General features: G+C 62.2%; 43 protein-coding genes, 1 pseudogene and 1 riboswitch (1 of these 45 only partly in view). Of the genes and pseudogenes, 23 read left to right on the top strand and 21 right to left on the bottom strand.

What is annotated here, in order from left to right:
• From J3O30_RS12695 to J3O30_RS12685, 3 genes are all read right to left on the bottom strand, one after another.
• Nucleotides 1-1,568, bottom strand: the 5' portion of a protein-coding gene (locus J3O30_RS12695; protein ID WP_207580686.1) for a HAMP domain-containing methyl-accepting chemotaxis protein. Its footprint begins 340 nt before the window's first position; 1,568 of the gene's 1,908 nt are visible here — the first part of the coding sequence; its start codon is at nt 1,566-1,568; its stop codon lies off the left edge, out of view.
• A gap of 222 nt (nt 1,569-1,790) precedes the next feature.
• Nucleotides 1,791-3,254: an MFS transporter gene (locus J3O30_RS12690; protein ID WP_207580685.1), complete on the bottom strand. Its 1,464-nt coding sequence runs from the start codon at nt 3,252-3,254 to the stop codon at nt 1,791-1,793.
• 209 nt (nt 3,255-3,463) lie between these two features.
• Nucleotides 3,464-4,402, bottom strand: coding sequence for an IS110 family transposase (locus J3O30_RS12685; RefSeq protein WP_207580684.1), 939 nt, complete (start codon nt 4,400-4,402; stop codon nt 3,464-3,466).
• Between the two features lie 342 nt (nt 4,403-4,744).
• Nucleotides 4,745-4,930, top strand: a riboswitch (cobalamin riboswitch).
• Nucleotides 4,931-4,971: 41 nt separating this feature from the next.
• Here J3O30_RS12685 and bluB point away from each other — a divergent pair.
• Nucleotides 4,972-5,661 carry a 5,6-dimethylbenzimidazole synthase gene (gene bluB / locus J3O30_RS12680; protein ID WP_207580683.1) on the top strand — a complete coding sequence of 230 codons (690 nt, stop codon included), beginning with the start codon at nt 4,972-4,974 and terminating at the stop codon, nt 5,659-5,661.
• A 4-nt stretch (nt 5,662-5,665) separates the two neighbouring features.
• Here the strand turns inward: bluB and J3O30_RS12675 are convergent, their stop codons facing one another.
• Nucleotides 5,666-6,763, bottom strand: coding sequence for a DUF2865 domain-containing protein (locus J3O30_RS12675; protein WP_207580682.1), 1,098 nt, complete (start codon nt 6,761-6,763; stop codon nt 5,666-5,668).
• A 152-nt stretch (nt 6,764-6,915) separates the two neighbouring features.
• Here J3O30_RS12675 and J3O30_RS12670 point away from each other — a divergent pair, with 152 nt between their 5' ends.
• Nucleotides 6,916-7,449 (top strand): ribonuclease H, encoded by a 534-nt coding sequence (locus tag J3O30_RS12670; RefSeq protein ID WP_207580681.1) that lies wholly within the window; start codon nt 6,916-6,918, stop codon nt 7,447-7,449.
• A 52-nt stretch (nt 7,450-7,501) separates the two neighbouring features.
• Here J3O30_RS12670 and J3O30_RS12665 read toward each other — a convergent pair whose 3' ends face one another.
• A complete protein-coding gene (locus J3O30_RS12665) occupies nt 7,502-9,814 on the bottom strand; it encodes an NADP-dependent malic enzyme (protein ID WP_207580680.1) in 2,313 nt (770 codons plus the stop codon).
• Nucleotides 9,815-9,976: 162 nt separating this feature from the next.
• Here J3O30_RS12665 and J3O30_RS12660 point away from each other — a divergent pair, with 162 nt between their 5' ends.
• Complete coding sequence (locus tag J3O30_RS12660; protein WP_207584319.1) at nt 9,977-10,417, top strand: GNAT family N-acetyltransferase; 441 nt, start codon at nt 9,977-9,979, stop codon at nt 10,415-10,417.
• 20 nt (nt 10,418-10,437) lie between these two features.
• Here the strand turns inward: J3O30_RS12660 and J3O30_RS12655 are convergent, their stop codons facing one another.
• Nucleotides 10,438-11,064 carry a LysE family translocator gene (locus tag J3O30_RS12655; protein ID WP_207580679.1) on the bottom strand — a complete coding sequence of 209 codons (627 nt, stop codon included), beginning with the start codon at nt 11,062-11,064 and terminating at the stop codon, nt 10,438-10,440.
• 296 nt (nt 11,065-11,360) lie between these two features.
• Between J3O30_RS12655 and J3O30_RS12650 the strand changes: the two genes are divergently transcribed.
• Nucleotides 11,361-12,800, top strand: a complete 1,440-nt coding sequence (locus J3O30_RS12650; protein WP_207580678.1) for an FAD-binding oxidoreductase — start codon at nt 11,361-11,363, stop codon at nt 12,798-12,800.
• 55 nt (nt 12,801-12,855) lie between these two features.
• On the opposite strand, the gene J3O30_RS12645 is transcribed toward J3O30_RS12650, so the two are convergent.
• Nucleotides 12,856-13,416, bottom strand: a complete 561-nt coding sequence (locus tag J3O30_RS12645) for a TetR/AcrR family transcriptional regulator (protein WP_207584318.1) — start codon at nt 13,414-13,416, stop codon at nt 12,856-12,858.
• Between the two features lie 194 nt (nt 13,417-13,610).
• On the opposite strand from J3O30_RS12645, the pseudogene J3O30_RS12640 reads away from it, so the two are divergent.
• Together J3O30_RS12640 and J3O30_RS12635 are read left to right on the top strand one after the other, a co-directional pair.
• Nucleotides 13,611-14,828, top strand: a pseudogene (locus J3O30_RS12640) (efflux RND transporter periplasmic adaptor subunit).
• A 5-nt stretch (nt 14,829-14,833) separates the two neighbouring features.
• Nucleotides 14,834-17,986 carry an efflux RND transporter permease subunit gene (locus J3O30_RS12635; protein WP_207580677.1) on the top strand — a complete coding sequence of 1,051 codons (3,153 nt, stop codon included), beginning with the start codon at nt 14,834-14,836 and terminating at the stop codon, nt 17,984-17,986.
• A 94-nt stretch (nt 17,987-18,080) separates the two neighbouring features.
• Here the strand turns inward: J3O30_RS12635 and J3O30_RS12630 are convergent, their stop codons facing one another.
• Nucleotides 18,081-18,830: a phosphoglycerate mutase family protein gene (locus J3O30_RS12630; protein ID WP_207580676.1), complete on the bottom strand. Its 750-nt coding sequence runs from the start codon at nt 18,828-18,830 to the stop codon at nt 18,081-18,083.
• Between the two features lie 143 nt (nt 18,831-18,973).
• On the opposite strand from J3O30_RS12630, the gene J3O30_RS12625 reads away from it, so the two are divergent.
• Nucleotides 18,974-19,816, top strand: a complete 843-nt coding sequence (locus J3O30_RS12625; protein WP_207580675.1) for a UDP-2,3-diacylglucosamine diphosphatase — start codon at nt 18,974-18,976, stop codon at nt 19,814-19,816.
• A 198-nt stretch (nt 19,817-20,014) separates the two neighbouring features.
• Nucleotides 20,015-21,232, top strand: a complete 1,218-nt coding sequence (locus J3O30_RS12620) for an MFS transporter (protein WP_207580674.1) — start codon at nt 20,015-20,017, stop codon at nt 21,230-21,232.
• Here J3O30_RS12620 and dgcA read toward each other — a convergent pair.
• On the bottom strand, nt 21,184-22,167 hold the full coding sequence (gene dgcA / locus J3O30_RS12615; protein ID WP_207580673.1) for an N-acetyl-D-Glu racemase DgcA: 984 nt from the start codon (nt 22,165-22,167) through the stop codon (nt 21,184-21,186). The two genes, J3O30_RS12620 and dgcA, sit on opposite strands and share 49 nt — an antisense overlap.
• A gap of 98 nt (nt 22,168-22,265) precedes the next feature.
• On the opposite strand from dgcA, the gene J3O30_RS12610 reads away from it, so the two are divergent.
• Genes J3O30_RS12610 through J3O30_RS12595 form a run of 4 tightly spaced genes read left to right on the top strand, consistent with a single transcriptional unit; the run spans nt 22,266 to nt 26,295 of the window.
• Entirely contained in the window at nt 22,266-23,435 is a 1,170-nt protein-coding gene (locus tag J3O30_RS12610) for an MlaE family lipid ABC transporter permease subunit (protein WP_207580672.1), read from the top strand.
• A gap of 1 nt (nt 23,436) precedes the next feature.
• The gene (locus J3O30_RS12605; RefSeq protein ID WP_207580671.1) at nt 23,437-24,279 is read left to right on the top strand and encodes an ABC transporter ATP-binding protein; all 843 of its coding nucleotides are present in this window, start codon (nt 23,437-23,439) and stop codon (nt 24,277-24,279) included.
• Nucleotides 24,280-24,288: 9 nt separating this feature from the next.
• Nucleotides 24,289-25,659 carry an MlaD family protein gene (locus tag J3O30_RS12600; RefSeq protein WP_164014169.1) on the top strand — a complete coding sequence of 457 codons (1,371 nt, stop codon included), beginning with the start codon at nt 24,289-24,291 and terminating at the stop codon, nt 25,657-25,659.
• Nucleotides 25,660-25,683: 24 nt separating this feature from the next.
• Nucleotides 25,684-26,295: an ABC-type transport auxiliary lipoprotein family protein gene (locus J3O30_RS12595; protein ID WP_207580670.1), complete on the top strand. Its 612-nt coding sequence runs from the start codon at nt 25,684-25,686 to the stop codon at nt 26,293-26,295.
• 206 nt (nt 26,296-26,501) lie between these two features.
• Here J3O30_RS12595 and J3O30_RS12590 read toward each other — a convergent pair whose 3' ends face one another.
• Complete coding sequence (locus J3O30_RS12590) at nt 26,502-27,377, bottom strand: D-alanyl-D-alanine carboxypeptidase family protein (protein ID WP_207580669.1); 876 nt, start codon at nt 27,375-27,377, stop codon at nt 26,502-26,504.
• Nucleotides 27,378-27,739: 362 nt separating this feature from the next.
• Here J3O30_RS12590 and J3O30_RS12585 point away from each other — a divergent pair, with 362 nt between their 5' ends.
• On the top strand, nt 27,740-28,489 hold the full coding sequence (locus tag J3O30_RS12585) for an aminoacyl--tRNA ligase-related protein (RefSeq protein WP_207580668.1): 750 nt from the start codon (nt 27,740-27,742) through the stop codon (nt 28,487-28,489).
• Between the two features lie 190 nt (nt 28,490-28,679).
• Complete coding sequence (locus tag J3O30_RS12580; protein WP_207580667.1) at nt 28,680-29,195, top strand: AAA family ATPase; 516 nt, start codon at nt 28,680-28,682, stop codon at nt 29,193-29,195.
• 132 nt (nt 29,196-29,327) lie between these two features.
• Here the strand turns inward: J3O30_RS12580 and J3O30_RS12575 are convergent, their stop codons facing one another.
• Both J3O30_RS12575 and J3O30_RS12570 read right to left on the bottom strand, forming a co-directional pair.
• Nucleotides 29,328-29,888: a cysteine hydrolase family protein gene (locus tag J3O30_RS12575; RefSeq protein ID WP_207580666.1), complete on the bottom strand. Its 561-nt coding sequence runs from the start codon at nt 29,886-29,888 to the stop codon at nt 29,328-29,330.
• Nucleotides 29,889-30,191: 303 nt separating this feature from the next.
• Entirely contained in the window at nt 30,192-37,076 is a 6,885-nt protein-coding gene (locus tag J3O30_RS12570; RefSeq protein ID WP_207580665.1) for a hypothetical protein, read from the bottom strand.
• A 465-nt stretch (nt 37,077-37,541) separates the two neighbouring features.
• Here J3O30_RS12570 and J3O30_RS12565 point away from each other — a divergent pair, with 465 nt between their 5' ends.
• Together J3O30_RS12565 and J3O30_RS12560 are read left to right on the top strand one after the other, a co-directional pair.
• On the top strand, nt 37,542-37,925 hold the full coding sequence (locus J3O30_RS12565) for an Hpt domain-containing protein (protein WP_007629359.1): 384 nt from the start codon (nt 37,542-37,544) through the stop codon (nt 37,923-37,925).
• 202 nt (nt 37,926-38,127) lie between these two features.
• Entirely contained in the window at nt 38,128-38,448 is a 321-nt protein-coding gene (locus J3O30_RS12560; protein ID WP_207580664.1) for a 2Fe-2S iron-sulfur cluster-binding protein, read from the top strand.
• Between the two features lie 314 nt (nt 38,449-38,762).
• Here the strand turns inward: J3O30_RS12560 and J3O30_RS12555 are convergent, their stop codons facing one another.
• A complete protein-coding gene (locus J3O30_RS12555; protein ID WP_207580663.1) occupies nt 38,763-39,389 on the bottom strand; it encodes a DUF922 domain-containing protein in 627 nt (208 codons plus the stop codon).
• A gap of 101 nt (nt 39,390-39,490) precedes the next feature.
• Between J3O30_RS12555 and folP the strand changes: the two genes are divergently transcribed.
• From folP to folK, 3 genes are read left to right on the top strand one after another with little or no spacing between them, the layout of a single operon-like run.
• Entirely contained in the window at nt 39,491-40,360 is an 870-nt protein-coding gene (gene folP / locus J3O30_RS12550; RefSeq protein WP_207580662.1) for a dihydropteroate synthase, read from the top strand.
• Entirely contained in the window at nt 40,357-40,722 is a 366-nt protein-coding gene (gene folB, locus J3O30_RS12545; RefSeq protein ID WP_003579602.1) for a dihydroneopterin aldolase, read from the top strand. Before folP ends, folB begins: the two co-directional genes overlap by 4 nt.
• Nucleotides 40,715-41,233 carry a 2-amino-4-hydroxy-6-hydroxymethyldihydropteridine diphosphokinase gene (folK, locus tag J3O30_RS12540; RefSeq protein WP_207584317.1) on the top strand — a complete coding sequence of 173 codons (519 nt, stop codon included), beginning with the start codon at nt 40,715-40,717 and terminating at the stop codon, nt 41,231-41,233. Before folB ends, folK begins: the two co-directional genes overlap by 8 nt.
• 68 nt (nt 41,234-41,301) lie before the next feature.
• Here folK and J3O30_RS12535 read toward each other — a convergent pair whose 3' ends face one another.
• The 4 genes from J3O30_RS12535 to J3O30_RS12520 all read right to left on the bottom strand — a co-directional run bounded on the left by J3O30_RS12535 (nt 41,302) and on the right by J3O30_RS12520 (nt 45,185).
• Nucleotides 41,302-41,853, bottom strand: coding sequence for a hypothetical protein (locus J3O30_RS12535; RefSeq protein ID WP_207580661.1), 552 nt, complete (start codon nt 41,851-41,853; stop codon nt 41,302-41,304).
• Nucleotides 41,854-42,063: 210 nt separating this feature from the next.
• Nucleotides 42,064-43,143 (bottom strand): TIGR01620 family protein, encoded by a 1,080-nt coding sequence (locus J3O30_RS12530; RefSeq protein WP_207580660.1) that lies wholly within the window; start codon nt 43,141-43,143, stop codon nt 42,064-42,066.
• Nucleotides 43,140-44,615, bottom strand: a complete 1,476-nt coding sequence (locus tag J3O30_RS12525) for a YcjX family protein (RefSeq protein WP_207580659.1) — start codon at nt 44,613-44,615, stop codon at nt 43,140-43,142. The genes J3O30_RS12530 and J3O30_RS12525 overlap by 4 nt, the downstream gene beginning before the upstream one ends.
• Nucleotides 44,616-44,690: 75 nt before the next feature.
• Entirely contained in the window at nt 44,691-45,185 is a 495-nt protein-coding gene (locus J3O30_RS12520) for a histidine phosphatase family protein (protein WP_207580658.1), read from the bottom strand.
• A 276-nt stretch (nt 45,186-45,461) separates the two neighbouring features.
• Between J3O30_RS12520 and dksA the strand changes: the two genes are divergently transcribed.
• A complete protein-coding gene (dksA, locus tag J3O30_RS12515; protein WP_164014196.1) occupies nt 45,462-45,881 on the top strand; it encodes an RNA polymerase-binding protein DksA in 420 nt (139 codons plus the stop codon).
• Nucleotides 45,882-45,947: 66 nt separating this feature from the next.
• Here the strand turns inward: dksA and J3O30_RS12510 are convergent, their stop codons facing one another.
• Together J3O30_RS12510 and J3O30_RS12505 are read right to left on the bottom strand one after the other, a co-directional pair.
• Complete coding sequence (locus tag J3O30_RS12510) at nt 45,948-46,592, bottom strand: DUF1062 domain-containing protein (RefSeq protein ID WP_207580657.1); 645 nt, start codon at nt 46,590-46,592, stop codon at nt 45,948-45,950.
• 413 nt (nt 46,593-47,005) lie between these two features.
• Nucleotides 47,006-48,061: a flagellar biosynthetic protein FliO gene (locus J3O30_RS12505; protein WP_207580656.1), complete on the bottom strand. Its 1,056-nt coding sequence runs from the start codon at nt 48,059-48,061 to the stop codon at nt 47,006-47,008.
• A 307-nt stretch (nt 48,062-48,368) separates the two neighbouring features.
• Between J3O30_RS12505 and J3O30_RS12500 the strand changes: the two genes are divergently transcribed.
• Complete coding sequence (locus J3O30_RS12500) at nt 48,369-50,963, top strand: PAS domain-containing sensor histidine kinase (RefSeq protein ID WP_207580655.1); 2,595 nt, start codon at nt 48,369-48,371, stop codon at nt 50,961-50,963.
• Between the two features lie 262 nt (nt 50,964-51,225).
• On the opposite strand, the gene J3O30_RS12495 is transcribed toward J3O30_RS12500, so the two are convergent.
• Both J3O30_RS12495 and J3O30_RS12490 read right to left on the bottom strand, forming a co-directional pair.
• Complete coding sequence (locus tag J3O30_RS12495) at nt 51,226-52,152, bottom strand: pseudouridine-5'-phosphate glycosidase (protein WP_207580654.1); 927 nt, start codon at nt 52,150-52,152, stop codon at nt 51,226-51,228.
• A gap of 88 nt (nt 52,153-52,240) precedes the next feature.
• The gene (locus tag J3O30_RS12490) at nt 52,241-53,185 is read right to left on the bottom strand and encodes a carbohydrate kinase family protein (RefSeq protein WP_207580653.1); all 945 of its coding nucleotides are present in this window, start codon (nt 53,183-53,185) and stop codon (nt 52,241-52,243) included.
• Nucleotides 53,186-53,414: 229 nt separating this feature from the next.
• Between J3O30_RS12490 and recA the strand changes: the two genes are divergently transcribed.
• Both recA and alaS read left to right on the top strand, forming a co-directional pair.
• A complete protein-coding gene (gene recA, locus J3O30_RS12485) occupies nt 53,415-54,503 on the top strand; it encodes a recombinase RecA (protein WP_207580652.1) in 1,089 nt (362 codons plus the stop codon).
• Between the two features lie 165 nt (nt 54,504-54,668).
• A complete protein-coding gene (alaS, locus tag J3O30_RS12480; protein ID WP_207580651.1) occupies nt 54,669-57,323 on the top strand; it encodes an alanine--tRNA ligase in 2,655 nt (884 codons plus the stop codon).
• Nucleotides 57,324-57,671: the final 348 nt, after the last annotated feature.

Raw genomic sequence — 57,671 nt, 5'->3', positions numbered from 1 at the left:
ACGATGGAAGCGATACTGTCGCTGATGCGGTTGATCTGCTCCTCGATCTTCAACAGGGCATCGCCGGTTTCATTCACCAGCCCGACGCCTGCTGCAACCTCCTGACCGGAGACATTGATGAGGTTCTTGATTTCCTTTGCCGCATTGGCAGACCGTTGGGCGAGTTCCCGCACTTCCTGCGCCACGACCGCAAACCCTTTGCCGGCTTCGCCGGCGCGCGCCGCCTCGACGCCGGCATTCAGCGCCAGCAGGTTCGTCTGGAAGGCGATTTCATCGATGACGCCGATGATCCGGCCGATCTGGCTCGACGAGGTCTGAATCCGGTCCATCGCTCCGATCGCGTCACGAACCACGGTCGCTGAGACATGAGCGCTGCGCTTTGTCTCCTCGACAAGCTTCCCGGCATTTTCGGCCCGTTGCGACGATGCTCTGACCGTGGTGGTCACCTCATCCAGTGCGGCGGCGGTCTGTTCCAAGGCTGCGGCCTGTTGCTCGGTTCGCTTGGCGAGCTGATCGGCGGAGAAGGCTATTTCGCTTGACCCACCTTCAACCGCAACGGAAGCGGTCTTGATCTCGGTCAGTGCTGCCGCGACCGCTTCGACCATGCGGTTGAAATCCTGCCGCAGTTTATCGAATTCGGGGCCGAGATCGGCCAGGTGTATCGAGAAGTCACCGGCGGCAAGCTTTTCCAATTCATTGGCGAGCGCGGTCATGACCAGCCGCTGAGCGTTGTTGGCCTCTTCCGTCAACGATGCGTTGCGTGCCCGTTCGGCATCGAACGAGGCGCTCTGCTCGGCAGCGGCTTGCTCTCTCTCGACCTTGACAATTGCCTCGTTACGGAAGACTTCCAAGGCACGTGCCAGGAAACCGATCTCATCGCCATTTTCCCTGTAGGTGACGGGAGAGGCCAGATCGCCTTTCTGCAAGGCGCTGATCCGTTCGCTGATGATCCGGATCGGCCGGCCGACGAGGCTGCGCATAGCGAGAAGGAAAGCGACAACGGCCATGGCGGTGATCATGAACTGCGTCAGCAGCGAAATCAGAACCTTCTGCCTGACTTCGGCAGCGATTTTTTCGACAGACCAGTTCGTAACGACATAACCGGTCGCCTTGCCCGATTTATCCAACGGAAGCGGCGCGATGATCGTCACAACGCCGGCAGATATTCCGCTGTCGTCGATCGTGGTTTTCTCAGGCTTCGCGCTCAGGCTCTTTGCCAGATCGGCCGGTGCGGGCAAGCCGCTGATGCCGTCGCGTGTCCAGGTATCGACGGCTGAGGGTTCGGCGTTGAAGGCGGCAAACTGCACAAGATCGAGTGATGGATCGTCGCGGTAAAGCGAATAGGCCTCACGCACGGCGTTGGCCTTGCCCCATTTCACGCCGCCCGCGGCCAGAGACGCAAACTGCTCCGCATCCTTGGACCAGTTCGCCTTGGCGCCATCGATCAAGGCTTTGGTTTCGTACATCCAGGTGTAGGTGGCGAAGGCGGAAATGCCGCAAAGATTGACGGCAACGATAATCGCCGCCAGCTTGGCTGTCAGAGGCATCGTTTTCAAAAACTGGAACATTCCGCGGGGCCTGGAATTGCGGCTCGGTCGGCGATGTTCCCGACCAGCGTATCAAAACGGGCATCGCCGCTGACGGTCACATCACAAGCACTCATGCCCATGTCTGATAGCAACCCAAAACGCGCAAACGGAGTGTGTCTTTGATGTGTGAATAAATCATAAAGTGGAAAGGATGCCGGAGCACAAGCATCCGCCGTTGCGACCGCCGGGGATTTGGCTTGCTCAGCTGTTTTCCGCGATCGCCTCTTCGGGCTCGGGCTCGGGCTGGCGGCGTTTGCGGCGGCGCGTCGTCAGTTCGGCGCCGGCATCGCGCGGCAGGCGCAGGAAGGTGATGCAGGCCAGCGCCGAAATCGCCGAGACGCTGAAAAAGGCGATGTGGAAATCCGATACCAGCAGCCTGCCGCCGTGGAAGCTGCTCGAAATTTCGAGGATGCCTCCGGCAATCGCCACACCCATGGCCATGGAGATCCGCTGGGCAACGGCGTTGATTGCGGTTGCCTGGCCGCTGTCGGCGTCGTCGACATCGCCGAAGGCCATGGCGTTGACGCCCGAGAAGGCCATCGAGCGGAACAGGCCGCCGATCAGCAGACAGGCCATGATCAAATACAGCGGCGTTTCGACGGTAAAGAGGCCGTTGATGCCGAGGAAGATCGCCGCCAGCAAGGTGGTGATCGATATCACGGTGCGGAAGCCGAAGGCATTGAAGGTGCGTGAAGCGGCGAATTTCGAGCCCATGGAGCCGAGCGCGCTGACGAAAGTGACCGAGCCTGATTGCAGCGGCGTCAGGCCGAAGCCGAGCTGCAGCATCAGCGGCATCAGGAAAGGCAGAGCGCCGAGCCCCATGCGGAAATTCGAGGCGCCGAGGATCGCTGCTCGGAACATCGGGTAGCGGAACATCTTCGGATCGAGAAGCGGATAGGGCGCGCGGCGGGCATGGAGGAGATAGAGGAGGCCGGCAAGAATGCCAATGGCCACCGTGACATACCCGTAGATCACGGGCACGGCAGGCAGGCTGATCACCGACAGGCCGAAGACGAAGCCGGAAAAGCCGATGCCGCAGAGGAAGAAGCCCGGAAAATCCATCGGCCGCGGGCTGCGCCGCCCGACCGCCGGCAGGAAACGCGTGACGAGGATGATGCCGAGCACGCCGATCGGCACGTTGATCCAGAAGATCCAGTGCCAGCTGAGATAGGTGGTGAGGAAACCGCCGATCGGCGGGCCCATCATCGGGCCGATCAGCGCGGGAATGGTCAGCCAGGCCATGGCATCGACGAGTTCGTGGCGCGGCGTTCCCCTGACCAGCAGCAGGCGGCTGACCGGCGTCATCATCGAGCCGCCGGCGCCCTGGATCAGCCGCGCGACGACGAAGGCCGCGATCGAGTTTGAAAAGGCGCAGGCGACCGAGCCGATCATGAAAACGAAGATCGCCAAACGGAAGATGTTACGCGCGCCGAACCGATCCGACATCCAGCCGCTGATCGGGATGAAGATCGCCAGCGCCACGAGATAGCTGGTGACGGCGAGCTTCAGCGCAATCGGCGAGGTGCCGATATCGGCCGCGATAGCCGGCAGGCTGGTGGCTATGACGGTCGAATCCATCTGTTCCATGAACAGGGCGACCGCAAGGATCATCGGGGTGAGGCGGGGCACGGGCAACCGGGATGCTGGTGTGGATTGTTCAGCCATACGCCTTCGCCAGCGGCTAGGATATAGAAACAATCGACGCTGCGGCCTGCCGAGCCGCTTCAAACCGACGCGGGTGATCAAATCAGATGAGTGTCCGTTTCTTGCTGTTTAGGAGAGGGTTGAGGTCGGATCGAGACTTGGTCATCTCCCTCTTCTCCCCGGCGGGGAGAAGGTGGCCCGCAGGGTCGGATGAGCGACTATCTGGGCTGTCAAGTTGCATGTTCGAATTCTCTTCGCGCATCTCGTGCTTTTGCATTGAGAATGACCAGGAGTTTTCGGGCGAGCGCGATGCGGATGACCATTTTCGGTTTGCCCTGGCTTTGCAACCTTTGCTGGAATGCCGCCAGATGCGGATTGTGTCGGGCTGCGATGGCGCCAACCAGGAACAGAATGGCGCGTGGTCCGGAGCGCCCGCCGCGCACCGGCCGATGTCCGCTGCGTTTGCCGCTGTCGTTGGCAATCGGCGCAAGGCCGGCCAGCTTGGCGATCGCCTTGTTGGAGATCCGGCCGATCTCAGGCAATTCGGCCATCAGCCGGGCAACGGTACGGTTGGCCACGCCCTTGATCGAGCGAAAGGCCTGGTTGAGGCAGGCCCAGAGCGGATCGTCATCGATCATCGAGGCAATCTCGCCTTCGAGGGTGCGGCTCTGGCGCACCAGAAGCGCGATCACCTCGTTGAGGCTTGCCACGCTCTGATGATCGCGGGCCGCACTGCGGCGCTGCCTCTGGACGGTCAGGTCACTCGTGACCTGGGACAGCCGCGCCATCAGCGCCGACAGCCGCATCTGCGCGGCTTTCGGCGGCGGCAGGGCAGCCAGCCGCTTGGTTTCGGCATAATGGGCGATCATCGCCGCATCGATGCGGTCGGTCTTTTCCAGAAAGCCCATGGCTTCGGCAAACCGGCGCACATGGCGCGGATTAGCCAAGGCGCAGGCGATCCCCATCTCCCACAACAACAGGAAGGCCGTCCGCTCGTAACCGCCGGAAGCCTCCATGACGACGAGCTCGACATTCTCGGCCCGGCAAAGATCGGCCAGCGCGCCGATGCCGGTGGCGTCATTGCTGAAACGCTCAAACGTCCCGGACGGGCGGATAGACGCATCCAGCCAGTCCTTCGAAACATCCACTCCACATATAACTCTGTTCACGGTAACCTGCCTTGTGCGTGCGATTGGAACCAAGCGACTATTCGGTCGTACGTGACGATGACGAAGATCCCAGGCTCATCCACGGTTGTAACCAGAGGGGGAACGGGCGACTTCGTCACGCCTCTGGCCGGGTGGCCACCCGGCCAGAGGCTCAATCGCTTCCATCGCACAAAATCTCTAACGTGCAGATACAAGGGGGTGAGCGGCGAAGTCGCGAATGCGGTGAGCGCGAGCGAAGGGCAATGAATGGTGTGCCGTGCGGCCCCCTCATCCGACCCTTCGGGCCACCTTCTCCCCGCTGGGGAGAAGGGGACTCCCGGCTTGCAGCAGCACTGCTTTCCTGAAATAGATGCGCCGTCAGGTGCCCGCCGGCCAGGCGGGAGAATCGGGAATCCGGTGCAAGACCGGAACGTGCCCAACGCTGTAAGGCTGACGTCTGCCGCTAATCATGCCACTGGCTTTGCCGGGAAGGCTGCGGCAGACGGATGACGCCAAGTCAGAAGACCGGCCTGGCAAGATAGACCCAACCCGCGCGGACGGCGGGCGGTTGCGTTGTTGGGGATTTGACGATGCGACCCTTTGATGAGGATGCCCTTTCTGCGGCGTCCGGTTTTTCCTTGGCCGAACGCGAGGCCGTCTATCATGCGATCTTGACGCGGCGCGACGTTCGCAGCCAGTTCCTGCCTGACCCCTTGCCGGACGACGTCGTGGAACGGCTGCTGACGGCCGCTCATCACGCACCCTCCGTCGGCTTCATGCAGCCGTGGAATTTCATTCTGGTGAAAAGTCCAACGGTGCGCGCGCGCGTCCGCGATGCCTTTGCCAAGGCGAACGAAGAGGCGGCATTGATGTTTGAGGGCGAACGGCAGCAGGCCTACCGCTCCCTCAAGCTCGAAGGCATCGCAGAGGCGCCGCTCGGCATCTGCGTGACCTGCGATCCCACGCGCAGCGGCAGCGTGGTGCTGGGGAGGACGCACAATCCGCGGATGGATAGCTATTCCACCGTCTGCGCCATCCAGAATCTCTGGCTTGCGGCGCGCGCCGAAGGGATCGGTATCGGCTGGGTTAGCATCTTTCACGAAGGCGACCTGAAAACGATTCTCGGCATACCCGAGCATATCGAGGTGGTCGCCTGGCTCTGCGCCGGTTTTGTCGATCGGCTCTATGATCAGCCGGAACTCTCCGTCAAAGGTTGGCGGCAGCGGCTGCCGCTCGAGGAACTCGTCTTCCACGACGGCTGGGGGCGGACCGAGCCGTAGCCAATTACTGCTGCTGCTGGGGTTGGGGGCCAGGTGCGGCAGGATTGGCGAGATCGATCGAGCCCTGGTCACCGGCAAGGAACTGCGGGCCGACCTGGCGGACCTTGTTCTGCGTTGGGTCGTACGGACGCTCCGGCACGGATGGCTGCGGCGCGGCAGCCGCACCATCCTTCACCGGCGGATTGGTGTGGATGGTGGTGATCGAGCCTTGTTGCGGCGGCTGGCTTACCGCCTGCTTGCCGCGCATCTCGTCATAATAGGCGGTGAGATTGCAGGCGCAGGAGGTCTTTTCGCCGGGCGTGCGGTTCTTGTAGGCAAAAGCGTTTTTCATGGCGCTGTAGGGTGTGCCGGTCGCGACCGAGATCATGTTCGAGGCTTCGGTGCTCGTCACCTCGCGATAGAACAGTTGGGTTTCGATCCCCGGGCACATCTTGGCGCAGGTCTGGGCATCGCGGCCGAAATCGACCGAAGTGGCGTTCGAGCTGATCGGGAAGAAACCGCCATCGCAGCTGCGCACGCACATGGTGCTGACCGGCGACAGCATCTCGGCTCGCGGCAGGCCGTAGCGCGGGTCGGCCTCCTCACCACCGCCGAGCGGTATGAAGGTATCGGAGCGCATCGCCTGTTCCTCGACGCTCGGGGCAGGGTCGTTGGCGCTGCGCTCGTCAGGCGCATAGAAATTCTCGCTGTTGCAGCCATTGCTATCGAGCGCAGACATCAGCTCCCGCCGGGCGCCGTCATCGGCGCCGTTCCGGCCGGTCAGCTCGTTGCGGCGATCCTGGAGGTAACCGATATTGTCGATCATTCGGGCTTCGGAGTCCGAGAGCTCGGCGCAATAATCGGCATTCTGGCCGCCGATCACCACCATGCTGCCCGAGGTGCAGCCGTAACTGCGCAGGTCGTTGCGAACCTTGCGCAGCTCGAGGTTCTGCTCGGCCATGGCGCTGGAATATTGGCGGGCTTCCGGACCGTTGCCATTGCCGATCGATCGCGGCAGGTCGGCGAGACGGCCGCGCAGGTCCTCACAGACGGCACTAGTCTGCGCGGCGGCGGGCGCTGAGAAAGCGAGGAGGACGGCGAGAGACAGGTTTCGGCGTTTCACGGCGTCGTCCCGGAATGAGCAAACGGTCGGTGGGTCGAATGCGACGTCAACGGCCGCGCGTTTTCCCTTAACGGATTTCTCTTAATAAGCTCAGAGAAAATCCTACCGTATTTTCGTAATCTTATCCAGCAATCGCCTGGGACTCGGTTAAAATGACAGGCATTCCCGACGAGATCCGACCCTCAGCACCGACATCAGGCGTAGCGGAAACCCAACACGGCCTTCACGTCTTCGCGGACGGTTGTTTTGAGCCCGGTTCCGGGCATGGAGGCTGGTCGTTTGTCGCTTATCGCGATGCGGTGGAAATCGCGGCGGACTTAGGTGGCGTTGGAGATTCCAGCAATAATTCGATGGAATTGACCGCCGTTCTCAGGGCGGCCATGTGGATCAACAGCCAAACAACCGGCGAAGCTGCGACCATCTGGTCCGATTCCGTCTATGCCGTCAAAGGCTGTAACAGCCGGCGACATATCTGGAAGAACAATGGCTGGAAGAAAAGCAGCCCGAATGGACATGGCCGACGGCGAACGATCGATAATGCGGAACTCTGGAAAGCGATCGATCTTCAATTATCCCGGAACGCCCTGGTGACCATTGCCTGGTGCAAGGGTCATTCAGGGATTATCGGCAACGAACGCGCGGATGCGCTCGCGGGCAGAGGACGCCTGTCGATAGAGGGTGGTTGACAGGGCGTCGGGCCGGTCTCAAGCGCCTGTCGTTTGCTTGCCGGCAACCGGCTTAAGCCGGTTGCGATGCTTCGACGACGGCCAGCGCCGCCATGTTGACGACGCCGCGGGAGGTGACCGAGGGGGCAAGGATGTGGGCAGGCAGGGCGGTGCCGAGCAGGATCGGCCCGACATGCAGACCATCGGTCATCGACTTCACCACGCCAAGCGTGATGTTGGCGGCGTCGAGGTTCGGGAAGACCAGAAGGTTTGCCTCATCGTGCAGGGTCGTATCCGGCATGACGCGCTTGCGCAGCGCTTCGGTGATGGCGCTTTCGCCGTGCATCTCGCCGTCGACCTCGAGATCTGGGGCGGCCTCGCGCACAAGCTGCAGGGCGTTGCGCATCTTTGTGGCACTTTCGGATTCGCGCGAGCCGAAGTTGGAATGCGAAACGAGGGCAGCGCGCGGCGTGATGCCGAAACGGCGGATTTCCTCGGCCGCCAGCACCGTTGCCTCGGCGATTTCTTCGGCGTTCGGATTGAAGGTGACGTAGGTATCGGTGAAGAAGGTGGCGCCGCGCTGTGAGATCATCAGGCTGAGGGCCGAGAAATCACGAACATCCTTGCGCTTGCCGATGATCTGGCGGACGTCGCGCAGGTGCTTCTCGTAGCGGCCTTCCAGACCGCAGATCAGCGCATCGGCCTCGCCGCGCCTCAGCGCCAGTGCGCCGATGACGGTGGTGTTGGTGCGCACGATGGTGCGGGCGGCTTCGGGAATGACGCCGCGGCGGCCGACCAGCGAGAAATAGAGATCGACATATTCGCGGAAGCGCGGATCGTCTTCCGGATTGATGACCTCGAAATCCTGCAGCGGGCGGATACGCAGACCGTAGCGCTTCAGGCGGGTCTCGATGACCTGCGGGCGGCCGATCAGGATCGGTTCGGCGAGGCCTTCCTCGAGCAGCACCTGGGCGGCGCGCAACACGCGCTCGTCTTCGCCTTCGGAGAAGATGACACGCTTGCGTTCTGCTGCCTTGGCCGCGGTGAAGATCGGCTTCATGACGAAACCGGAGCGGAAGACGAAGCGGTTCAGCTGATCGAGATAGGCGTCGAAATCCTGGATCGGGCGGCGCGCCACGCCGCTCTGTTCGGCGGCCTTGGCAACCGCAGGGGCGATGCGCAGGATGAGGCGCGGATCGAAGGGCGAGGGGATCAGGTAGTCGGGGCCGAAGACGGGCGTTTCGCCGGAATAGGCGCGGGCAGCGACATCCGACGGCTCTTCGCGGGCAAGGGCGGCGATGGCACGCACGGCCGCCATCTTCATTTCCTCGTTGATCGTCTCGGCGCCGCAATCGAGCGCGCCGCGGAAGATATAGGGGAAGCAGAGGACGTTGTTGACCTGGTTGGCGAAATCCGAGCGGCCGGTGCAGATCATCGCATCGGGGCGGGCGGCACGGGCAAGATCCGGCATGATTTCCGGCGTCGGATTGGCGAGCGCCATGATCAGCGGCTTATCGGCCATCTGCGCCAGCAGCTCGGGCTTCAGTACGCCGGCGGCCGACAGACCGAGGAAGACGTCGGCGCCGCCGATATTTTCGGCGAGCGTACGCGTCTCGCTCCTCTGGGCGTAGACGGATTTCCATTCGTCCATCAGCTCGATGCGGCCCTCATAGACGAGGCCTTCGAGATCGTGGACCCAGATGTTTTCGCGCTTGGCGCCGAGGATCACCAGCAGGTTCAGGCAGGCAAGGGCGGCTGCACCGGCGCCGGAGGCGACGATCTTGACGTTTTCGATCGCCTTGCCGGCGAGTTCCAGCCCGTTGAGGATCGCGGCGGCGACGATGATTGCCGTGCCGTGCTGATCGTCGTGGAAGACCGGGATCTTCATCTTTTCGCGCAGGCGCCGCTCGACCTCGAAACATCCCGGCGCCTTGATGTCTTCGAGATTGATGCCGCCGAAGGTCGGCTCCAGCGAGGCGATAGTCGAGACCATCTGCTCGACGCCTGCGGCGTCGATTTCGATATCGAAGACATCGATGCCGGCGAATTTCTTGAAGAGCACGGCCTTGCCCTCCATCACCGGCTTCGAGGCCAGCGGGCCGATATTGCCGAGGCCAAGCACTGCCGTGCCGTTGGAAATGACGGCGACGAGATTGGCGCGCGAGGTATATTCGGCCGCCATTTCGGGATTGTCGCGGATGGCAAGGCAGGGGGCTGCGACGCCGGGCGAATAGGCAAGTGCCAGGTCGCGCTGGTTGCCGAGCGGCTTGGTTGCCTGGATCTCCAGTTTGCCGGGGCGGGGATAGCGGTGGAAGAACAGCGCCTGCTCGTCGAGATCGCCGCCTGTCAGGTTCTTTTCCGTCTTGGATTTTTCCTGGTGATCCATTGCCGCCTCCGTGCACGTCTTTTGTGCTCCCTGCATACATCAATCGGTTAGCGGCGACAGTATGGAAATAGGGATGGGAGAAGTTTTCGTGAGACGGGCGGGCGGAGGGGCATCTCCAATTGACAGCTGGACACTGCGCGATCGCTGCCTCATCCTTTGGTGATGCTGCCCATCCTCGAAATCCTCCCGAATGAGCCAACCGCCGAAGAGCGGAACGAAGTGCTCAAATTGCTATTGGACTTCAACGCTCCGCACACGACTCACCTGATCGAGCAGCCCGATCTCGGGATAGTCCTGAGAGATCCCGACACTTTCGACATCATCGGGGGTCTCTATGCCGTGGAGGAGTACAATTGGCTTTTTATCAAATACCTGGTTGTTCCAGCTGCGCGCAGAGGCGAAGGTTTTGGTACCAAGCTGATGGAGGAGGCAGAGCGCATAGCCCGCGAGCGCGCTTGTTTGGGTATCTTTCTCGACACCTTCGATTTTCAAGCGAAACCCTTCTATCTCAAACTGGGCTTCGAGCAGTTCGGCGAACTTGAAGGCGACGCCCAAACGCCGCGCCGTTTCTTCCTGAGAAAGCTATTTTCCAGCGTGCGCTGATATTTGCGCGAAGCAGCAGGTTACTGCTGCTGAAGGGCGAGCCTGGCACCCAAGGCCATGTAAACCGTGCCGACGACCTTTCCCTGCCACCGCCCAACCCGACGGTTGCTCTGCAGCCAGCCGCCAATAGAACCGGCCGCGATCGCCAGAAGCGACGTTACGCAGATGCTGAGCCCGACGAAAATGATTCCGAGCAGGGCGAATTGTGCGATGGCGGACCCGCTTTCCGGATGGATGAACTGCGGCAGGAAAGCCAAGAAGAACAAAGCCGTCTTGGGATTCAGGATCTCGGTAAAGAGTCCCTGACGAAAGGCGCGCATGGGGCTGATCGCTTGTGCCTTGGGCATGTCGAGGCTTTGCGCCTTCTCGAAGAAGGCCCGGAATCCGAGATAAATCAGGTAAGCGACGCCGGCATATTTGACGATTTCAAACGCCAGGGCTGACGTGGCAAGCAATGCCGACAGGCCGAAGGTTGCCATCGTCGTATGGACAAGATCACCCGCAGCAATGCCGAGGCCCGTTGCCATTCCGGCGCGTTTGCCGCCGCTGATGGCTCTGGCCAGGGTGAGGAGTGTGGCCGGCCCCGGAATGATCATCAGACCCAGCACCACCAGGACATAGGTTGTCAAAACACCGAAACTGACCATCGATCTTCTCCAGGTTGGCGATCCTGTCTATCGCAATGGCAAATCAAAGCAACGAATTTGCATCCCGCCATTTACGAGGTTGCAAAGTAGGAACTTGCGCGGCGATCGCAACGGGCTACCACGCAAGGATCGCCGTCCGTCGGCGCCGGTACAAATTTTAAAAGTAATCTCAACGAGATACGCTTCGTTCTACCACGTCTATATTAGCTAATCCTTTTCGAAACTTGTTTGCCGAAGGCAACGGGCGCAAAATCCCGGCCGCGACGGTGCGGGGCGCCGGTCGCATGGAGGAAACCATGGACAATTTGAACCTGACGACCCTGCAAAAGGGGCAGACGATGGTCAATGACGTGGCCATCGATGCGTTTGCCGCCGGATTTCGCGGCAATCTCCTGACCAGTAAAGACATCGATTACAATGAGGCGCGGGCGATCTGGAATGCGATGATCGACCGGCGGCCCGGGCTTATCGCGCGTTGCGCCGGCGCTGCCGATGTCGTGCGCGCGGTGCGGTTTGCGCGCGACAATAATCTGCTCGTTTCGGTGCGCGGCGGGGGCCACGGTATTGCCGGCAATGCCGTCTGCGAGGGCGGTGTCGTCATCGACCTGTCGGCGATGAAATCGGTGCGGGTCGACCCGGAGACGCGCCGCGCCAGGATCGAGCCGGGCGCAACACTTGCCGATGTCGACCAGGAAACGCTGGCCTTCGGGCTGGTGCTGCCGACCGGCATCAATTCCACCACCGGCATAGCCGGCCTGACGCTTGGCGGCGGCTTCGGCTGGCTGACCCGCAAATTCGGGCTGACGATCGACAATCTGATTTCGGTGGATGTGGTGACGGCCGATGGTGAGCTGGTCAAGGCGAGCGAGACGGAAAGACCAGACCTGTTCTGGGCGTTGCGCGGCGGTGGCGGCAATTTCGGCGTCGTTACCTCCTTCGAATTCCAGCTCAACCCGCTCAAAACAGAGGTCCTCGCCGGGCTGGTGGTGCATCCGTTCGCTGACGCGGAAAAGGTGCTGAGGGAATATCGGCAGGCGCTGGAAGCCGCACCCGATGAACTGACCTGCTGGGTTGTGATGCGCCAGGCACCACCGCTGCCGTTCCTTCCGGCCGAATGGCACGGCAAGGAGGTCGTGGTGCTTGCGATGTGCTATTGCGGAGACATCGCGGCCGGGGAAAAAGCGACGGAAAGATTGCGGGCGATCGGAAAACCGATTGCCGACGTCGTCGGCCCGGTACCGTTTACCGGCTGGCAGCAGGCATTCGACCCGCTGCTGACGCCAGGTGCGCGCAATTACTGGAAGAGCCAGGATTTCGCCTCGCTCTCCGACGCAGCGATCGAGGTGCTGCTCAACGCCGTGCGCAAGCTGCCGGGACCAGAATGCGAAATCTTCATCGGCCATGTCGGCGGTGCGGCCGGCCGCATTCCGACTGAGGCCACCGCATTTCCGCAGCGCAGCTCGCATTTCGTCATGAACGTGCATGCACGCTGGCGGGAAAGCGGGATGGATGCAAGCTGCACCGGCTGGGCGCGTGAGCTTTTCGAGGCAACCAAGCCGCATGCTGTGGGAACCGCCTATATCAACTTCATGCCTGAGGACGAGGCCGATCGGGTGGAAAGCGCCTATGGCGCCAATTACGGCCGGCTTGCCGAAATCAAGCGGCGCTACGATCCGAACAATCTGTTCCGCATGAACCAGAACGTCAAACCGACGGTGGCCGTGCGGGCTGCTTAGCCGGATCATCCCGCGCTCAAGTGACAGCGCTCGGGCGCGGGATGCCGATCGGCTGTCACCCCTCGGTGAGTTCGATCAATTCCTTCAGCAGAGCCGTGTCGTCCGAGCCGGCCCGGTCGTCTGGCCTTAGGACATGGGCGAGCCATGCGCCATCCGCCGCCAGGCGAATGATTTCGAGCCGCATTCCCGCGTCGGTTTCGGCGTGCCTGACCAGCCGGTCATTGATCCATTTGTGCCAGAGGCTTTTGGAGTAGGGGTCGGCCAGCACGGTCATCGTTTGCGCCGACCATGGGCTGTTGTTGAGAGCGCGATCGGAAAAAAGAGTACGGACATAGGCGCGGCTGAATGTGCCGTGGCCGCCCTTGTCCTTTTCCAGTTCCTGGTCGATCTCGCGGTCGAGGTTTTCCATCATACCGTCGAACACGGCCTCAATAAGAGCCTGCTTATTGGGGAAGTGGTGAAACAGACCTCCTTTTGTCACACCGGCAGCACTTGCGACCGCCTGCAGGCTGACGGCGGCCAGACCCTGCTCCAGTGCCAGCTTGGTGGCACAATCGAGAAGAGCCTGCCGCACGACTTCCGGTTGTTTCTTTCTGTTGCGGGGGCTATCTATCAATGCATGACCTGGGTTCGAGATGCGTTTCGTGACGAGAAGACCGGAGGGGATCAGTATCACTCCCGGGATCGCGGAGCTATCATACCAAAAGAAGTGATGTCGCTATCATACCAACCGGTAGGTATCTTGCAATCCGAAAAAAGATTGGCTATCTGTCGGCACAGGAGGCCCGCCGAACGTCATTTCGGCGGGCTGTGCTTTTTTGGACCTCACCGGGACCATCAGGAAGGCTAGTAGATTATGCATTTTCATACGAAAACAGTGCGTTACGCACTAACGCTGGCGCTGTTCCTCGGCGTGGGATTGCCGGTTCACGCACAGGAAGGCGGCGCCATGCCGCCGGCCGCCGTCAGCGTGCTGACGCTGAACGCGCGTCCGGTTCCCGTTGTCAGCGAATTGCCCGGCCGCATCGCCGCGACGCGTGTTTCGGAGGTGAGGGCCCGGGCTTCCGGCATCCTGCAGGAACGGGTCTTCGAGCAGGGCAGTCTCGTTCATCAGGGCGACGTGCTCTATCGGATCGATCCGGCACTGTTCCGGGTCCGCGTCGCCAGCGCGAAGCCAGCCTCGAGCGCGCCAGGGCGACGCAGCTGAATGCCCGCCAGCAGCTGGATCGGCAGAAGTCGCTGCGCGACCGCGATGTCGCAAGCGGGGTCGAATATGATGCGGCGGCTGTCGCCCTTGCCCAGGCCGACGCCGATGTCGCGCTGGCGCAGGCAGCACTCGACGAAGCGAAGATCAATCTCGGCTATACCGAAATCCGGGCACCGATCTCAGGCATCATCGGCGCCGCACTGGTGACCGAAGGCGCGTTGGTGACGGCAGATGCCGGCGATGCGCTGGCGATGATCCAGCAGATCGACCCCGTCTATGCCGACTTCACGCAATCCTCCGGCGAGTTGCTGGCGCTGAAGCGGGCGGTCGAGAATGGCAACCTCGCCTCGACGGAACAAGGCAAAGCCGACATCAAACTCGTCTTCGACGACGGCACGGTCTACGCCCAGGCCGGAAAACTGCTGTTCCGCAGCGCCAGCGTCGATGCGACGACGGGCCAGGTTACCCTGCGCGGCGAATTCCCCAATCCCAACGGCGATCTGCTGCCGGGTCTTTACGTCAGGGTCCGCATCGAGCAGGCCGTCCGCGAGAAGGCGATCCTCATCCCGCAACGCGCCGTCATCCGTGCGGCCGATGGCAAGGCGCAGGTCTATGTCGTAGAGGACGGAGACGTGGCGCAGCCGCGCGACGTCGAGCTCGGTCAATCCTCCGGCAATGAATGGGTGGTCGAAAGCGGCCTGTCTGCTGGCGAACGCCTGGTCGTCGACGGCGTGCAGAAACTGCAGCCGGGCGCCAAGGTCGCGCCGGAAGCGTGGCGGGATGGCGAAGTCGCGTCCGGCGACGCCAAGAAGCCGGAGTAAGATCAATGGCACGTTTCTTTATCGATCGCCCGATCCTGGCATGGGTCTTTGCGATCTTCATCTCCATCGCCGGCCTGATCGCGCTGCCGTTCCTCCCGGTCGCACAATATCCGAAGGTCGCGCCGCCGCAGCTCAGCATTACTACCAGCTATCCCGGCGCATCGCCGCAGGACATCTATCAGGGCGTCACCCGGCAGATCGAGGAAGAGCTGAACGGGGTCGAGCACCTTGCCTATTTCGAATCGACCTCCGACACCTCGGGCGCGATGACGATCACCGCGACGTTTGCGGCGGGCACCGATATCGACCAGGCCTCCGTCGACGTTCAGAATGCCATCCGCCGCGTCGAGCCGCGGCTGCCGCAATCCGTCAAGGATCAGGGCGTCACAGTCGAGGAGGCGTCGTCCGGCTTCCTGATGTTCATCTCGCTGACCTCGACCGACGGCAAGACCGATGAGGTGGCGCTCGGCGACTATCTCAACCGGAACGTCATCGGCGAGCTACGCCGTCTCGACGGCGTCGGCCGGGCGCAGCTGTTTGCCTCGCAGCGGGCGATGCGCATCTGGATCGATCCCGACAAGATGGTCGGCTTGAACCTCACCGCCTCCGACATCAGCGGGGCGATCTCGGCGCAGAATGCCCAAGTTGCGGCGGGCCAGATCGGCGCCGCACCCAATCCGATCTCGCAAGACCTGACGGCGACGGTACTGGTGAAGGGTCAGCTGACCGACAGCAAGGAATTCGGGAACATCGTGCTGCGCGCCAATGCCGACGGGTCGAACGTCCGGCTGCGCGACGTCGCGCGGATCGAAGAGGGCAGCGAGAGCTACAGCTTCTCCACCCGGCTGAACGGGCAACCGAGCGCTGCCATCGCCATCCAGCTGTCGTCGACGGGCAACGCCGTCAACACGTCCAATCTGGTCAAGGCGAAGATGGAGGAGCTGTCGCGTTTCTTCCCGGCGGGCGTCGAATATTCCGTTCCCTACGACACCAGCCCGTTCGTCTCGGCATCGATCGAGAAGGTGGCGCATACGCTCGCAGAAGCCGTCGCCCTCGTCTTTATCGTCATGCTCGTCTTCCTGCAAAGCTTCCGCTACACCATCATTCCGACGCTCGTCGTGCCGGTCGCGCTGCTCGGGACGCTGGCGGTGATGTTTGCCGCCGGCTTCTCGATCAACGTGTTGACGATGTTTGCGATGGTGCTTGCCATCGGCATCCTCGTCGATGACGCCATCGTCGTGGTCGAGAACGTCGAGCGTCTGATGGCGGTGGAAGGCCTGTCGCCGAAGGAGGCGACCAAAAAGGCGATGCGGCAGATCACCGGCGCAATCCTCGGCATCACGCTGGTGCTCTCCTGCGTCTTCGTGCCGATGGCGTTCTTCCCGGGTTCGACAGGCATCATTTACCGCCAGTTCAGCCTGACCATGGTCGTCTCGATCCTGTTTTCGGCCTTCCTGGCGCTGTCGCTGACGCCGGCGCTCTGCGCGACTTTCCTGAAGCCGATCAAGGGCCATCACGAGAAGAAGGGCATCGCCGGCTGGTTCAACCGAAAGTTCGAACGGCTGACCGGCAGGTATGCCCGCGCCGTCGAGGGACTGGCCAAGCGCTCCTGGCGGGTCATGGCGGTCTATGTCGCGGTCGTCGTCGGTCTCGGCTATCTCTTCGTCAACCTGCCGAGCAGTTTCGTGCCGGACGAGGACCAGGGCTTCCTGATCGTCGACGTGCAGGGGCCGCCCGAGGCGAGCCGTAACCGCACGGTCGCCTCGCTCGAAAGCATCGAGGCGATCTTCAAGAAGGAGCCGGCGGTTGCCAACGTCGTGGCGATCCAGGGCTTCAGCTTTTCGGGGCAGGGGCCGAATGCCGCCCTGGTGTTCGTTACCCTGAAGGACTGGGCCGAGCGTGGCGCGGGCAATTCGGTGCAGGAGATCTCCAACCGCGTCAATATGCAGCTGTTTGCGTTGAAGGATGCGACTTCCTTCGCATTGTCGCCGCCGCCGATCGAAGGCTTCGGCACGACCAACGGTTTCACCTTCCGCCTTCAGGATCGCGGGGCAAAGGGCCAGGCGGCACTGACCGAGGCGGCAGGAATGCTGCTCGGCAAGGCATCTGAGAACCCCATCATCGCCGGTATCCGGCCGGAGGGCATGCCTGATTCGGCTCAGCTGGTGCTCGTCATCGATCGCGAAAAGGCCAATACCTTCGGCGTCGCCTTCGCCGACATCAACAGCACGATCACCGCCAATCTCGGTTCGAGCTACGTCAACGACTTCCCGAATTCCGGCCGCATGCAGCGCGTCATCGTGCAGGCACAGGACAAGAGCAGGCTTCAGGCCGAAGACCTGATGAAACTCAACGTCCGCAATGCGAGCGGCGGCATGGTGCCGCTCTCATCCTTCGCGGTCGCCGAGTGGCAGAAGGGGCCGGCGCAGATCGTCGGTTACAACGGCTATCCCTCTGTTCGCATTTCGGGCGCTCCGGCGCCGGGATATTCATCGGGCGCGGCGATTACCGAAATGGAACGGCTGGCCTCCGAGCTTCCCGACGGCTTCGGCTTCGAATGGACCGGCCAGTCGCTGGAGGAGCTCAAATCGGGATCGCAGGCGCCGTTCCTGTTCGGTCTCAGCATCCTTTTCGTCTTCCTGCTGCTATCGGGGCTATACGAGAGCTGGTCGATCCCGTTGTCGGTGATGCTGGTCGTGCCGCTTGGGGTCATCGGCTGCGTGCTCGCGGTAATGAGCCGCGACATGTCCAACGACATCTACTTCAAGGTCGGCCTGATCGCGATCATCGGTCTGTCGGCGAAGAACGCCATCCTGATCGTCGAATTCGCCAAGGACGGCTTTGCCGAGGGAAAATCGCTGATGGATGCCGCGATCGAAGGCGCTCGGCTGCGCTTCCGGCCGATCATCATGACCTCGCTCGCCATTACATTGGGCGTGGTGCCGCTGGCAATCGCCACCGGCCCAAGTGCGGCCAGCCAGAATGCGATCGGCACCGGCGTGCTGGGCGGCATGGTCTCGGCGACGGTGCTGGCGATCTTCTTCGTTCCCGTCTTCTTCGTCTTCGTGCTGCGTCTCTTGAGGATGAAGCGGCCGGAGACTGTGAACGAGGAGGCACCGGCCGGGCAGGAACCGGCAACGGTGACGTCGCCGACATAGGGTGACCAGTCACCCGAGGTGAAGGTTCACCCGAGGCGACGAATAACCTGAGGTGAGGAGTTGGCGGGTTGCCTTGTGTAATCCGCCAGAAAACCTATCCACCGGGCTTCGGCGTGATCGTCACGTCGGCGCCATAGGCATCGCACAGTTCACTTTCCTGTCCCGGCTGCCGGTCGGCCGCCTGGTGCAGCAGGGTCGACACGTATCCTTGCGAGCGCGTCCCCTCGATCAACGTGATATCGGCATTTCCAGGATTGTCGGAACGCTCGAACCATTCGACGGGGCGGTGCAGAAAATTCATTTCGACCGCCCGGTTGGTGACGCCATGGCCGACGATCACGACGTTGTGGCTGCTATTTTCAGCGTCGCGCATGACGGTCTGAAGGAAAAGGCGGACACGCTGGGCCACATCCGCCCGGCTCTCGCCATCTGGCGGCCGCGCGTAGAACTTGCCGCTGTTGCTGCGCAGTCTCGCCCATTTTTCGAATTCCTCGGGAAATTTCTGCTTCTGTTCGGCATGGTCATAGATTTCGGTGAACAGACCGAAATCCTGCTCGCGCAGCAGGTAATCCTCCCGGATTTCGCCGACATAGCTTTCCGGCAGGGCTGTAAGCAAGGCATCCTTACTTTGCCGTGTTCTGAGGAATGGCGAGTACCAGATTTGCAGCTTGCGGAAATCCGCGCCCGGCAGTGTCTTCAAATAGGAGGCGATCGCGCCGCCGGCTTCCACCGCCTGGCGGTGACCCCACTCGGTCAGCGGCACATTGTGATCGCCGAATTGCCGATAGGCCTGTTCATTGAGGTTGCCGAGAGATTCGCCGTGGCGAACGAGAAAGAGACGCATCAGCCATCCCGCATTGTCGGATATGAGTCGCCTTCATCATGAACGCGCTCGATGGAGAGGGCAATATTGCCGGCGCGCAGGGCTTTTCCCCAGTCTGTCATCTTCCTGAAACACGAGTCTGGTTTTGGAAGGCTAGATGAAAGATGGGGCATGAGCGACAGCTCGTGATAGACATGATGGAACCCAGACATTTCCGAACGCTCTTCATTTCCGATGTCCATCTCGGCTCGAAGGCCGCGAAGGCCGATTTCCTTTTGGATTTCCTGCGCCACCACGAGGCCGATACGATCGTGCTCGTCGGCGACATCGTCGACGGCTGGCGCCTGAAGCGCAGCTGGTACTGGCCGCAGGTCTGCAACGATGTCGTCCAGAAGCTGCTGCGCAAGGCCCGCAAGGGCACACGCGTCGTCTATATCCCCGGCAATCACGACGAATTCCTGCGCGACTTCCCGGGAATGCATTTCGGCGGCATCGAGGTCGTCGACCGCATGATGCATGATGGCGCCGACGGCAAAAAATACCTGATTTTGCACGGCGACGAGTTCGATGTGGTCGTCCGCAACGCACGCCTGCTCGCCTATCTCGGCGACTGGGCCTACGATACTGCGATCCGCATCAACATCCTCCTGGCGGCAGTGCGCCGACGCCTCGGCATGCCTTACTGGTCGTTCTCGGCCTGGGCGAAGCTGCAGGTCAAGCATGCCGTCAACTTCATCGGTGAGTTCGAGCGCGTCGTGACAGAGGAAGCCCGCAAAAGCGGCGCCGACGGCGTGATCTGCGGACACATCCATCATGCCATCATCCAGGACATGGACGGCATCCGCTACATCAATACGGGCGATTGGGTGGAAAGCTGCACGGCGGTGGCCGAGCACGACGACGGCACGTTCGAACTGATCACCTGGCGGGCGCTTGCCAGCAGTGTGCCGGCGCTTGCCGCCAGCGAAATGCATGACCAGGGCGAGTTCGCCCCGCAGGCCGCGTGATTTGGGGGGCGCCTGATTTGAGGGCCGTCTGATTTTTGGGGCCGGCGTATCAGCGCCGCGCGCTCCAGGAGTTTAGCCGTTACCGTCAGGCGACAGGCACTATTTATTTTCTAAAACGTTTCAGTAGGGCTATTTCTCGCAATGGTCGCCTCCAGGGTGGTGTGTTAGGACAACGATCAGTTTCCTTCAGGTCCACCGATGATTCCCGCTCAACATTCCCCGAGTGAGGGAGCGCCTCCGCGCTTCCGGCTGCTCAGCGCGCTTTCCTATTGCGCGCCATTGCTCGTCAACGGCATCGTTCTGCCGTTCTTTCCGATGTGGCTCGCAACCCACAGCTTCAGCGACCACGAGATCGGCGTTATCCTTGCCATACCGATGGTGGTTCGCGTGTTGGTGGCGCCTGTTGTCGCCATGATCGCCGACCGTTTGAAGGAGCGCGCCGACGTGCTGCTCTGGTCGGGCAGCCTGTCGCTGCTGACGGCGATCGCGCTCTTCTGGACGACGACCTTCTGGCCGGTGACGATCGTCTATGCACTGCAGGGCGCCACTTTCGCGCCCTATGTGCCCGTCGTCGAATCGATCGTCATCTCGGGCGTGCGCCGCTGGGGCCTCGATTACGGGTCGATGCGCGTCTGGGGTTCGATTGCCTTCATCGTCTCGACGCTGGTCGGTGGCCAGCTAATCAGCCGGTGGGGCGGCGGGATGGTGCTTGATATCATGGTGTTCGGCTTTGCCATGACCGTGGTCATGGCGATCTTCTGCCCGCGCATCGGGCCGACGCGTCGGCGTGGCCAGCCGATCAACATTCCGGCCGCCACCGGCAGCGGGTTGCGCGAGCCGCACTTGCTGCTGCTGCTGATCGGTGTCGCCATTCAGCAGTCGAGCCATGCGGTGCTCAACGCCTTTTCATCGATCTACTGGCATCATCTCGGCTTTTCCGGCACTGAGGTCGGCCTGCTCTGGAGCGTCGGCGTCGCTTCCGAAGTGACGGTGTTCTTCCTGTCGAAGCGTCTCAACCGGCGCTTCGACGCCTGGACCCTGATCCGCTTCGGCTGCGCGGTCAGCGTCTGCCGCTGGATACTGTTTCCGATGAATACCGGCTTTGCCGGTTTTTTCCTGCTGCAATGTTTCCACGGCTTCACCTATGCCTTCGTGCATACCGGGGTGCAGCGGCGGATCATGGCGACGGTGCAGGAGACGCAGGAATCCTCGGCGCAAGGCGCCTACTTCTTCTATGTCGGCATGGCAATGGCGCTGATGACGCTGGCGTCGGGTTATCTCTATGCCTGGCTCGGCGTCGTCAGCTATTACGTCATGGCGCTCGTCGCGTTCTCCGGTCTCGGCCTCGTCATCTCAGCTTACTACCTTCAGCCCCAAAGCGTGCTTTCAGGCGGAAAGACCAGGGAAGCGGCGTAGCGCAGGCCGGGTTCGCGATCGCGGGCAAGCAGCAGCGGACCGTCGAGATCGACGAAATCGGCATTCTGGGCGAGCAGCACGGCCGGCGCCATGGCAAGCGAGGTGCCGACCATGCAGCCGATCATGATGCTGAAACCGAGCCGTTCTGCCTCGACCTTCATCGCCAGGGCCTCCGTCAGGCCTCCCGTCTTGTCGAGCTTGATGTTAATCGCATCATAGCGGTCTGCAAGGCTTGCGAGATCGCCGGTGTGGTGGACACTTTCGTCGGCGCAGACGAGAAGCGGGCGACGGATTTCGGCAAGCAGAGCGTCGCGGCCGGCCGGCAGCGGCTGCTCGACGAGAGCCACACCCGCTTGCGCCGCGATGTTGAGATGTCGTTCGAGCACGGCTTCCGGCCAGCCTTCATTGGCGTCAAGGATGATGGCGGCATCGGGTGCGGCCGCGCGGACGGCGCGGATACGGCTTTCATCGTCGCCGGTTCCGACCTTGACCTTGAGCAGCGCGCGGCCTGCATGTTCGCGAGCCTTTGCGGCCATCACCTCCGGCTCACCGAGCGAGATGGTGTAAGCGGTGGTGAGCGGCTTCAGATCGGCAAGGCCGAGACGGGCCGCGACGCTTTCACCCGTTTGTTTCGCTTCCAGGTCCCAGAGGGCGCAATCGACGGCGTTGCGGGCAGCGCCCGGCGGCATGGCGGACAAGAGGTCGCGGCGGGAGATCCCGGCCTCGATCAGCGGACGCGCCGCCTCGATCTGGGCAAAAACGCTCTCCATGGTCTCACCGTAGCGGCGATAGGGCACGCATTCGCCAAGCCCCTGTACACCGTCTTCGGAGAGCGTGCAGGTAATCACCTCGGCCTCGGTCTTTGCGCCGCGCGAGATGGTGAAGGTCCCGGCAATCGGAAATGAATTCATCTGGATATCGAGGGTGCGCGGCATTATTGCTGTCCTGTGAGCATGGAATTCGCACGTTGCTTCTGTATATTGACGCGCCGGGCGGCGAACGATCCGCCGAGTCGGTAATGTCGCCGTGAGCCTTGAAAGACATAAGTATCTTGAACGCCGAGAATCGCAACGTTGCCTCACTTGACGTGGACGACCAGTCCGATGGCTCGGGGCAGCATGTGCGTCTCAGAGGCAGCTGGCGTAGTGCCTATGTGCATTTCGTGCTGCGTGACTTCGAGAAGCTGCTGCACCAGAAGGCCGGTGACCTGACGGTCGATCTTTCCGACATTACGGATATCGATACCGCCGGGATCTGGCTGCTGTGCCGGCTGAAGAAGGAAGAGGAGGCGGCCGGACGGACGGTCCGCTTCGAAGGCACCAATCAGCATATCGACGAAATGCTGGCGATGTTCTCCGAGGAGTCGGCCAAACCGGAGCCGGAGTTGAAGGAGAAGGTGTCGCTTGCTGGGCGCATCTTCGCGCCGGTCGGTAAGATGGCCTACGACGTCTGGGACAATTTCGCCGCCGCCATGTATATTCTCGGCTCGGCGGTGCGCGGCGCACAGATGAAGTTCGGCCGCGGCAGCGGCGTTTCGCCGGCCTCGATCATCAACCAAATCGACAATATGGGCGTTCGCGCCGTTCCGATCATCCTTCTGATGTCGTTTCTGATCGGGGCGATCATTGCCCAGCAGGGCGCCTTCCAGCTGCGCTACTTCGGTGCCGAGGTCTTCGTCGTCGATCTCGTCGGCATCCTGCAATTGCGCGAAATCGGCGTGCTGTTGACCTCGATCATGATCGCCGGCCGTTCGGGCAGCGCGATCACCGCCGAGATCGGCTCGATGAAGATGCGCGAGGAGATCGACGCGCTGAAGGTGATGGGGCTCAACCCGATCGGCGTACTGATCTTCCCGCGACTGGTGGCGCTGACCATCGCGCTGCCGCTTTTGACGGTGCTGGCAAATTTCGCCTCGCTCGGTGGTGCGGCCGCCGTCGCCTGGGGCTATTCCGGCATCACCTTCGCCAACTTCCTGTCGCGCCTGCACGAGGCGGTGACGCTGTCCACGGTGCTCTCAGGCATGATCAAGGCGCCGTTCATGGCGCTGGTCATTGGCATCGTCGCCGCCGTCGAAGGGCTGAAGGTCGGCGGCAGCGCGGAATCGCTCGGCCAGCATGTGACGGCCGCGGTGGTGAAGGCGATTTTCGTCGTCATCCTGATGGACGGGCTTTTTGCGATGTTCTATGCAGCGATCGACTTCTAGCATGGCGAATCGCGTGGACGAAAAACCAATCGATACGGAAGACAGAAACGAGAGCGACATCGTGCTCTCGGCGCGCGACGTCACCGTCGCCTTCGGCTCCAAGGTGGTGCTCGACAATCTCAACCTCGACATCTATCGCGGCGAAATCCTCGGCTTCGTTGGCGCGTCGGGCACCGGAAAATCGGTGCTGATGCGCACGGTGCTGAGGCTATTGCCGCGCCGCTCCGGCACGATCAAGATCCTCGGCCAGGATTTCGACGAACTCGACGAACCGCAGCGCAACGCGCTCGACATGCGGCTTGGCGTGCTGTTCCAGCAGGGGGCCCTGTTTTCGTCGCTGACGGTCAAGGAAAACATCCAGGTGCCGATGCGCGAATATCTCGACCTGCCGCGCTCGCTGATGGACGAACTGGCGCATCTGAAGATCCGCATGGTCGGGCTCGCAGCCGATGCCGCCGACAAATACCCGTCCGAACTGTCAGGCGGCATGATCAAGCGCGCCGCCCTTGCCCGTGCACTCTCGCTTGATCCTGAACTCGTCTTCCTGGATGAACCGACCTCGGGTCTCGACCCGATCGGCGCCGCCGAATTCGATGAACTGATCGCCAACCTGCGCGATAGTCTGGGACTGACCGTCTATATGGTAACGCATGATCTCGACAGCCTGTTTTCGGTCTGCGACCGTATTGCCGTGCTCGGAAAGAAACGGGTAATGGTGGAAGGCACGATCAACGACATGCTGGCCTACGACGATCCGTGGGTGCAAGCCTATTTCAAGGGTAAGCGGGCGCGCTCGATCGTGCCGCAGGATGATGGCGCGCGGCACGGCAGCAGCGGGAAGTGACCGGATAAGATGGAAACCAAAGCCAATTATACGATTGTCGGTTTTTTCACGGTGCTGGTAATCGCGGCGGCCTTCGGCTTCGTCTACTGGATGGCCGAATATGGCCGTGGTGGCCCGATGACCGAGCTGATCGTGCGTATTCCGGGTTCGGCCAACGGCCTCAGCGTCGGCTCGCCGGTGCGCTTCAACGGCATTCAGATCGGCTCGGTGCAGACACTGTCGATCGATGCCGACGATCCGCAATATTCGCTGGCTTTCACCCAGGTGCGCACCGATGCGCCGATCTACCCTTCCACCAAAGCCGCCCTTGAAATCCAGGGCTTGACCGGGGCTGCCTATATCGAACTTTCAGGTGGCCGCAAGGGCGAGGAAAGCATCCTCCAACATGCGCTCGACAACGGCAAACGCGCTGTCATCGTCGCCGACCAGTCGAGCGTCACCAATCTTTTGGCGACCGCCGACAAGATCCTCGATCGCGCCAATGATGCGGTCGGTGAACTTCAGGGTTTCATCGAGGATTCACGCGCGCCACTGACCCAGACGTTCAAGAATGCCGAGACGTTCTCGGATGCGCTTGCCAAGAATTCCGGCAATATCGACGCCTTCTTGCAGAGTGTGGGTGAGCTTTCCAATACGGTGAAGGCGGTCTCCGGCCGTGTCGATTCGACGCTTCAAGCTGTGGAATCGCTGGTCAAGGCGGTTGATGCGAAGAAGATCGACAACATCGTTTCCAACGCCGATAAGATCACCGCCAACGTCGCCGATGCCTCTGGCGACCTTAAGGGGGCGATCCAGAAGTTCGACCAGACGGCCACCACCTTCAACGATTTCGGCAAACAGGCACAGGCGACGCTCGACCGCGTCGACACGCTTGTCGCCCAGATCGACCCGGCCAAGCTGAAGGGCTCGGTTGACGATATCTCGCAGGCGACCAAGGATGCACGCGCCGCGGTCGCGTCGATCCGCGATGTCGCCAACACGGTTTCGGGGCGTCAGAAAGATATTGACCAGACGATCCAGGACGTCTCGCAGCTTGCCAACAAGCTGAATTCGGCCTCGACCCGCATCGACGGTATCCTGATCAAAGTCGATGCCTTGCTTGGAACCGACAACACACAATCGCTGTTTACCGAGGCGCGCGATACGCTGGAATCCTTCAAGAAGGTCGCCGACAACCTGAATGCGCGCATCGGGCCGATCGCCGACAATCTGCAGAAATTCTCAAGCGGCGGTTTGCGCGACGTGCAGACGCTCGTCAACGACATGCGTGGAACCGTCAACAATCTGAACGATACGATCACCAACTTCGACCGCAATCCCCAACGGCTGATCTTCGGCGGGGACACGGTGAAGCAATATGACGGCCGGACGCGGCGTTAACTGGGAAGTCAGGGGTAGCCTAATATGGTCGCATCGCATCTGTTGTCGCGCCGTTCATGGATCAGGGGAACGGTGATCGCGCTGCCGCTGACGGCGCTGATCCTTTCCGGGTGCGGCACTGCGGCCAAGAACGATACCTATGACCTTTCCGCCGCCGTCGACGGCGACGGACCGGCGGCCAAATCCCGCCAGATCCTGATCGCATCGCCAACGGCGCTGAGTGCGCTCGGCAGCGAGCAGATCGTCATCCGCGTCTCGTCCTCGGAAATCCAGTATCTCTCGCGGGCGCAATGGGGCGACAAGCTGCCGCGCATGGTGCAGTCGAAGCTGGTGGAAGCCTTCGAGAACTCCGGCAAGCTCGGTGGCGTCGGCATGCCGGGGCAGGGACTGGCGATCGACTATCAGGTCGTCACCGATATCCGCTCCTTCGAGATCGACGCTTCAAACGGCAACCAGGCGGTGGTCGAAATCTCCGCCAAGATCCTCAACGACCGCAACGGCTCGGTGCGCGCCCAGAAGGTATTCCGCGCCACGGCGCCGGCCGGCGGCGATAATGGCGGCTTCGTCAAGGGTCTCGACCGTGCCTTCTCAATGGTTGCCTCCGAGATCGTCAACTGGACGCTGCGCTCGATCTGATCCGGTGTTTGCAGGAGAACGCCGCAATGTGACCTTGCCGGCGTTTAAAAATATTTGTCCCGACGGCGCCTGGATTGTCACCCTATTCCATTTAGCCTGGGGGTAGTTTTCAGATAACCGGCAGCAAAAACCTGTCGGCAGGTTTCTGTTTCCTGCATGCCGTTATCTCAAACGCTGGGCATTTTCGGGCGACGTGCATCGAGCGCTTATTTCGTCGGTTGCGAATCCGTCATCGTCGCTCCCGGCTGGTTGCCTGGTGTCGTGGAAGCTGTCGCACTCGACGACGACGACAGGGTGCTGTCCAGCAGTCCTGCCATCTTGTCGTCGCGCAGGCCTGCGGTCTTTTCGCCCATGACAACGCCGACGACGCGGCGGCCATCCTTCAGCGCCGATGTCACGACATTGTAGCCCGATGCATCGGTAAAGCCGGTCTTGATGCCGTCAACGCCGTCATAGCGATACATGAGGTTGTTGTGGCCGCGCAGCTTCATGCCGCGGAACTGGAAGCCGCGCATGGAAAACAGCTTGAACTCCTCGGGGAAATCCCGCATCAGCGAGACGCCGAGGGTCGCCATATCGCGTGCGGTGGTGACCTGCTCGGGATCGGGAAGGCCCGAGGGATTCTTGAAGACAGTATCCTTCATGCCGAGTTGGCGCGCCTTGTCCGTCATCGCCATGGCGAAAGCCTGTTCGGAGCCACCAAGCTGTTCGGCGATCGCCACGGCAGAGTCGTTGGCAGACAAGACGACGATGCTTTCGACCGCTTCGCGCAGCGTCACTTGGCGGCCGGCGCCGACAGCGAGTTTAAAGGGCTCCTTGCTCTCGGCATTTTCCGACATGGTGAGCTTCTGCTCCCAGTTGAGGCGCCGCTCATGCAGGGCCTCGAAGGCGAGATAGAGAGTCATCATCTTGGTCAACGACGCCGGATAATTCAATTCGTCCTGATTGGAGCCTTCGAGGACCTGACCGGAGTGCGCATCGACGACGAAGCTTGCCTGGCCGGCCTCGGCCACAGTGAAAGCGCCCATCAGAATGGCGGACGAGAGGGCGGTGGCAAGGAGCCGGGAGGTTGTCTTGGTCATCGATGTTACTGTCTCTGTCGTTGGACGGTCGGGTGAGCCATCGGCTAGACGCAAGCGGATCCAGAAAGTTTGTGACGAAATGAAGGACGGGCGGCAATAAAAAGGCCCCATCCACAGCTGATTGCTTTTGGCTCACCGTCTTCGGTTTTGACAATGGCGCGCAGGGCACGTAGAAATTCAACATGAGCATGAAGCGCGCGCCTTTCTCCCGCCATATCAGCACCTGCCTGCAGGCTGCGATTGTGTGCGCTTTTGACGGACGAGGTCTCTGCGTCCTGCTGTGACGTCGGGGCGCTCTCTGCGTCCGGCTGGACGTAAAGCCCCTCACCACGTCAATCCAGGTTGCCAGGGAGACAGGCACCGTGCTCAATCTTTATCATGTCAATTCGCTCGTCCATTGGGAGGAGCGCGAGATCCATCTGCGCGATCATATGATCGGCTTCTTCTCGCAAGAGGTCCGCAGTTTTCTGAGATCGGTCAATCCGGCCTGGGATGTTCGAAGGGTCGAGGCTCCCAGCTTGATGCCGCGATCACTGGTTTCGAGCGCTTATTCGAATGCCGATATCTGGGTTCAGGAACAACTGTCAGCCGGTGATGCCGCGCTGGTATTGAGGCCGGAGACCACGCCATCGACCTATGCCTACATGCAGCATATTCTCGGCAATCACTCGAAGACGCGGCTGCCGCTCTGCGTCTGGCAGGCCGGCAGATCCTATCGCCGTGAGCAGGAGCAGCCGACCAAGCACATGCGGCTGAAGGAGTTCTGGCAGCTCGAGTTCCAATGCGCCTTCACGGCCGACAGCGGCAACGACTATCACGCCGCCTGCCTCGAGCCGGTGCGCCGCATGATCGCCTCGCTGATCCATCTGCCGACGCGGATCGTGCCCTCCGACCGGCTGCCGGCCTATTCCGAGGTGACGATGGATATCGAGGTCGACAATGGCGACAAATGGATGGAGGTCTGCTCGATCTCGCGACGCAGCGATTTTCCGCAGCGTTACCGGTCGCAGCCGAAGAGGGGAGCTGCCGTCGACCATGATGTCCTCGTGCTCGAGATCGCCATCGGCCTCGATCGGTGCGTCTACAACTGGGGGGTAGCAGCCTATCGGTAAGATGGAGCCGGGGCCGCTGGTGGCGATTCCGGATCTCCGCGATGGCGATGCGCGTGGTAGCGGGATTCTGTCGTCGCTGGCGCGTTGAACCTTCGGGCATCTCGTTGGTAAGAGTAATGATCAGCAAAGGAGCACGATTGTCGTTCTCCTTCGCCCGAGATGTATTCACTCAGCGACAGGATCGGAAACCATGCTGATTATCTTCGGCGGCTTGCCGGGTAGTGGAAAAACGACTGTCGCCCGCGTGCTCGCGAAACGGCTGGGAGCCGTGTATGTGAGGGTTGACACCATCGAGCAGGCGATCAGAGCGGGTGTCCCTTCAATAGACGTCGGTCCGGCAGGTTATGTTGTCGCCTATGGGGTTGCCGAGGATAATCTCACGCTCGGCCGTATGGTGATCGCCGACTCGGTCAATCCTCTTCAGATAACGCGCGACGCCTGGCTGGCAGTCGCGGCGCGATCTGCGGTGACCGCGGTCGAGGTCGAGGTGATTTGTTCCGACAAGATCGAGCATCGCCGCCGGGTCGAGACGCGTGAAACCGACGTCGAAGGACTTGTCAAACCGACGTGGCAGGAAACCGTCGAGCGGGTGTATGACCATTGGGAGCGGAGGCCGATCGTTGTCGATACGGCCGCGAAGGATGTGCAAGAGATCGTCGACGCGTTGATCGTCAGGCTGGGGATTGATCGCCCGCTTTCGATTTGATGTCGGGTCTTGTAGGGCGTGCCGTGAATGCCCCTTGCCCTGCCGGGCATCTCCCCCACAAGGCGGGAGAATACAGGAGGCATGGACTATCGGTCCCTCTCTGCCGGCGGACGATATGTCTCTGCCGACGTTTTATGAAAAAGCAATGTCGGCGGCCGGGCGGATATCCACCGTCGCCTTGCCCGCGTCGAAACCGTCGAGCGTTTCATTGTGGTGGGCGATGATCGCGGAGAAGGTGAGGGTCGCCGTGTCGCCGGTGGTGTGGCCATCGGCAATCAAAGTCACATCATATCCGAGGGAAACGGCGCGCCTGACTGTCGTGTCGACGCAAAATTGCGACATGCAGCCGCCGATGACGAGGCGGGTAACCGAGCGTTCGTTCAGGCGTTCGGCAAGATCGGTTTCGAAGAAGGAGTCGGCGCTCTTCTTGCGCACGACCACCTCGCCCTGTCTCGGCGCAATCTCCTCGCGCAGTGCCCATCCCGCCGTGCCGACGGCCAATCGATGACCGGTGTCGCCGTCATGCTGGACGAGCACGATCGGCGCGCCTGCCTGCCGAGCCTTTTCTTGCAGTGCGGCCAGCCGCGCGACGGTGCCGTCGAGTGCTGCATCGATCTGAGGCTGCCTCTCCAGCGTAGCTTTTCGGGAGAGGATCGCATTCTGCACGTCGATGATCAGAAGGGCCTGCGTCATTCGGGAGAGGTTTCCGTGGCTGGATGGCAAAGTCGGGTCTGGGTGGCGGTATTGCTTACGAATGGCTGCTGGAGATCTTATCTGGACAGTGAAGCCGGAGAGATCTTAGTCGCACTCTTAAAGCGCGTCGCATCAAACTTGATTCATGCGACGCGCTTTAGTCCTTTGTTTTTATGCATGTCGTTATCCCGGAACCGCTGCACACTTCCGGGCGACATGCATTAGTTCCACTGGCATCGCAAAAGAAAAGCCGCCTGACATATGTTCAAGCGGCTTTCCCAATTCCAGTTCAGATCAGCGAACTTAGCTGAGCCTGCCTGCGGCGTGGGCGAGCATGGTGTAAACCTTGCCGGTATCCGAGGTGAGGTAGGACTGCGTCACCGTCCGGTTCGGGTCGGTGCGGGCAACATCGGCAAGCAGCTTTTCGAAGTCACCGATGTAGCGATCGACGGCGGTGCGGAATTCCGGTTCGCGGTCATATTTGCGCTTGATCTCGTCGAAGGTCTGCTGGCCCTTCAGCGTGTAGAGGCGACGGGTGAAGACGTCGCGCTCGCCGCGCTGGTAACGGCGCCAGAGATCGACCGAGGCGTCGTGGTCGATGGCCCGGGCAATGTCGACCGAGAGCGAGTTCAGCGATTCGACGACGTGGCGCGGATTGCGGCTGTCATTGCTGCGCGCGGCCGGTGCGGCGGTTTCCGCCGGCCGGACCGGAGCGCGGGCAGACGCCTCGTCGGCGGCCTCCTCACGCGACGCGCCGCGCAGGAGATCGCTGATCCAGCCGCCGCTTTCCGGAGGAGCCGGCTCCTGGCGCCCTGTGTCCTGGCGAAGAGGCTGCGGGGCGGCGCGCTGCGGGGCGGCAGCGGGTGCTGTCGGCGCGATCGTTCCGCGCAGACCCGTCGCTTCGATCGGCGGGGGCGCTGCCGGCTGCGGCGCCTGGGCTGCGACCGGCTGACTTACGACCGGCTGACTTGCAACCGGCCGGGTTGCGACCGGCTGGGCGGCACGCGGGGCCGGCTGCGCCTGGGCGAGCGTGCGGGCGACGGGCTCGGAAATCTCAAGCTGCTGGCTCGAGCGGCCGACAAGCTGGGAGATATCCTGCAGCGCCTTGATCTGCTCGGCGACGGCCCGGCGCATGGCCGAGGCGCTTTCCTTGGCTTCCTCGGGAAGATCGAAGGCGCCGCGCTTCAGTTCGGCGCGTGTGGCGTCGAGCTCGTTGCGGATGTCGGCGGCGGAGCGGCGGATATCATCCGTGGCGCCGGAGAAGCGGCCGACGGCATCATCGATCGCCTCGCGCAACGCCTCCCGCATGTTCTGGGCGGCGCCGTCGGAGGCGCGGCCGGCTTCGCCGAGCATGCGCTCGACTTCCGACAGCGAGGCCGTCAGACCGCCGCGAATACGGTTGGAGAGATCGCCGGAGCGGCGCTCGACATTGGCGAAGGTGCCGTCGATCGTCGTATTGGCTTCGTCGCCGGCGCGGGTGATTGCCTCGCGCATCGTCTCGGCCGCTTCCTGGGCGCGCTTCTCGGTTTCGGTGAGAATGCGGCCGATATCGGCGAAGGAGGATTGCACGCCCTGGCGCAGATTGCCGGTCACCTGGCTTGAGCGTTGCTCTGCCCGCTCGAACACAGTCTCGATCATGCCGCCGAGGCCGAGCATGGTCTTTTCGATCTCGGCGGAGCGTTGGACGAGGCCGACGGAGAGCGTCTGCAGGGCGCTTTCGCGCTCCTCGAGCGTCGAGGCGAGATTGGACTGGGCGGCGCCGAGGAGCTGCGAGGCCTGAGTGAGGACCTTGGAGTGTTCGTCGAAGCGGCCGATGATGCCGCCGACCTGCGACAGCGTCTGGCCCGAGATGTCGGAGAGGCGGTCGACCTTGCCTTCGAGCAGCCTGGTCGAGGCCGAGACCATTTCGGCGGCCCTGTTGGCGGACTCGGCAAAACGCGTGGTGGTGTCGCCGAGACGGCCGTCGACGGTGGTCAGCTGCTCGGCGGCGCGGTTCATCATCATCGCCATCGCCGCGCTGCTTTCCGCCATGCGCTCGACGAGGCCATTGACGTTGCCGACCAGGCTGTTTTCGATGGCGCTGACGGCATTGGCGACATTTTCGGTACGGGCGGCAACGGCGCTGGCGAGCGCTTCGTTTTCGGCGCGCAGACGGTCGGCGCTGAGGTTGGCTGCGGCGGTGATGCGGGCGGCGGCCTGCTCGCCGGCGTCGGTATACCGGTCGATGATCGGACGGGCGGTTTCGTCGAGGATGCGCGTCAATTCGACCGAACGGCCCGACAGCATCGAGTTGAGGTCGCGGGTGCGTTCGTCGAGCGTCGAGCGGATCGAATTGCCGCGCGCTTCGAGCGCCCGGTCGATCTCGGAGAAGGTCGTATCGATCTCGCGAGCACGCTCCTCGAGATTGGAGCGGATAGCGCTGCTGCGGGCTTCGAGCGCCCGGTCGACATCCGCCATGGTGGCGGAAATCTCGCTTCCGGCCCCCGACAGCGTCAAGCGGATGGCGTCGCCGCGCGTTTCCAGAGACTGGCCGGCATCCGACAGCGCCTTGGAGATGGCATTGACCTGCGTGCCGACGATGGTTTCGGCCTCGGCGACCTTGTTGACGATTGCGTTGCCGGCTTCCGAGAAGGTCTGGGCGACGGCAGCGGCCTGGCTTGCCAGCCGGCTCTGGGCTTCAGCGACGCGAGTGACGATCTGCGACGAGCGTTCATCCATGGTGCGGGTGAATTCGTCGCTTTTCGCATTGAGATCCACAGCGAATTGCTGGCCGGTCTTGCCGAGCAGTTCGGTGGTCCTCGTTGCTTCGCCTTCCATTCCCTGGGCGGCTTCGGCAACCGCGCTGCGTAGCGTCGAGGCGAGGCCGACGGCCTTGCCTTCGATGGTGCGGTTGACGGCCTCGAGGCCGACGGTCAACGCGCGATCCATGGTGGAGAGGCGTTCCTCGATGCGTTCATTGCCGCGGTCAAGGGTTTCGCCAAGGCTCGCGGTGCGGCCGTCGATGGCGCCCGTCAGGGTCGTGGCGCGGCTGTCGAGCGTCTCGGCCAGGTTGGCGGTGCGGCTGTCGATCGCCTGGGTGAGGTTTGCGGCGCTGCCTTGGAGCGTTGCCGAGATGCGCTGAGTGGCGTCGTCGCTGAGCGTGCCGATACGGGATATGCCGTCGGCCAGCACGCCGGACAGGTGGCCGCTGGCGGCTTCAACCTTTTCGGCAACGCCGCCGACACCGTCACGGATGCGGGTCTCGATGGCCGCAAGACCGGCTTCCACACGCGATCCGGTTTCTTCGACCCGGCCAGTCAGGCTTTCGACCGATTGGTCGAGATGAGCGGAGAAGTTCTGGGTTGAGCTGGAAATCGCATTCGCCGCCTCCTGGAAGCGGCTGGCGATCTGGCCGGCGCCGGCATGCATGCGATCTTCCAATGTCTGGGCGCTGGCATCGATGGCCTGACGGATCGAGGCTTCACGGTCCTCCAGCGACATTTCGAGCATGCTGACGCTCGTTGCCACCGAGGTGCCGATGCTGGTCGCATGTTCGGTCAGCGTATCGTTGATCAGCGCATGGGCTTGGTTCAGCGACAGGTCGATGGCGTTGGCGCGATCCTCAAGCGTCGTGCGGATGCGCTCATGGGCAGAGGTGAGTCCGCCTTCGATGCGTGCGGCGGCCTCGTCGGCGAGGCCTCCGAGCCGAACATGGGCGTCGGTCAGGCGACCTTCGATGCGGCCGGTCAAGCCGCCGACGAGATCCTCGAAGCGGGCGCCGCCGGAATCGAGAACGCCGGAAAGGGCGGCACTATGCTCGGAGAGCGCATTTTCGAGCCTCTGCTGATTGTCGGTGTAGGCGGCGCGGATGGCATCGGTCTTGTCGGTGAAGGCGCCGGCGACGCGTGACTCGGCGCCGGAGACGGCCTCCATGATGGCGTTGCTGCGCGCTTCGAGCACACTGTCGAAGCGGCTCTGGTTGTCGTCGAGCGAAATGGCGAGCGCCATGGTCTTTTCGTCGAGCGTATCGGTGAGCCGGTCGTGAGTTGCCGTTACGGCACCGATGATTGCAGCGGTGCGGTGCCCCAAGGCTTCCTCGATGCGGGCCTGGCCCTCTTTCAGCGAGGTGGCAAGGGAGGCGGCCTTCTGGTCGAGCACACCGTTCAGGCCTTCATGCGTGCCGGAGACCGCATTGATAATTGCATCGGCGCCTGATGTCAGTGTCTCTTCGAGACGGCTCTGGCTCTCGTTCAGCGAAATGGCAAGCGCCATTGCCCGGTCGTCGAGTGTCTCGGACAGGCGGTCGTGGGTGGCGGAGACCGCAGTGAGGAAGGATTCCGAACGGCTCTCCAGCGTGTCCTGCAGGCGGTTCTGACCCTCGTTCAGGGAGGCGGCGAGCGCTGCCGACTTTTGGTCGAGGGTTTCGGAAAGACGGTCATGCGTGCCCGACACGGCCTTGAGGAAGGCTTCGGAGCGCGCTTCAAGCGTGTCTTCAATCCGCGACTGGCTCTCATTGAGCGAGATGGCGAGCGTCATCGCCTTCTCGTCCAGGGTTTCGGACAGACGATCATGCGTGCCGGAGACGGCGTTCAGCAGAGCTGCGGAGCGGGTTTCGAGCGTATCCGCAATACGGGTCTGGCCTTCGCTCAGCGCAGTGGCAAAAGCTGCCGCCTTGCCGTCCAGCGTTTCGGAGAGGCGCTCGTGAGTGCCGGAGACGGCGTTCAGCAGCGCCTCCGCACGCGTTCCAAGCGCACCCTCGATGCGGGCGCTGCGCTCGTCAAGCGAGGTTGTCAGGGCGGTTGCCTTGCTGTCCAGTGTTTCGGACAGGCGGTCATGTGTGCCGGAGACGGCGGTCAACAGGGCCGCGGAGCGGGTCTCGAGCGTATCCTCGATGCGGGCCTGGCTTTCGTTCAGGGAGATGGCGAGCGCCATGGCCTTTTCATCGAGCGTTTCGGAGAGGCGGTCATGCGTGCCGGATACGGCGCTCAGCAGCGTTTCGGAGCGGGTTTCGAGCGTATCCTCGATGCGGGCCTGGCTTTCGTTCAGAGAGATGGCGAGCGCCATCGCCTTTTCGTCGAGCGTCTCGGCAAGCCGGTCATGGGTGCTGGAGACGGCGTTGATGATGGCGTCGGAGCGGGTCGTCAGCGCTTCCTCGAAGCGGCCGTGATGTGTGGTGAGCGCCTCGACCAACGCGCCACCGCGTTCTGCCATGACACTGTCGATGCGGCCGTGGGCCGTGCCGAGCGCCTCACTGATTTCTGCCGCACGCGCCGCAAGCGCGCCGGTCAGTTCCTCGGCGCGGCCGCCGAAGGCAGCGGTCACCTGCTCGGTGCCGGCGGCAACGGCGGTCGTCAGATCGGTGGTGGTGGTGCGCAGCGTGTCGCGGAATTCGGCTGTCCGGGTCTGCAGATTGTTCTGCAGCTCGGAGGTGCCGGATGCAAGCGTCAGCGCGATTTCCGAGGTGGCGCTCTGCAGCGCCGAGGTCAGTTCGCCGGTCCGGCTGGTGAGTGCAGTGGTGATTTCATCCGCCCGGGTGCCGAGCGTGCTTTCCAGCACTTCGTGACTGGTGGCGAGTGTGGTGGCGAGCGCCAGCGACTGATCGGTCATCGACAAACCGAGCCGGTCGATGCCGGAACTCAGGATGCCGTCGATCGAATCCGAGCCGCCGGTCAGCGTCTCGTTGATGCGGGCGAGGCTCTCCATCAGCTTGGTGTCGAGCGAGCCGGTGCGTTTGTCGAAGGCGCTGGTGAATTCGGCGACTCGTTCGTCGAAGGCGGTCGACAGCTGGGCGACGGTCGTCTGCAGCCGTTCTTCGAAGAAGCCGGAGCGGACGTCGAGATCCATGACGGCATCGTCGGCGGTGGTCTGCAGGCTCTGGCGGAAGCTCGCGCCCTTTTCGTCGAGGGCGCTGTTCAGCTTCGACAGCACGTCGTCGAGCGTGCCGCCGATGGTGCGTTCGCCTGATTTCAGGCTCTCATTGATCTCGCGGGTGCGGGCGATCAGGATCTCGCTGAGCTGATGCGTGCGTTCGTTCAGCGCCGCATTCAGCTTCTCGGTGCTGCTGTCCATGGTCGAGGCGCGCGTCTCGAATTGGCTGAGCAACCTTTCGCCATGGTCGTTGAGATTGACGGAGAGCGCTTCGAGGCGGCTGTCGAATTCGGTGGCGAGCGCGAAACCCGATGCGTTCAGTGTCTGCAACAGGCTATCGGTCTTGGCGGCGAGCAGGCTGCCCATCGACTGCAGGGCGTTGTCCGATCGTTCCAAAATCGTCGCGGCGCGCGTGTCGATCAGCGAGGCGAAGGCTTCGCCCGATGTGGAGAGCCGCACCGCGATCTCTTCGGTCGCAAGCGACAGCTCTTCCTTCAACTGGTCGTGGACGCTGCCGATCGAGGTACGGATGCGGTCGGCGTGGTTGACGATTGCCTCGCGCTCGGAGCCGAGTTCGTGGACGAGACCACGGACGCGCAACTCATTGTCGGCATAGGAACGTTCAAGTGCATTGACTTCGGAATGGACGAGCGTTTCCAGCTCGGACGCACGCGCGATGGTGCGCTCGATGCCTTCATTCATCGCTGAGACCTCACGGCGGACGGCCTGGCCGACGGTCATGATGCGCTCGGAGGCGATGGTTTCGGGCTCCGCCAGGCGCAATGCCACCTCTGCCATGGAACGGGCGGCGTTGCGCATGTCCTGGGCGCGGGCGATCATGATGGCGAAAGCATAGAACATCATGACGGGAATGATGATGCCGACGAGGCCGGCGATGACGCCCGGCAGGGCGACGAGATCGGCGAGCGAACGGATCTGCCAGATCTGAGGCGCATAAAGCAGCGACATCAGGCCGAGCCCGCCCATGACCCAAAGCACCGAGAAGAGGGTGGCGGTGCGCACCGCTGAGCGGCTGGAGGCGCCGTCGAAGGATTTCAGTATCGAGGCGGGCGTATTGCGACTGGCATCGTTTGCGGGCGCGAAGGCCGGCCCCCGGGATGTCTGCTCGCCGGCGGCGGCGCGGCGGCTACGGCGCTGCGCTTCTTCCTGGGCCTGCTGGTTACGCGCGTTCACTGGATCAGACACATTAGCCTCCGGGGCTTCAGGCGCGTCGCCGCGGCGAGACGGCACGTTATCTTTGCCGAAGTCGATCTGGAGCGCCTCGTCCAATGCCTTGAACGCCTTGTCCTCAACCGACTCGTTATATTTGTTGTTCGCCATTGGTTACGCCTCGTTACTGTCGGCCGGTCTGGCAGCGCAATCCCGGGCTTCCGCCTCACCCGGGGAACAACTTTGCCGTTCCAGCCTTCCATCCCAACGACGGACGGATTAAGCATGTCATTTCAGAGTAGATAGCCGCTTTTTCAAACGGAAGGTATCAAAACACTACCATTATCCACTCACTCGGCAAAGGCGCGTACCATAAACCCGCTCCACCAGTATCGTAGTGACACATCTGGGCTCCTCACACAATTAATGAAGGCTTGAGATTTGAGGCTCGTTAACCCGTTGTTAACATCTTTAAATCCGTAGCACCGCTTAAAAACCAATAATTTAGCGATATTTAACGGACGTTAACCATGTGGCGAGATTTCCGCCCTGAATGTGCCGGAATTTAACGTGATGGCCACCCTCCTGACGCAGAACTGTTGGAACTGCGCACGACACGAGACGGGAGAATTGGCAATGGCAGCTCAGATGGCAGCATTGAACATCGTATTCGAGGCGCCGGATAATGCAAAGGGACCCTGTCCCTCGAAGGTCCGGCCAATCGATCTGGTTCATCTCGCCAAGCAGACGATGGGCGACAAGACGTTGGAAATCGAAGTCCTTCAGATGTTTGCGCGCCAGGCTCGTGCATGTCTGCAGGATATTGCGAGCGGCGAAACCATCCGCGTCGGCGCGGCCGCGCACCGCCTGAAGGGCGCGGCAAGTTCGGTCGGCGCGTTCCGCGTGTCGCAGACGGCTGAGGCCGTCGAGGAAAACGGCGGCGATGCCGGTGCGACGGCAGCGCTCGGTGCAGCCGTCATCGACGCCGAGAATTTCATTCTGAAGCTCTGCCGCGGCTGATTTCTTTCTCTAGACCGTTCAAACAAGGACCCGTTGTTCCATTGCGGAACCACGGGTCTTTTTGCGACCTGTGGCATGACGCTTTGGAGACGGCGGGTGAAACCCCAATCTGCGAGGCTATAGTGAATTTCCCGATGTTGACTGACGCGTCGAATTGTCGGAAGAAAATCCGCCCATCATTTGAAGACCGGAAATAGTCCTGATGCCCAAACTTACCATCGTCGCCTTCGACGGCACGCGCTTCGACCTCGACGTCGACCAAGGCTCCACCGTGATGGAGAATGCCGTGCGCAATTCGGTGCCCGGCATCGAGGCCGAGTGCGGCGGCGCCTGTGCCTGCGCGACCTGTCATGTCTATGTCGACGAGGCGTGGACCGAACAGGTCGGTCAGCCGGAAGCGATGGAAGAGGATATGCTCGACTTCGCCTTCGATGTGCGCCCGACCTCGCGGCTGTCCTGTCAGATCCGCATGAAGTCTGTCTATGACGGTCTCGTGGTGCACGTGCCGGAACGCCAGGCTTAAGCGCGCTGCGCTTCAAACTTCGCCAGAATTCGTCCAGAAAAAAAGACGCCTCGCGCGCTTGAGCGAGCGAGGCGAGGCGGGCGCATTACCTACGGATGAGGGAGGAACATCCGCGGCTTCGGAACGCGCCAGGAGAACCCAGCGATGAAAGTGCAGATGCCGTACCTGAACTTTCGAATGTGTTCATATTAACGCGTTCCGGTTGAGTCTGCCAGGATGAAAAATGACCATTAAATCACTGGGGAGGGTGCAAGTTTCGCACAAGTTTTGTTGTGCAGCTAAGGTTTTCCGCTCGCAACCAGACTAAAAAAGCCTTATTTTTCGCCGGCTCGGCCGTTGATTCGATTGTTCAGCAACCTCAGCATACGCTTCTGGAAATTGACCGCTTCGACCCGGTCGAATCGCGCCTGCTGCCGATCGTGCTCGTCTATACCGCGAGCTGATTCGCCAGTGACGAGTTCCTGCATGGCCTCGCAGCTGCGCTGCTGCGGCAGCGCGCGAATGGCGCGTTCCATGGCGCGGGCCTGATCGCGGGCGATTTCGGCATGGCGCTCCTCGTGGCGCTTGATATCGCTCGACAGGGCATCCCAGATCATCGACAGCTCCTTGCTGGCGCCCTTGCGGCTGCTCCAGCGCGGCAGGATGATCTGCGTGTGGACCGTGACCTTGACGCTGCCAACGCGGCAACGGCCGTTATCCTGGATATAGGTGGCTTCACCGCCAAAGCGGATCTTCGTTGCGCCGGGATGGCGCGCCGAGGAGCCGCTCGACGTCGGGCCGCGCCGGCTGAGTTCGCGGTCGAGCTCATCCGCGGTTTTGCCGCGGATGTCGAAATAGGAGTAGCTTTTCGATGCGATCACTTCTGCCGCCGCTGGGCTGCAGACGGAAAGAGCAATGGAAAAGGCGATAGGAAGGACCATATAACGCACTGCAAGCGGCATTCTGAACGCAACCCGTGTTGAAATCGACCGGAGCTTGGGGCATAGCCACCACAAGCGCAATATCGGATGGCGCTTTTTTCGTGATCAATGGGATAAGTCTGGTGACAGGGCTCGAAGGCAGTTTATGGCGTGTGGGCCATGGCCGGCAGATCGAACTCGGCCGTCGTTCTCTCATCATGGCGATCATCAACGTGACGCCGGACTCCTTTTCCGACGGCGGACGTTTTGAAACCGTCGAGGCGGCGGTCGAACACGCGCTGCGGGCAGTGAGCGAGGGGGCCGGGATTGTCGATATCGGCGGCGAATCGACCCGGCCGAACGCAGCATCCGTCAGCCCTTCCGAGGAGCAGGCGCGCGTGCTGCCCGTCATCGAGGCGCTACGCGGGCGCACTCAGGCGCTGATCTCGATCGATACCTATCGCGCCGAGACGGCGCGGCTGGCGGTCAGTGCCGGCGCCCATATCGTCAACGACGTCTTCGGGCTGCAGAAGGAGCCCGATATCGCCGACATCGCCGCGGCGACCGGGGCCGGGCTCTGCATCATGCATACCGGCCGCGACAGGGCGAAGCTTCCCGATGTGATCGCCGACCAGGTGCATTTTCTGAAACGGTCGCTTGCGATCGCCCAGGCCGCGGGCGTCAGCAGCGATCGCATCGTGCTCGATCCGGGCTTCGGCTTCGCCAAGGAGACGGCGGAGGAGAATCTCGAACTGATGGCGCGGTTTTCCGAACTTTCCCGCTTTGGCCTGCCGCTGCTCGCCGGCACGTCACGCAAGCGCTTCCTCGGCGCGGTGACGGGACGTGAGGCGCCGGACCGAGACGCGGCGACGGCTGTCACCAGCGCCCTGCTCAGACTTCAAGGCGCTGCGGTTTTTCGGGTGCACAATGTCGCAATCAACAGGGATGCGCTCGACATCGTCGATGCTATGCTGAATGCGCGCCAGGAATTCGAGAGGAAGCGGCCGACATGACCACCTACACGATCACGCTGCAGAACTGCGCCTTCTTTGCGCGCCACGGCGTGCATGACGAGGAGGAATTCCTCGGCCAGCGCTTCTTCGTCGATGCCGAGCTCGATGTCGTTGCCGGCGAGGCGCTGGAAAGCGATTCGATCAACGATACCGTCAATTACGGCATCGCCTTCACCGTGATCGAGCAGATCGTCACGGGCAAGCGGCGTTACCTGATCGAGGCCCTGGCGCTCGATATCGCCAAGGGGCTGTGCGAGACATTCCCGCAGGTCCGGCGGGCGAAGATCACGGTGCGCAAGCCGAACGCGCCGGTGCCCGGCGTGCTCGATTTCGTGCAGGTGAGCGTTGAGCACTTTGCCTGAGGCCGCATGGCAATCGGCCACACTCGGTCTCGGCGGCAATGTCGGCGATCCCGTCAAGGCGATGGCCGCCGCACTGCAGAGGCTGGACGAACGAGATGACTGCCGGGTGACGGCGGTCTCCCGGCTCTATCGCACGCCGCCCTGGGGCAAGACCGACCAATCCTTCTTCTTCAACGCCTGCGCCGCCGTCGAGACCCGATTGGAACCCGAGGCTTTGCTCGATGTCTGCCTGTCGATCGAACGGGAGATGAAACGCGAGCGCATCGAGCGCTGGGGTCCGCGCACGCTCGATATCGACGTGCTGACCTATGGCGACGTCATTCAGGAGGCGCCGCGGCTGGAACTGCCGCATCCGCGCATGACCGATCGCGGTTTCGTGCTGATGCCGCTCGCCGATATCGCGGCGGACATTTTCGTCAAGGGCAGGGCGATCAGCGATTGGCTGTCGGATGCTGATGTGGCGGGCATCGAAGTCGCCGATAACAGCCGCGACTGGTGGCTCAAAAGCTGAAGCGGAGATCCTGAAACGGAAAACGGCGGGAAACCCGCCGCTTCAGGAAAATCCACTATACGATTTATCTATTCGATAGAACCGACGGCCATCTCGTCGACCTGGCGGGTCAGTGTCAGACCGATGACCGGGATCATCTGGCTTTCGACCTTGACGGAAACGGTGACATTCATCGTCTTGTCGTCCCGCACCCGGGCGATCATCGCGCCGTTCAGCTTGGCGCGGTTGATGCCGACGACGACGGTATCCTCAGAAACGGCGCCGGAGACGACGTCAAGCCCCTTGCCGGCGGCGCCGTCGAGGAACTTGCCCTTGTAGGTCGAGCCCGACTGCGAGATGACGGCGGTCATCGGTTGCTTGAAGACGCCGACGCGGCAGGTGCCGTCGAGCTTGATGCCGGCGCCACTGTCGCCAGTCGGCTCACCGATCAGATTGCAGGTGAATTTGGTGCCCTTGTACTTGCCGGCAACGATTTCGCCCGGGCCCTTCCAGGAGCCGGTGACGGAATCGAAGAAGGCCTTGTCACGGGTTGCAGCGGTGGCTGCCGGAGCGACATCTGCGACGGGAGACAGTGCCGCGGCGGCCAGACCGCATATAATAAGAAGCTTGCGCGAATACATGGATTTTCCTTGGCAAACACCACTCACGAACTGGCTGCAAGTTTTGCCGAAGAATGGTTAATCCTTCCTTTCAATCATGTCGAAATGCGATGCGGCACAGGGCTTTCGCGCGGCTGTAATTTCAGCATACCGCCATTATCGCTTTGAATCCGCTGTAATTTCTTCCGCTTTACGCAAGGGGAGGAGAAAGCCGCGGAATCGCTGCTTCGTTCAAGGAGTGTTGCCGCGCGGCGACATGGAGGGGGCGAGATCGCCGATGAAATCACCGATTCCCGGTCGCTTCAGGGCGTGGAAGGCGAGCGGGCGGCAGAGATCCATCGCCGCGATTCCGATACGGGCGGTCATCAGGCCGTTGATGACGCCTTCGCCGAGTCTTGCCGAGAGCTTCGAGGCCAGCCCGTGGCCGAGCACCTGCTGGACGAGGCTGTCGCCGACGGCGATCGAGCCGGTGACCGCCAGATGCGCCAGCACGTCACGCAGCAGACGGAACATGCCGAGCGTGCCGGGGCGGCCGCCGTAGAGCTCGGCCATGGCGCGGATCAGCCGCACGGCCTCATAGAGCACATAGAGCAGATCGACCACGGCGCGCGGGCTGACGGCGGTGACGATCGAGACGCGCTTCGAGGCGTTGACGATCAAGGCGCGAGCCTTGCGGTCGAGCGGAGCGAGCAATTCCCGTTCGGCAAGCGCAATCAGGTGCGGGGGATCGATGACCTCGCCCTCGGTCGCCTTCAGCGTGGCGCGGCCGTTCGATGTTTCGGGATTGGCGGAAAGCAGCGTGATCAGGCGGGCGACGACGGCGCGCGCCTTTGCCGGCCGGGTTTCGACCATTGCGGCTTCCGCTTCGGCCTTGATCGCCTGGACAGCGGCAAGGCGCATCATGCCTAATGTCTCGCGGATGACGAGGGCAAACACGGCGAGAATGCCGACCGCGAGCACGGCAAGGGCTGCATAACCCAACCAGTCGGCGCGGGTGAAGAGATCGCGGATCAGGCTGTCGGTCCAGAGGCCGAGGCCTAGCGACAACAGGATGCCGAAGGCGCCGGCGGCGATCTTGCCGAAGGAGGTCCGACGTCTCAGCGGCGTTGCCACGGGCACTGCGCTCAGATCCTTGTCGGGATTGAGGAAGGGATCGTCTTCATCGGCCGTCACGACGATGTTTTCGGAGAAGCTTTCCGGCCTGCGCCGCTGCTCTCGTTGGCGGCCGTTATCATGACGCTCGGTGGCCTCGTCCTCGTAGGTGAAGACCGCCGGTGGGCGGCGTGGCGGCTCGGACGGAGGCTTGCTCATGCGAGACGGTCTCCGAACAGGAACTGCATGGCCCGGTCGAGGCGGATATGCGGTACCGACAGCTTGATGCCGCCGCCGGTTTCCTCAAGCTGCGGCGGGCGGAACCTGACGACGTTGACATCGGGCAGTTGCAGGCCGGTCTCGCCCGAGGCGATGCGGTCGAACAGGCTTTCCGGATCCTCCGGCAGGTCGCCGGGAAAGATTGCGGTCTTTCTCTGCCCGTCGAAGCGCTCGCCGGCAATGGTTTCCCCCTCCATCGGCGTGCCGACGATGACCGGCAGTTCATGACCCTCACGCTTGACCGAGGCTTCGCGGGTGGCGCGCACGGAGGCCAGCGCCATGACGTCGATGCCGGCACCGGCCATGCCGATGCGGTCGATGGCACGATCGACCAGGCGGCGGGTCAGGGCATCGAGCCGGTCGTGGCTTTCATGGTGGAGATGATCGGCCTTGGTGGCGGCAACCAGCACGCGGTCGATGCGGCGCCCGAGCAGCGAGGAGAGCAGCGAATTGGTGCCTGGGCGGAAACAGGCGAGCACATCGGTCAGGGCGCGTTCCAGATCCTGCACGGCTTCAGGGCCGCGGTTCATCGCCTGCAGTGCATCGACCAGCACGATCTGGCGGTCGAGCCGGGCGAAATGCTCCCGGAAGAAGGGTTTGACGACGACCGATTTATAAGCCTCGTAACGCCGTTCCATCATCGTCCAGAGCGAGCCGCGGCCGGGACGCCCGTCCGGCGGCAGAGCGAGCGGCGCGAAAGTCAGCGCAGGCGACCCGTCGAGATCGCCCGGCAGCAGCAGGCGGCCGGGCGGCAGGGTGGAGAGCGAGCGTTCGTCGGCCTTGCAGGCCTTGAGATAATCGGCAAAGGCGGTGGCGAGGTCGCGAGCGACCATTTCGTCGGCGCCGGCGTGGATATCGGCGGCATGCGTCAGCGCCAGCCATCCACGCGACAGTTCCGAGCGGACGCCGGTTTGCGCCAGCGCCAGCGTTTCCTCGCTGAAGGTGCGGTAATCCTTGCCGAGCAGCGGCAGGTCGAGCAGCCATTCGCCGGGATAATCGACGATGTCGATCGACAGGCGACCGGGCGAAAACAGCCGGTTCCATCCGCTGGCGCTCTGATAGTCCAGCGTGATGCGCAGTTCGGAAATGGCGCGGGTCGAATCCGGCCAGATACGGTCCTTCACCAGCGCGCGGATATGGTCCTCGTACTGGAAGCGCGGCACGGCATCGTCGGGCTGCGGCTCCAGCCGCACCGCCGAGACGCGGCCGGATTGCACCGGCTCGAACAGCGGCAGGCGGCCGCCATGCAGGAGATTGTGAACCAGCGAGGAAATGAAGACCGTCTTGCCGGAGCGGGAGAGGCCGGTGACGCCGAGCCGCACGGTCGGATTGACGAGGCCGCTCGCCCGATCGGCGAGATTGTCGAGGGCGATGCGGGCGTCATCGGCAAAGGATGTCAAGCGTGGCGGCAAGGCGCGATTCCGGTTAGTGACTGCCGGCAATATAGGAAGGGCACGCCGCCCGAAAAAGACGCGGCGCGAAAGCTTTCAGACGATCACAAAATCGGCGAGGCGCCAGACGGCGGCGGAAGCGTCGTAATCGACGACGGCAAGGCCAGCCGTCGGGAAGCCGCCGGGAAGGGCGCCGACCATCGCCTCATGGCCAATCAGCGCCTCCAGCGTCTGCTCCATGGTCGGATTGTGGCCGACCAGCATGACGGCCGCCTCATCCTGGGCATCGACGATCTCGAGATAGGTGTCGACCGTGGCGTTGTAGAGCGCATCGACATAACGCACGTCGAGTGCAACGCCCATTGCCCGGTGGACGGCGCCGGCGGTGTCGCGGCAGCGCAGCGCCGTCGAACTGATCACAAGATCGGGACGGTAGCCCTTGTCGGCGGCCTTGTCGGCGATGATCTCCGCATCGCCAAAGCCCTTTTCGTTGAGCGGCCGGTCGAAATCGCGCTGCCCGGGGTCGGCCCAGGCGGCCTCGGCATGACGCAGGAGATAGATGCGGTTGGGCGGAGGCAGCGGTACGGTCATGGGCAAATCCAGGATCGGGTGGGTCTTTTCAGTAGCGGTTGCAATCGGCCGCCGTCAATCGCCAGCCATGCCGCAACGGCGCAAAACGTGGCTGACAACACGGCGTTTTGAAGGCGAAGAAAAAAACGGAAGCCGGAATAACCATGACAAAATAGATCGTTAGCCTAAAATTGTAACAGATTTAAAAATCTGTTTACCTGTCGTATTTGGCTTGAACCGCGGCTAGCGCTTGGGATATACACCCGGCCAGATGAGATGTTCTTCAGGAGAATCGCGTTGAGTGAGAAGATCGATCTTAGCAATTACGTTCCCTCGGAAGAGGAAGAGTTCATGAACGTAAACCAGCGTGCCTACTTTAGGACGAAGCTGGTTGCATGGAGAAATGATATCCTTAGAGAAGCGCGTGAAACCCTCGACCATCTGGCCGAGGAAAGCGCAAACCATCCCGACCTCGCCGACCGGGCGTCGTCGGAAACTGATCGGGCGATCGAACTTCGCGCCCGTGACAGGCAGAGAAAGCTGATTTCCAAGATCGACGCGGCACTGCAGCGCATCGAAGACGGCACTTACGGCTTTTGCGAGGAAACCGGCGAACCGATCGGCCTCAAGCGTCTCGACGCCCGCCCGATCGCGACGCTGTCGATCGAGGCGCAGGAGCGCCACGAACGCCGCGAAAAGGTCTATCGCGACGAATAATGGTCTTCATGCAGAGATGAGAACAGAACAAGCGCCGCGATCCGATCGCGGCGCTTTTTTCGTTGATCACTGTTCTACGGCGTAATTGCCTGTCGCCAGAGGTTTCCACGATTGCTCCCGCTCGGTCTCCATGGAGAGGTCAATCACCACAAGGGCGCCATTTCTGATCCGCCGCCGCATGATGTCTGCCCGCTCAGGAGCCGTCCGGACCATGCCTTTGTCGTGAAGAGCCCGCAGCCGCGAACGTGAAAGCTTCAGTTCCGAGGCCAGCAGACGGTCGAGGCGGGTGCTTGTTGGAAACGGCACCATCAGTTCGATTGCCAATCTCGTCCAATTGGCAGTTTCGTGCTGCATTTCCTTCGCGATTTCAAATTCGGCAAACTCATCCACACGCAGCGATTTGTGTCGGAGAGCATCGAGGTTGAAGCTTTCCGCGCGGATCCAGTCCGGATCGTTGGATTGCAAAGCGTCAAGAACGGCAGGATCGATGTCGCGGACATTCCGGCGCTCGAGGATCGGCCGGTTCCATGTCCGTTCGCAGGTCAGGCATTTGTAGATAAGCCAGGCGTCCAGCTTGCGGCCGTTGGCATTGAGCCGGATCTTGCCGCTGGACTGAAAGGCTCTCAGGCCTCCGCATCCGCCGCATGCAATCCAAGGCCGGGGCGCTGTCTTGGGAATAATGGTCCATCGGACCCGAAGCGTCTTGCACATATCGTCTTGGTCTTCCGTTCGGAAGCCCATCGAGATGGTGCGTGAGAAGACCCTTGCGGGCGCGGTGTGGCGATGTTGTGGGCGGCTGAAGAGCTGAGACAGCGGAGCTGCACTTGGCACATTGTAACAATGCCAAACCGGTCTCTCGCCACCACCCGATGAACATGTTCGCATGCCGCCAGCGTGTCGCTAGGCGGCAGTACGGGTGAAACTGGAGTGAGACCGGAATTTATTTAGGCAATATGTAACCTCGAATGCGCCGACGCTCTTCACCCTGATCGATACCAAATGATCGGCATGATGGGGAGGCCGGAGGCATTCGGAAACGGAAAAAGCCGCGGCATGCGGCTTTTGTGCAACTTGATGATGAAAACGAAGGCGCACCAACCCGGTTTCACGCGGACGCGTTTGCCTCATTTGTCGCGGTTGACGCTCATCTCGCCGAAGATGCGGGCCACTTCCTTCTGCAGCTCGGTATCGGCGCCGGTGATCGGAGCAAGATCGGGATCGCGGCGCGGCAGGTTGCCCGGCTGCGGTATGGCTTGGCGGGGGGCCTGGTTCGCCGGCACCGGGACGATGCGTTCGGCCGTCAGATTGTTCGACATCTCCTCATCCAGCACCCGCTGGAAATCGCCGCGGATTGCCGCTGCCGACTGCGCAGCCGCATCGGCCTCTGCCGTACCAGGTGCGGCGCGGGCGGCGGCCGGCACGTGGACAGGCGGGGCGGAGATCTCGGGTTCAATGCGCTGCTGCGGCAGCACGCGCTGGCGGGCGGCATCGAGGATCTCGGCCGCACTTGCTGTATCGTGGAAAGATGCAGGCTGTGCGACCGGAGGAGCGACGGGACGCTCCGGCGGGCGCGGCTGCGGCGGGGCGGCAGGCACAGGAGAGTCGCGTTCGACCGACAGCGTCATGGGGTTTGCCGGAAGAGGGCTCGTCGCCACGGGCGGGGCGACAGCCGGCGGGGCAGGCGGTTCGGGGCGCGGGAGCGGCACCGGCGAAACCGGCGCGGAGAAGGAAGGCTCGGCCGCCGGCTCGATGCGGGCTGCAACGGGGCCTGCGACTGGGGTCGCGACCGGCGGGTGGGGCGGAGAAACCGCCGGCGTTTCCGGCCGCGCTGGGGGTATTGGCCGCTGCTCGACGAGTTGCGGGCGGTTGGCGCTTTCCGGCTGTTCGGTCGCTCCCGGCAGGATACGGCTTTCGATGACGATATCGCTCGGGCCGCCGATCATGATCAGGTGCTCGACGTCGTCGCGGCGCACCAGCACCAGCCGGCGACGGGTATCGACAGCTGCGGCATCCAGCACCTGCAGGCGAGGCTGGCGGTTGCGGCCGCCGCGCAAGAAGGGCGAGGGTGCCCGTCTGCGGATCACCCAGAGCACGAGGATGAGCAAGAGAAGCGCCAGACCGACGCCACCGGCCGCAAGCAGGAAACGGCTGCCATAAGCTCCGACAACATCACCCAACATAATCACTCACTCCATTTCACATTTCGGCACATATTGACGACTTTTCCGTTCCTTAGGCAAGGGCCGCCGGTGCTGTCCAGTCACGGGAGAACGCGATTTCGTGTTTCGCTGCTTGGCGCCCGGCGACCATGCGCTCGGGTGGCCGGGTTGAGCTTCAGGGGCAGATGGCGCTGTTGCCTGTGAATTCAAGCAGTCTTGCCGGCCAGCGGTGTTTTTGCCGACGCAGCAAATTGCTAAGAAGGAAACAGTGCCTGATTCCCGCTTCGTGTTCGTGCTACGAAGCTGGAGGGGCTTATGTGAGGAATACATGACGAAACCGCGTCAGGCCGACGAGTATAACGCACCGCTTGTGGATCGTGGGGGGCGTTCTGGCACGGTTTTGCGCATTCTTCTGCTGGCTCTCGTGTTGATCGCAGCCGCCGGCGGCTTTGTCGTCTTCAAGAGCTCGCTCGACAACGAGGTCGTGCTTGGCGGTCTCGGCGTGCTCGCCATGGTCGGCATCTTCTTCCTGGTCTCCTCGGTCATCGGTTTCATCGAGGTGATGCCGCAGCGCCAATCCGACAGCTTGGCGCGCGCCTTCCTCAACAGCCATCCGGACGGCACGCTGATCACCGACGAAAAGGGCCGAATCATCTATGCCAACGCCGCCTATGGCGCGCTGACCGGCGCGCGCAAGGCGACCGAGGTGCAGACACTGGAAACCCTGCTGTCGCGCCACCGCGAATCGAACGAAGCACTCTACAGGCTGGTCAACGGCCTGCGCGAGGGCAAGGAGGGCCGGGAGGAATTCCGCCTGCTGCGCGCCGTCGGGCCTGGCAGCAACAGCTCCGGCGCGCATTGGTACCGGCTGAAGGCGCGGTTGCTGCAGCCCGAGGAGAACAGCGGCAAACCGCTGCAGATCTGGCAGATCACCGACATCACCACCGAGCGCGACGACCAGGAGCGCTTCTTCAAGGAGTTGCAGAACGCGATCGACTATCTCGACCATGCACCGGCCGGCTTCTTTTCCGCCGGCAGGAAGGGCGAGATCTTCTATCTCAATGCAACGCTTGCCGAGTGGCTGGGCCTCGACCTTACCAAATTCGTGCCGGGCTCGATGACGATCGGCGACGTGGTGGCGGGCGAGGGGCTGGCGCTGATCCAGTCGGTGCAGGCCGAACCGGGCCTGAAAAAGACCGTGACGCTCGATCTCGACCTGCGCAAGACCAATGGCCAGAGCCTGCCGGTGCAGATCATTCACAGCGTCACCTCGATGCGCGACGGCGCACCCGGCGAAAGCCGGACGATCGTGCTGGGGCGTGAAAAGAGCGAGGCCGGCGGCCAGTCCGCGTCGGCTGCCGCTATGCGTTTCACCCGCTTCTTCAACAACACGCCGATGGCAATCGCCTCTGTCGACGGCGACGGGCGCATCCTGCGGACCAACGCGCCGTTCCTGAAGCTGTTTTCCAGCGTCGTCTCGCGCGACGATCTCGAAAAGGCGCCGCATCTCGAAACCATTGTCCAGGAGAGCGATCGGCCGCAGTTGGCTGCGGCGCTGGCGGCGGCCAAGGACCGGCAGGGCGACATCGCGCCGCTCGATACCCGTACGCCGACCGACGAGGCGCGCTATTTCCGCTTCTATGTCAATGCGGTCATCGACCAGAGCGACGAGGCGCCCGAGGAGGCGGCGATCGTCTATGCCGTCGAGGTGACCGAGCAGAAGGCGCTGGAAGCGCAGATGGCGCAGACGCAGAAGATGAATGCTGTGGGCACGCTCGCCGGCGGCATCGCACATGATTTCAACAATGTGCTGACGGCGATCCTGCTTTCCTCCGACCATCTGCTGCTGCAGGCGCGGCCGGCCGATGCCAGCTTTGCCGACCTGATGGAAATCAAGCGCAACGCCAACCGCGCCGCGGTGCTGGTGCGCCAGTTGCTCGCCTTCTCGCGCAAGCAGACGATGCGGCCCTCGGTGCTCAACCTCACCGATGTCGTCGGCGACCTGCGCATGCTGGTCGACCGGCTGCTCTCCGGCACCAACGTCAAGCTCGACGTGCAATATGGCCGCGACCTCTGGCCTGTCAAAACAGACCTTTCGCAATTCGAGCAGGTGCTGATCAATCTCTGCGTCAATGCGCGCGATGCGATGCCGGAGGGCGGCACTCTGACGCTGCGAACCCGAAACCTGACAGCCTCCGAGGTCTCCGCCTTCAACTATTCCTACATGCCGGCCGAGGACATGGTGCTGATCGAAGTTGCCGATAACGGCACCGGGATCGCGCCCGAAATCATGGACAAAATCTTCGAGCCCTTCTTCACCACCAAGGATGTCGGCAAGGGCACGGGACTTGGCCTTGCCATGGTCTACGGCATCGTCAAGCAATCGGGCGGCTACATCCAGCCGGAATCCGAAGTCGGCAAGGGCACGACCTTCCGTGTCTTTCTGCCGCGCCACATCCCGGAGCCGGTGGTTGCCGGCGAAGCAGGCTCGATCGACGGCGCCATCGAGGTGCTGCCCCAGCCCACATCACCGCAGCAGCCGGAGGACCTGACTGGATCGGCGGTCATCCTTCTCGTCGAAGACGAGGAGGCGGTGCGCCGCGGCGGCAAGCGCATGCTGGAAACCCGCGGTTATACCGTGCACGAGGCGGGATCGGGCGTCGAGGCGCTCAACATTATGGAAGAGCTCGACGGCAAGGTCGACATCGTCGTTTCCGACGTGGTGATGCCCGAAATGGACGGGCCGACACTGCTGCGCGAGCTGCGCAAGACCTATCCCGACATGAAATTCATCTTCGTTTCGGGCTACGCCGAAGATGCCTTCGCCCGCAACCTGCCGCCCGAGGCAAAATTCGGGTTCTTGCCGAAGCCTTTTTCGTTGAAGCAGCTTGCGGTGGTGGTGAAGGAAACGCTGGATAGTTAGGAGCTCGGTGGCTCAGAGGTTTGAGAGGGCGTGCCGTGAGACACCCCCTCTGGCCTGCCGGCCATCTCCCCCACAGGTGGGGAGATCGACAAGAGGCATGATCCTCCCGCCTCTCTATCGTTTGCCGGATTGCAATGTTGATTGTCGTGGAAGCCGGTGCCGCAGCCGATCTCCCCACCTGTGGGGGAGATGCCCGGCAGGGCAGAGGGGGGCTCACCCGGTACGGCCTATCTACCGAGGCGATTCCTGCCGGCCCGCTACCTTATTCCCCAAGCGCCACGGCAATCTCTGCCGCCAGCCGCGCATTGTTTTCGACCAGCGCGATATTGGTCTTCAGGCTCTGGCCATCCGTCAGGTCGAAGATGGTCGAGAGCAGATAGGGCGTGACCGCCTTGCCGGTGATTTCGTCGCGCTCGGCGCTATCCAGCGCCCGCTCGATGTAGATTTCCATCTCCTCGCGGGCGATCTCGTCAGCCTCGGGCACCGGGTTGGCAATCAGCATGCCGCCGTCGATGCCGAGCTGTTCGCGCACCGTCTGGAAATTGGCAATGGCGGCCGGGCTGTTCAGTGACAGCGGGCTGCGGATGCCCGAGGAGCGTGACCAGAAGGCGGGGAATTCTTCGCTCTCGTAGGTGACGACGGGAACGCCGCGCGTTTCCAGCACTTCCAGCGTCTTCGGAATGTCGAGAATTGCCTTGGCGCCGGCGCAGACGACGATAACGCCGGTGCGCGCCAGTTCCTCGAGATCGGCGGAGATGTCAAAGCTTTCCTCGGCGCCGCGGTGCACGCCGCCGATGCCGCCTGTGGCAAAAACCCGGATGCCGGCGCGGGCGGCCGCAATCATCGTCGCGGCGACTGTAGTAGCGCCGGTGCGGCGCTCAGCGATCGCGAAGGCGAGATCGGCGCGCGACACCTTCATCACTTCGGTCGCCTTGGCGAGCTGCTCCAGTTCGCCGGCTTCAAGGCCGATATGCAGCGTGCCGTGAATGACGGCGATCGTTGCCGGCACGGCACCCTGCTCGCGAATGATCGTCTCGACGCTGCGGGCCATCTCGATATTGCCGGGATAGGGCATGCCGTGGGTGATGATCGTCGATTCCAGCGCCACCAGCGGCGCGCCGCGCTGCTTGGCGCTGGCGACCTCCTTCGAATATGCGATTGGCAGAAGAGGCGAAATGGGCTTGGTCATGATTTGTCCTGTCGTCGATAGAGCATGATGCCGAAAAGGGGCAGCGGTTTTCGGACGACATCATGCTCAACTATTTAATTTCGCCGCTTCAATGCAGAATTCTGACCTTGGGAACAAGGGCAAGCGCTGCATTCAAGAGGTCCGGGGTCAGATTTTCGTCGACGGCATGCCGCGACTGCACCGTCAGCGTGGCGGCCGCGGTGCCGTGGCGGACGGCCTCCTCGAGCGGCAGGCCGTCCATCAAGGCGGCGAGCGTGCCGGCTGCAAGAGAATCGCCGGCACCGGTGACATCGGCGACAGTGTCGGCGATCGGCGGCTGCAGCGTCACGGCGCGGCCCTCGCAAAGAGCGACGAGCTCGCGGCGGCCGCGGGTGACGACGGCGTTCCTGATGCCGATCGCGTTCAGAAGCGGCGGCCAGCCGGCAGCGTCTTCCGGCTGTTGCCCGGCAAGGGCGGCGGCCTCGGCCTCGTTCAGGAACAGGTAGTCGATATCCCCGATACAGGGTTTCAGCCTGACGACCTTGGCAGGCGAAATGGCGATCGCTGCGACCGGCTTTGCCAGGGAATGGGCCTTGGCAACGATCGCCGCGATCGTCTCTTCCGGCAGGTTGGCGTCGAAAAGAATGAGATCATGGGCGGCGAAGGCCTCGCGCACCCAGCGGATGGAGAGACGCCGCGGCACGAAGAAGCGGTAGAGATCCATGTCGGCAAGGGCGATCACCAGATTGCCGTCTTTCTCAATGATCGCCGTATAGCTCGGCGTCTTGCGGTCGAGGAAGACGAAAGGCCGGTCGTCGATGCCGGCGAAATCGGCGGCTTCGCCGACCATCTCGCCTATCGGATCGCCGCCGCGCGGCGAGATCATCGTCACCTGAAAACCAAGCCTTGCGAGATTGCGCGCCGCATTGAAGCCGCCGCCACCCGGCTCTTCGAACCAGGTCCCGGGATTGCTGGCGCCAGGCGCCGTCTCGCCCAAGATGCGGCCGCGTCTATCGATATGGGCACCGCCGAGAACGAGAATCTTTCTGTTCATTTCAGTCGCTCTCCCAATGCCGAAAAAGCGAATCGATGCGATGCATTCTGATGGGCGCGTGTTGGCATTTCAGGTCTAAGCCGTTGCTTTGCATCGATAAAACAAAAATAGAACACGGGCCGTTTTACCTTTTTCTTTCAATTGTTTGATCGCCTATTGCGAGAATGGAACAAACAGGGTACAAACTCAACATTGCTTGGGCGGCTTCAATAACCTAAAGGTGGATCGGATGTCTCAGAATTCATTGCGGCTGGTAGAGGACAAATCGGTGGACAAAAGCAAGGCGCTTGAAGCGGCACTCTCACAGATAGAGCGGTCGTTCGGCAAGGGCTCGATCATGAAACTCGGCTCCAACGAGAATGTTGTCGAGATCGAGACGATCTCGACCGGCTCGCTCGGCCTCGATATTGCTCTTGGCGTCGGTGGTCTGCCGAGGGGCCGTATCATCGAAATTTACGGGCCGGAAAGCTCGGGTAAGACGACGCTTGCACTGCAGACCATTGCCGAAGCGCAGAAGAAGGGCGGCATCTGCGCCTTCGTCGATGCCGAACATGCGCTCGATCCCGTCTATGCCCGCAAGCTTGGCGTTGATCTGCAGAACCTTCTGATCTCGCAGCCCGATACCGGCGAGCAGGCGCTCGAAATCACCGATACGCTGGTGCGCTCCGGCGCCGTCGACGTTCTCGTCATCGACTCGGTCGCCGCACTGACGCCGCGCGCCGAAATCGAAGGCGAGATGGGCGACAGCCTACCCGGCCTGCAGGCGCGCCTGATGAGCCAGGCGCTGCGCAAGCTCACCGCTTCGATTTCCAAGTCGAACACCATGGTGATCTTCATCAACCAGATCCGCATGAAGATCGGCGTCATGTTCGGTTCGCCGGAAACGACGACCGGCGGCAATGCGCTGAAGTTCTATGCCTCCGTGCGCCTCGACATCCGCCGCATCGGCGCGGTCAAGGAGCGCGAAGAGGTGATCGGCAACCAGACCCGCGTCAAGGTCGTCAAGAACAAGATGGCGCCGCCCTTCAAGCAGGTCGAGTTCGACATCATGTATGGCGAGGGCGTTTCCAAGACCGGCGAATTGGTCGATCTCGGGGTCAAGGCCGGCATCGTCGAGAAGTCGGGTGCGTGGTTCTCCTATAACAGCCAGCGTCTCGGCCAAGGCCGCGAAAACGCCAAGACCTTCTTGCGCGACAATCCGGATCTCGCTCGCGAAATCGAGCTGTCGCTGCGCCAGAATGCCGGCCTGATCGCCGACCGCTTCCTGCAGAACGGCGGACCGGATCCCGATGACAGTGATGCTGCCGCTGAGATGTGATCTCGCGATCAGTTTTTCTGCCAGTCCTTTAGAAAATCCAAACCGGCTGCATTCCCTGATCAGAATGCGGCCGGTTTTGTTTGTCTGCTGGACAGTGGCGGAGGCGAACGTTAAAAGCCGATGGATTTAGATTTACCTGCCTCGGGCAGCATTGAAGGGCATAGCATGAGCGGTGTGAACGATATCCGGTCGACATTCCTCGACTATTTCAAGAAGAACGGTCATGAGATCGTCTCGTCGAGCCCGCTCGTGCCGCGCAACGACCCGACGCTGATGTTCACCAATGCCGGTATGGTGCAGTTCAAGAACGTCTTCACCGGCCTTGAGAAGCGCCCTTATTCGACTGCGACAACGTCGCAGAAATGCGTGCGCGCCGGCGGCAAGCATAACGACCTCGACAATGTTGGTTATACGGCCCGGCACCTGACCTTTTTTGAAATGCTCGGCAACTTCTCGTTTGGCGACTATTTCAAAGAGAATGCGATCGAGCTTGCCTGGAAGCTCGTCACCGAAGGTTTCGATCTGCCGAAACATCGCCTGCTGGTGACTGTCTATTCCGAAGACGAAGAAGCTGCGACGCTGTGGAAGAAGATTGCCGGCTTCTCCGACGACAAGATCATCCGCATCCCCACCTCTGACAATTTCTGGCAGATGGGCGATACCGGCCCCTGCGGCCCCTGCTCGGAAATCTTCATTGACCAAGGCGAGAACGTCTGGGGAGGCCCTCCCGGTTCGCCGGAAGAAGATGGCGACCGGTTCCTGGAGTTCTGGAACCTCGTTTTCATGCAGTTCGAGCAGACGGAGCCTGGCGTTCGCAACCCGCTGCCGCGTCCGTCGATCGATACCGGCTTGGGTCTGGAGCGCATGGCCTGCATTCTGCAGGGCGTCCAGAGCGTCTTTGACACGGACCTGTTCCGCACGCTGATCGGTACTATCGAAGAGACGATGGGCGTCAAGGCGGAGGGGAGCGCCAGCCATCGCGTCATCGCCGACCACTTGCGCTCCTCGGCTTTCCTGATCGCCGATGGCGTGCTGCCGTCGAATGAAGGTCGCGGCTATGTGCTTCGCCGCATCATGCGCCGCGCCATGCGCCATGCCGAACTGCTCGGTGCCCGCGAGCCTCTGATGTACAAGCTGCTGCCGACGCTGGTGCAGGAGATGGGCCGCGCTTATCCGGAACTGGTGCGTGCCGAAGCGCTGATCTCGGAGACGCTGAAACTCGAAGAAGGCCGTTTCCGCAAGACGCTGGAGCGTGGCCTGTCGTTGCTGTCGGATGCGACCACCGATCTCGGCAAGGGCGACATGCTGGATGGCGAGACCGCCTTCAGGCTCTACGACACCTACGGCTTCCCGCTCGACCTGACGCAGGATGCGCTGCGCGCTCGCGAGATCGGCGTCGATATCTCCGGCTTCACCGATGCCATGCAACGCCAGAAGGCCGAAGCCCGCTCGCACTGGGCCGGTTCCGGCGAGAAGGCAACCGAAACCATCTGGTTCGAGCTCAGGGAAAAGCACGGCGCAAGCGAATTCCTGGGTTACGATACCGAAACCGCTGAAGGTGTGGTGCAGGCGATCGTCAAGGCCGGCGCCGTCGCTGAAGAAGCCAAGGCCGGCGATAAGGTGCAGATCGTCGTCAGCCAGACGCCGTTCTATGGCGAATCCGGTGGTCAGATGGGCGATACCGGCGTCATCTCGTCCGACCACGGCAAGATCGAGATATCAGACACGCAGAAGAGGGGCGAAGGCCTCTTCGTGCATTTCGGTGCCGTCGTCGAAGGTGCATTCAAGACCGGCGACGCGGTTGTTCTGACCGTCGATCACGCCCGACGCTCGCGGCTGCGTGCCAACCACTCGGCAACGCATCTGCTGCATGAGGCGCTGCGCGAGGTGCTCGGTACCCATGTGGCGCAGAAGGGTTCGCTGGTCGCGCCTGAGCGTCTGCGTTTCGACGTTTCGCATCCGAAGCCGATGTCGGCCGAAGAGCTGAAGATCGTCGAGGATATGGCAAACGAAATCGTGCTGCAGAATTCGCCTGTTACAACCCGGCTGATGAGCGTCGACGATGCAATCGCCGAAGGCGCGATGGCGCTGTTCGGCGAAAAATACGGCGACGAGGTGCGCGTCGTGGCGATGGGCGAGGGTATGCGTGGCGCCAAGGCCGGCAGATCCTATTCGATCGAACTCTGCGGCGGCACCCATGTCGGGGCGACCGGCCAGATCGGCCTGATCCGCGTTCTCGGCGAAAGTGCCGTCGGCGCCGGCGTTCGCCGCATCGAGGCCGTCACCGGCGAATCGGCGCGCGAATATCTGGCCGAACAGGACGAACGCGTGAAGGCGCTTGCCACTTCGCTCAAGGTACAGCCGGCCGAAGTTCTGTCGCGCGTCGAAGCGTTGATGGACGAGCGCCGCAAGCTGGAGAAAGAACTGGCTGATGCCAAGCGCAAGCTCGCCATGGGCGGCGGGCAGGGCGGCTCGGTCGATGCCGTGCGCGAAGTCGCCGGCGTCAAGTTCCTCGGAAAGGCGATTTCAGGCGTCGATCCCAAGGATTTGAAGGGACTTGCCGATGACGGCAAGACCAGCATCGGCTCCGGCGTCGTCACCCTGATCGGCGTGTCCGACGATGGCAAGGCGAGCGCCGTCGTCGCGGTGACGCCGGATCTCGTCGATCGTTTCAGTGCTGTCGATCTGGTGCGCGTCGCCTCGGCGGCCCTCGGCGGCAAGGGCGGCGGCGGCCGTCCTGATATGGCGCAGGCCGGCGGCCCCGACGGGTCGAAGGCCGACGAAGCGATCGAGGCAGTGGCTTTGGCACTCGCCGGGTGAGCTGCCGGTTCATTCCTGAGTTTCGAAGAGGCGGAAGCTCGGCTTCCGCCTTAGTTTTTGCTGGTAGACTTGTTCTTCATTCGGCGTTCCTCCGACGCTCCATTCCTGTGCTAGTCGCAGGAATCCAGCGCGCCAAAGTCCTTGGGCGCGGGAGATTCTCTTCGATGTCGCATAGGTTCTTTCACCGCGCAGACGCGCGGTGGCTGGATTCCTGGGACGGGCACAGAATTGTGAGGAGGGACGCGGCGTAGCCGGCATATCAACATAGACAGCGGCTCTGTTGCCGGTTTCTCAATGCGCCTGCGCTTCCTGTCGTCCAAAACTAGTCAGAGTTTTTTGCGAACTTGG

Origin of the sequence: Rhizobium sp. NZLR1 (genome assembly GCF_017357385.1) — a bacterium.
Lineage (GTDB): Bacteria > Pseudomonadota > Alphaproteobacteria > Rhizobiales > Rhizobiaceae > Rhizobium.
The sequence above is the reverse complement of the archived record's forward strand: the minus strand, read 5'-3'. Positions and strand labels throughout refer to the sequence as shown.

Coding starts and splice junctions, on each gene's coding strand:
- J3O30_RS12690 (WP_207580685.1), bottom strand. CDS start 3,254: ATGGCTGAACAATCCACACCAGCATCCCGGTTGCCCGTGCCCCGCCTC.
- bluB (WP_207580683.1), top strand. CDS start 4,972: ATGCGACCCTTTGATGAGGATGCCCTTTCTGCGGCGTCCGGTTTTTCC.
- J3O30_RS12670 (WP_207580681.1), top strand. CDS start 6,916: ATGACAGGCATTCCCGACGAGATCCGACCCTCAGCACCGACATCAGGC.
- J3O30_RS12665 (WP_207580680.1), bottom strand. CDS start 9,814: ATGGATCACCAGGAAAAATCCAAGACGGAAAAGAACCTGACAGGCGGC.
- J3O30_RS12660 (WP_207584319.1), top strand. CDS start 9,977: ATGCTGCCCATCCTCGAAATCCTCCCGAATGAGCCAACCGCCGAAGAG.
- J3O30_RS12655 (WP_207580679.1), bottom strand. CDS start 11,064: ATGGTCAGTTTCGGTGTTTTGACAACCTATGTCCTGGTGGTGCTGGGT.
- J3O30_RS12650 (WP_207580678.1), top strand. CDS start 11,361: ATGGACAATTTGAACCTGACGACCCTGCAAAAGGGGCAGACGATGGTC.
- J3O30_RS12635 (WP_207580677.1), top strand. CDS start 14,834: ATGGCACGTTTCTTTATCGATCGCCCGATCCTGGCATGGGTCTTTGCG.
- J3O30_RS12630 (WP_207580676.1), bottom strand. CDS start 18,830: ATGCGTCTCTTTCTCGTTCGCCACGGCGAATCTCTCGGCAACCTCAAT.
- J3O30_RS12625 (WP_207580675.1), top strand. CDS start 18,974: ATGGGGCATGAGCGACAGCTCGTGATAGACATGATGGAACCCAGACAT.
- J3O30_RS12620 (WP_207580674.1), top strand. CDS start 20,015: ATGATTCCCGCTCAACATTCCCCGAGTGAGGGAGCGCCTCCGCGCTTC.
- dgcA (WP_207580673.1), bottom strand. CDS start 22,167: ATGCCGCGCACCCTCGATATCCAGATGAATTCATTTCCGATTGCCGGG.
- J3O30_RS12605 (WP_207580671.1), top strand. CDS start 23,437: ATGGCGAATCGCGTGGACGAAAAACCAATCGATACGGAAGACAGAAAC.
- J3O30_RS12600 (WP_164014169.1), top strand. CDS start 24,289: ATGGAAACCAAAGCCAATTATACGATTGTCGGTTTTTTCACGGTGCTG.
- J3O30_RS12595 (WP_207580670.1), top strand. CDS start 25,684: ATGGTCGCATCGCATCTGTTGTCGCGCCGTTCATGGATCAGGGGAACG.
- J3O30_RS12590 (WP_207580669.1), bottom strand. CDS start 27,377: ATGACCAAGACAACCTCCCGGCTCCTTGCCACCGCCCTCTCGTCCGCC.
- J3O30_RS12580 (WP_207580667.1), top strand. CDS start 28,680: ATGCTGATTATCTTCGGCGGCTTGCCGGGTAGTGGAAAAACGACTGTC.
- J3O30_RS12575 (WP_207580666.1), bottom strand. CDS start 29,888: ATGACGCAGGCCCTTCTGATCATCGACGTGCAGAATGCGATCCTCTCC.
- J3O30_RS12570 (WP_207580665.1), bottom strand. CDS start 37,076: ATGGCGAACAACAAATATAACGAGTCGGTTGAGGACAAGGCGTTCAAG.
- J3O30_RS12565 (WP_007629359.1), top strand. CDS start 37,542: ATGGCAGCTCAGATGGCAGCATTGAACATCGTATTCGAGGCGCCGGAT.
- J3O30_RS12560 (WP_207580664.1), top strand. CDS start 38,128: ATGCCCAAACTTACCATCGTCGCCTTCGACGGCACGCGCTTCGACCTC.
- J3O30_RS12555 (WP_207580663.1), bottom strand. CDS start 39,389: ATGCCGCTTGCAGTGCGTTATATGGTCCTTCCTATCGCCTTTTCCATT.
- folB (WP_003579602.1), top strand. CDS start 40,357: ATGACCACCTACACGATCACGCTGCAGAACTGCGCCTTCTTTGCGCGC.
- J3O30_RS12535 (WP_207580661.1), bottom strand. CDS start 41,853: ATGTATTCGCGCAAGCTTCTTATTATATGCGGTCTGGCCGCCGCGGCA.
- J3O30_RS12530 (WP_207580660.1), bottom strand. CDS start 43,143: ATGAGCAAGCCTCCGTCCGAGCCGCCACGCCGCCCACCGGCGGTCTTC.
- J3O30_RS12520 (WP_207580658.1), bottom strand. CDS start 45,185: ATGACCGTACCGCTGCCTCCGCCCAACCGCATCTATCTCCTGCGTCAT.
- J3O30_RS12510 (WP_207580657.1), bottom strand. CDS start 46,592: ATGTGCAAGACGCTTCGGGTCCGATGGACCATTATTCCCAAGACAGCG.
- J3O30_RS12505 (WP_207580656.1), bottom strand. CDS start 48,061: ATGTTGGGTGATGTTGTCGGAGCTTATGGCAGCCGTTTCCTGCTTGCG.
- J3O30_RS12500 (WP_207580655.1), top strand. CDS start 48,369: ATGACGAAACCGCGTCAGGCCGACGAGTATAACGCACCGCTTGTGGAT.
- J3O30_RS12495 (WP_207580654.1), bottom strand. CDS start 52,152: ATGACCAAGCCCATTTCGCCTCTTCTGCCAATCGCATATTCGAAGGAG.
- J3O30_RS12490 (WP_207580653.1), bottom strand. CDS start 53,185: ATGAACAGAAAGATTCTCGTTCTCGGCGGTGCCCATATCGATAGACGC.
- recA (WP_207580652.1), top strand. CDS start 53,415: ATGTCTCAGAATTCATTGCGGCTGGTAGAGGACAAATCGGTGGACAAA.
- alaS (WP_207580651.1), top strand. CDS start 54,669: ATGAGCGGTGTGAACGATATCCGGTCGACATTCCTCGACTATTTCAAG.